We start from the raw sequence: 49,990 nt of genomic DNA on the forward strand, positions 1-49,990 counted from the left end.
ACTGAGGCTGCTTGAGCAGTTCACGCAGACGCTTGCCGCGCTCCAGCTGCTGCTGGGTGGAAGCATCCAGGTCAGAAGCGAACTGGGAGAAGGCGGCCAGCTCGTCGAACTGGGCCAGCTCCAGCTTGAGGGTGCCGGCAATCTTCTTGATGGCCTTGGTCTGGGCAGCACCGCCCACCCGGCTCACGGAGATACCCACGTTGATCGCAGGACGCAGACCGGAGTTGAACAGGTCAGAGCTGAGGAAGATCTGACCATCCGTGATCGAAATCACGTTGGTGGGGATGTAGGCCGAAACGTCACCGGCCTGGGTCTCAATGATCGGCAGGGCGGTCATGGAACCCTTGCCCATGGCGTCAGACAACTTGGCTGCACGCTCGAGCAGACGGCTGTGGCAGTAGAAGACGTCGCCGGGGTAAGCCTCTCGACCGGGCGGACGACGCAGCAGGAGCGACATCTGGCGGTAGGCAGCAGCCTGCTTCGAGAGATCGTCGTAGATCACCAGGGTGGCCTTGCCCTTGTACATGAAGTACTCGGCAATGGAGGCGCCGGTGTAAGGAGCCAGGTATTGCAGCGCAGCGGGCTCGGAAGCGTTGGCCGCCACGATCACGGTGTAGTCGAGGGCTCCGCGCTCACGCAGCACTTCAACGACGTTGGCCACAGAAGCAGCCTTCTGACCCACGGCGACGTAGACGCAGATCATGTCCTGATCCGCCTGGTTCAGGATCGTGTCGATGGCGATGGCGGTCTTGCCGGTCTGGCGGTCACCAATGATCAGCTCGCGCTGGCCACGGCCGACGGGGATCATCGCGTCGATAGCGGTGATGCCGGTCTGCATCGGCTCATGCACCGACTTGCGCTGAATGATGCCGGGCGCCATGGATTCGATCAGGCGCGTCTCGCTGGTGGCAATTTCACCCTTGCCATCGATGGCACGGCCCAGGGAGTTCACCACCCGGCCCAGCATGGCTTCACCCACGGGCACAGCAGCAATCTTGCCGGTGGCCTTCACCGTGCTGCCTTCCTGGATGCCATATCCCTCACCCATAAGCACCGCGCCGACGTTGTCGTCTTCGAGGTTCAGGGCGATGCCTTCGGTGCCGTCCTCGAATTCGAGGAGCTCACCGGCCATGGCTTGCTGCAGGCCGTAAACGCGGGCGATGCCGTCGCCCACGGTGAGAACGGTGCCGACATTGCTGACGGAAACCGACTTGTCGTAGTCCTCAATTTGCTGCTTGAGGATGGCGCTGATCTCGTCGGGACGGATGGAAACCATGGCGTGTGATCCCAGCTGGGAGTGTGGGGGGAAGAAGCGGTGGAGGAAGAAGTGAGGTCAGCTCGCCTTGGCGAGTGCCAGACCGAGGCGACGAACCTGGCCAGAAAGGCTGGCGTCGATCACCTGAGATCCGAGACTCACGACGAAACCGCCGATTAGGGACGGATCCACACTGAGGTCGATGTCGACCTTGTTGGTGCCGGCCATGGCCTGCACCTTCTTGGAGAGGGCCGCTTGCTGCTCTTCGCTGAGAGCCTGGGCTGAGCGGACCTGAGCCAGGGTGATGCCCTGCTGCTCGCGATAGAGCTCGAGGTAGCGAAGCATCACCGCATCGAAGGCAAGGAGTCGCTGCCGATCCGCCAAGACCTTGAGAAGGTTGAGAACGGACGGGGTGACCTGCTCACCCACGAGGGCCTTGAGGGCCTGCTTTTTGGCATCCGGCTCAAGAACCGGAGACACCATGGCGTCGCGGAAGTCTTCGGAATCGTTCCAGATCGCAAGCAGTTGCTTGCATTGATCAGCAACGGTTTCAGACTCACCTCGGGCTTCGGTGACCTGAAGCAATGCTTCGGCGTAGGGGGTGGCCAGAGAGTTGAGGAGAGGCATCAGGCGTTCTCCAGATTTTTGATGGTGGAATCGATCAACTTGGCCTGAGCACTGGCGTCGAGACGACCCGGAAGCTGGGCAAGAACATTGTCGATTGCCGCCAGAGCAGCTTCACGACGGAGGCTGTCCTTGATCCGGGCAGCATCGGCCTCTGCATCAGCATCGGCACCGGCCTTGACGGCAGCCATCGCAGAGATGGTGCGTTTCTCGCCTTCGGCACGAATGCCTGCGGCGCGGGCCTGACCATCAGCACGAATCTTCTCGGCTTTCTGCTGGGCAGCAGCCAACTCGGACTGAGCCTGGCTCAGGTTTTCAGTGGCGGTCTTCAGGCGGGACTCTGCGTCCTGCAGGTCCTGAAGGATGGCGGCGCGGCGGCGTTCCAGGATTCCTCCCAGGAAACCGCGCAGGAACCAAACCAGGAGACTGATCACAATGACCAGGTTGACCAGATTGGTTTCGAGCGGATTGAAATTGAGAGACATCACGCGGCCAGCAAACGGTTGATGATCGTGGTGCTCAGCTGATCCACCTGGCCCTTGAGTTGGGTTCGGGCGGACTCACGCTCGGCCTCGATGGCACGACGGCTTTCCTCTTTGGTGCGGTTGGCTTCAGCTTCCGCCTGGGCCAGTGCTTCGCGGTAAAGCCGGTCAACTTCTTGTTCCGCCTCGATAATCACGGCCTGAGCGGCCTGGCGGGCACCTTTTAGCTGTTCAGCCAGATCAGCCTCCAGGCGTTCAACCTGGGCGAGCTTCTGCTTGGCATCAGCACGACTGGTGGAGATGTAGCCCTCGCGATCTTCCACGACCTTGCCGACCGGACGGAAGAAGAGGACATTGAGCAGGAAGGTGAGGAGAACCACCTGAACCGCCATCAGCGGAAGGGTGGCATCGAGGTCAAAAAGACCTCCCTCCGGAACACCTGCTTCAGCGAGCAGAAGCCAGGTCATGGAAAGGTGCGCTGGGAAGGAATCGAAACAAGAAGTTCAGGAGGGGGATCAGCGATCCCCCTGCACTGATCAGCCGGCGAAGGGGTTGGCGAACAGAAGCACCAGAGCCACCACCAGGCCGTAGATGGTCAGCGATTCCATGAACGCCAGGGACAGCAGCAGGGTGCCGCGGATCTTGCCTTCGGCTTCGGGCTGACGGGCGATGCCCTCAACAGCGCCGCCGGACGCGGTGCCCTGACCGATACCAGGGCCGATGGCGGCGAGGCCGACTGCCAGGCCAGCAGCCACAACGGAAGCGGCGGAGGTGATGGAATCCATGTTGGGTGGTGTAAGGGGAAGCGCTGGGGAGCGCTGTACGGAATGGACTTGGGGATCGGTTCCCCCCGCGCAGGGACATTCCCGAAGGAACGGGCCCGGTTGCAATGCCGGACCTGCGCGCGGATGTGTTTAGCAGATCGCCGTTCTCAGGCGATAGAGGGGATCGGTTTTTAGTGGGCCTCGTGAAGGCCTTCACCGATGTAGAAGGACGCCAGGGTCGCGAAGATCAGAGCCTGAATGGCACTGGTGAACAGACCCAGAAGCATCACAGGCAGGGGCACGATCAGCGGAACCAGATACACCAGAACTCCCACTGCCAATTCGTCGGCAAGGATGTTTCCGAACAGACGGAAGGAGAGGGAGAGAGGCTTGGTGAATTCCTCGATGATCTTGAACGGGAGCATGATCGGGGTCGGCTCCACGTAAAGCTCGAAGAAGCGCAGACCCTTACGGCTCAGGCCGGCATAGAAGTACGCCAGTGACACCAGCAGAGCCATCGCCACGGTGGTGTTGATGTCTGCGGTGGGAGCGCCGAGCTCACCCTCAGGGAGTTCGAAGATCTTCCAGGGGATCAGGGCTCCGCCCCAGTTGCTCACGAAGATGAACAGGAACAGGGTGCCGATGAACGGCAGCCAGTCGCGGTAGTACTTCTCGCCGATGTTGTCGCGGGCGATATCGCGGATGAAATTCCAGAGGAATTCGAGCAGGTTCTGCAGACCGATCGGGTCACGCTTCATCCCGCGGGTGCCGACAAGCACCACAGCCAGGAGGATGCCGATCAGGATCCAGGAGCTCAGGAACACCTGACCATGCAGATACAGATCGCCGATCTGCCAGTACAGGTGGTGACCCACTTCCAGTTCAGCGAACGGGAGTGGTAAGGGCAACAAAGCCATGGGTGCAGAGGAAAGTGCTCAGACTCAGCGGTCGTCGAGGACGTGCTGAAGAATCAGGGCGGGCTTGTAGAGAAGGAATCCCAGGAAGGCCGGCAGCAGATCGAGCTGAGGCAGCTTGGCCGAACCAACCACAAGCAGTGTTGGAACGATGAGCTGAAAACGCCCCAGTCCACGGGACTGGTCACTGAGCCGGGCCACACTGCGAGCCAACAAGCGCACGTACAGAAGTCCGGCGCAGGAGCCCACAAGAACACTGCCGGCCACCGAGAGATTCATGGTGAGAGCCACGATCGGAACCGTGACGAGTGACACCAGAACGGTGGCCAACAGCAGGCGACGTTGAAGACGGTAAAAATCCTCCAAGCGCTGCCTGAAATGGCGCGCGGAATCTATCACGCGTTCGCTGCTGTTATTCCTGCAACAGCAGCAGCTGGCGATCCACAAGATCGCGGATCTGATCCGGAGACGCAAGGGCCCCCAGCCTCTGTTGCGGCTGCTCAGCGACAGTCCGCAGCAGGGAGCGGTCGGCATCCGTGAGCTGAATGGGCTCCATGTTGCGACCAAGAATCGGATCGGGTTCTCCCCAGAGGCAGGGCTGAACCAAACCCCTGGCCTGGCCGAGGGCCTCATCACTCCAGCAAGCTCGCTCCACTGGTGCCGCAGAGAGAAAGAACTCGAAGTGGCTAATGTCGGGATCCAGCTGCTCCACAAGCTCCCACTGCTGACGCGGTGGCAAGGCCTGGGCTCGTTCCAGCAGCTCTCCCTGAAGAAGGCGGGCTGGATCCCAGACCTCCGGATTGGAGAAGCCGGCGAAATGCAGACCCGCCGTTTCGATGAACGCGAAGAGGCGCTCGAGGTCGTAACTGGTTTCCTGCGGGTGCAGGTACATGTCCGCGAAATTCGCGTCAGGGGCGCAATCCACAGCCCAGCGTTCCCGGTGATGGCGGGCCAGGCGGTTGCCCTCCGGCAGGGTCTCGAACAGCTCCCGCCCCAGATGCAGGCCCTCCGAGCCTGTGCCGGCATTCAGAAGACTCAGCGCTTTCTGGGTGCGATGAATCTCCCAGCGACCGGCATCGGCATAAAGAAAGAGATGCAGCAGACCCGACGGAGCCAGGCGATCCGCCAGGGAGCGCAGCCCCGCCTCCGGCTGATCCAGGTGATGCAGCACCCCCACCGAATTGATGTAGTCGAAGGCCCCTTCGTCGGCCAGATCAAGAAGACTGCGCTGCTCCTGACGCAGGTAGGTCACTTGCTCGACCGCCCCGGAGCGCTGGCAACGTTCCCGGGCCACCGCCAGAGCCCCATCACTGATGTCCACCCCGAGCACGTCAGCCCCCGGATTGAGATGGCAGAGGTAATCGGTGCTCACCCCGGTTCCGCAGCCGGCATCGAGGATCCGCGGCGCCTTCATCCCCGAAGGGATCGATCCGTGCACTGCAGCTAAAACGCTGCGATGACACCAGCGCCAGTTGTATCCAGGTGGCGGTCCGTCCTGCAGTGGATCCCCTGGGAAGGGGAAGCGGTCATAAAACGCACTCACCACGGGAGTCGCAGCATCACTGGGCTTGGGGTGGGTCATGCAGCGCTGATTTCGCGCCTGCGAGCTTTTCACGTCAGACCCGTGGATCCCCTGCAGCACCGCAAGGCCTGCAAACATTTGTTCATGGGGCCACGGAGGGCCATCCCAGCAGCCGTAACGTGGCGCGATCCGGCTTGCTTTCGTCGATGACAGTGACCGCCAGCAGCGGCAGCCCGCGCGTGTCTCCCCAACTGTTCGACACGCTGCCGCTCTCCAGCGTCCGTCAGGCAGAGCAGCAGGACCGTTTCCCTGACAACGGGGAACTGGACAGTCTTGTGACCTTTTTCCGAACCGGTCAGGACCGGATCGAAGCGTCCCGGATCATTGCGGCCAACGCCGAGGCCATCGTGGCCCGCGCCGCCAACAGAATTTTTGTGGGAGGTACGCCCCTCTCCTTCCTTGAAGCACCGCTGACAACGGGCGAAACCGAGCGTTCAACAGCTCAGGAAGCCACCCCGCTGGCTGCTGACCAAGCCGCTTTTGAGCAGTCGGTGCGCACCTTCACCGGCGACAGCAATAGCACCAAGCGGGGCAACTTCCTCACCCGCCTGCTGGAAGGAGCCGGAGGGGATGCTGATATTCGAGTGGTACTTCCCACAGGCTTCAACGCCATCAGCGTGGCCAAATACGGCCCGGCCTTCATGCGCAAGTCGGTGCGCGACATGGGTTGGTTCCTGCGCTACGTGGGCTACGCACTGGTCGCCGGAGACCCCAGCATCCTTGCGGTGAACACCCGCGGGCTCCGGGACATCCTTCTCGAAAACTGCTCCCTGGCCGCCACCAATGTGGCCCTTCAGGAAATGCGTGCCGCCTCAGCGGAGCTGCTCAGGGATCGTCCTGAAGCCCGTCAGATGACCATCGACTGCTTCAACGTGCTGTTGCAGGAGCTGGCCATCCCCACTCCCAGCACCAAGCAACGCCAGGGGAGTGCGGTGCAACAGGGCCTGCAGCTGCCAGCGATCTACGCCCTGGCCTCCGAGGGACGCCAGCTGTTTGAAATGCGGCCGGGTCTGTCGGGTGCCGAGAAGGCAGAAATCATTCGTGCCGCCTACCGCCAGGTGTTTGAGCGCGACATCGCCAAGGGCTACTCCCAGACCCCCTGTGCAGACAAAGCCAGCGCGGTTGCCCAGGGCCAGATCTCAATGCGCGAATTCGTTCGCGCCCTCGGCCGCAGCAAGGAATACCGCCAGCAGTTCCACGACGGTTTCGTCAACAGCCGCGTGGTGGAACTGGCTTACCGCCACTTCCTCGGCCGGGGCATCAGCTCCCTCGAGGAATTCCGCAAGTCGTTCGCGATCCTCAGCGACCAAGGCCTCAACGGTCTTGTGGATGTGCTGGTGAATTCCTCTGAATACGCCCAGGCCTTCGGAGAAGAAACCGTTCCCTACCTCCGGGATCTCGGAACGGAAGCTCAGGAAAGTGCCGGCTGGGGCTCCAACCGCAAGCTGTTCAACTTCAGCGCTCCGTTCGATGGCGCACCGCAGTACGTCACCCTCTACGCCTCCTACCGCCAGCCCTTTGCCGACCAACACGTCTACGGGGGTGGCAATGATCCGGTGGCGAACAAATTCGGCGCCATCTTCCCGAGCGGAACCGCCTCGGTAGCAACACGGCCAGCGCCTTACGGCTATGACAGCCGCCGACTTCTGGTGAGCAACGGGCTCAACAGCCCCGGACAGCTGGACAGCGCCAGCTTCCGCAAGAGCCGCCCCCGCAAGGGTGGTCCACGTGTGATGCGACTTCAGCAGATCGCCACGGGTGGCACTGTGAATCCAGGGCGAGGCGGTCAACCCAGCGTCCGTACGACTGAGGCCAGCACACAAGCCGTCATCAAGGCTGTTTACGTGCAAGTGCTCGGCAACGCCGGCTATGCGGGAGAGCGGATGAGCTCTGATGAAGCCCGCCTCGAAAACGGAGACATCTCGCTCAAGGATTTTGTTAAGGCAGTCGCCAAATCCGATGCTTTCCGACGCCGCTACTGGAGCGGTCTCTACATCGTGAAGGCGATCGAAGTGATGCATCGGCGTTTGCTGGGCCGACCCACCTTCGGCCGCTGGGAAATCGATGCGCTCTTCGATACAGCCGCAAGACAGGGCTTCTACGGCGTGGTGGACGCACTAATCGACAGCAAGGACTACAGCGAAGCTTTTGGGGCCGACACAGTCCCCTACGAACGTTTCATCACACCTGGTGATGTGACTGCACGCCGAACTCCAGGCTGGTCACGTGCTCTCAAGCTTGAGGCTGCCGCTGACCTCACCCTCAGCAGCCGTCCAGAAACACAGCGGTCCGAGGCATTCCGCAGTAGTGGCGATGTGACGCCACGCAACCTGCCCGACACGCAAAAAACAGCCACCCAAGAGTTCACAACAACGACGAGCGGAAACTCCGCTGCGCCCAGTTGGCTGTCGGTAGTGCGTCAACAACGTCTTGCGTCCAACAGGACTGGCTTCCCGATGCGGCGAGCCAGCAACTCAACGCCAACCAGCATTGGTGGCCGGTCGTGGAGCGTTGAGCTGATTTCTTCCAATGCGCGGAGCGGGCAAGCACTCCCACGCATGGGGATGGCTCTTGTCACAGAAGGCGCTGAAGGATTCCGCTTGCGGGGTGGACTTCCCGCGACGCTGGAGCTGAAACAGCCGTGCAGCGAAGATGAGCTCCAGACTGCTGTAAATGCAACATACAAGCAGCTTCTCAACCGTGTCCCCACAGGGAATGAGCGTCTGATCAGCGCGGAATCACGACTGCGGAATCAGGACATTGACCTGACCGAGTTCATTGCTGAAGTAGCGATGAGCGAAGCGTTTCAGAACCGAATCGCCACGATGGCACCGCTTCGGGCCGCGTCCGCAGCAGGTCTGGCTCTGCTGGGACGGGCCACCACCCCAGCGGAAACCAGCCGCTTCCTGATCACCCGCGCACAAGCGGGTCATGGCGCTGCCGTGACTGAACTATTGGCGGAACGGATGACCACGACGGTGCCCCGCATCGACGGCATGGCGACCGCATCAGGGGTCAACCAAGCCACCATCCAGCGCACGGCCTCGCTCTACCGCGGCAATGCAGGCCTGACTCCTCCCACAGGCGACGCGATCTGATCCTCGGGTCTCCATTTCGCTGACAAACAGCATCCACAAATCACTGTGGTTTTTGTGATCCGATCCCGGTGAAGTAAGGCTTCATCGGGATCATTTTGTGCGTCGTGACCACATCAGGGGCGATCTCACAGATCGCAGTGATGCCAAGGCTTCTCCGCAGAACAAATGCGCCGTGAAGAACTGTTACCTGGCCAAATCTCCCTGGCCAATGCCAGCGCAGAATGCATCAGCCGAATCCAAGGGAGCGACCTCACCACGGTCAGTGTTGACCGATGTGAACAAGTCCCACTCCCAACGCTTCGACCCCCTGTCCCAGCCTTTAGTCTGGGACGCGATCCCTCGGGATCACCCCTTATTCACCGGATACCGGTCTCCTACGGGCGGCCGCTTGTTTCGAGGCAGAACTGCATGAGCATCGTCTCCAACTCGATCATCAACGCGGACGCCGAAGCCCGCTACCTCAGCCCTGGCGAACTCGACCAGATCAAAGCCTTCGTCACCGGCGGTCAACGCCGTCTGCGCGTGGCCCAGGTCCTGTGCGAGAGCCGCGAGCGCATCGTCAAGCAGGCTGGTGGTCAGCTGTTCCAGAAGCGTCCCGACGTCATCTCCCCCGGCGGCAATGCCTACGGCGAAGAGATGACCGCCACATGTCTGCGTGACATGGACTACTACCTCCGCCTCGTTACCTACGGCATCGTTGCCGGTGATGTCACTCCGATCGAAGAGATCGGTGTGATCGGCGCGAAAGAGCTCTACCGCTCCCTGGGCACTCCCCTGGAAGCCATGGCAGAAGCCGTGCGCGAAATGAAAATCGTCGCCATGGGCCTCCTCACTGGAGCCGACGCAGAGGAAGCCGGCACCTACTTCGACTACGTGGTTGGCGCCCTCGCCTGAACCGCACGCTGATTTTCCCTCTCGCCTCCTCACGGATCCATGCAAGACGCCATCACCAACGTCATCAACAAGTCGGACGTCCAGGGCCTCTACCTGGACACGGCTTCGATGGGCAGCCTCGAGTCGTATTTCGCCAGTGGTGAACTGCGCGTGCGCGCTGCCGCCACCATCAGCGCCAATGCTTCGGCCATCATCCGCGATGCCGTGGCCAAAGCTCTGCTGTACTCGGACATCACCCGTCCGGGCGGCAACATGTACACCACCCGCCGCTACGCCGCCTGCATCCGCGATCTGGACTACTACCTGCGGTATTCCACCTACGCCATGTTGGCTGGCGACACCTCGATTCTCGACGAGCGTGTTCTGAACGGCCTCAAAGAGACCTACAACTCCCTGGGCGTGCCCATTGGCGCCACCGTCCAGGCCATCCAGGCCATGAAGGAAGTCACCGCCGGACTGGTCGGCCCTGATGCCGGCAAGGAAATGGGTGTCTACTTCGACTACATCTGCTCCGGTCTCGGCAACTGAGCCCCATGCGGTTGTTCAAGGTCACCGCCTGCATCCCCAGCCCTGAAAAGGTTCGGACGCAGCGCGAATTGCAGAACACCTTCTTCACCAAGTGGGTGCCCTACGACAGCTGGTTCGCTGAACAACAGCGGATCCAAAAGCAGGGCGGCCGCATCATCAAGGTGGAGCTCTGCACCGGGGGTCAGCAGGTCAACGTCGGCAACTGAACTCCGCTCCAAAGCGAATTACGAGCCCGGTTCAATACCGGGCTTTTTTATTGGCCATCAACTATGGAGGGTCTGCGCCACCAAAGCATCGAGATCCGGAAGAACAGCGGCATCTCCCTCCCCCAACCAGAGCACGTACTCGTGGTTGCCGGCAGGCCCTGTGATCGGCGAAGCCACCAAGCCCTGGGGCTGCCAACCCGATTCAGCCGCCGCTCCAATCACGGATTCAATGGCATCCCGGTGGGCCGCAGGGTCACGAACCACGCCGCCCTTGCCAACGCGGCTCTTGCCCACCTCAAACTGCGGCTTCACCAGCACCAGCGCATCGGTCTCGCCCCCCCCGCAACAACCGGCGCAACGCCGGAAGAATCAGCCGAAGGGAAATGAACGACACATCGGTGACCGCCAAACTGGGCCAGGGGTCGTCGGCTCCATAGAGATCGTCGGGCTGCAGATGGCGCAGGTTGGTGCGTTCCCGCAGCACCACCCGTTCGTCGGTTCGCAGGCTCCAGGCCGTCTGGCCGTAACCCACATCAACGCCATAAACACGGGTGGCGCCATGCTGCAGCAGGCAATCGGTGAAGCCGCCGGTGGAGATGCCGCCATCCAGGCAGACGCGCCCCTCCACCAGTACAGGGAAAGCCTTCAAGCCCGCCAACAGTTTTTCACCCCCTCGAGAGACGAAGCGGGGGGGGCTGCTCCACCCGCAGTTCTCGCTCCGGCGTCACCTCCGTTCCGGGCTTGTCCAACAGGGTGCCGGCGCCATCCCGCACCTTTCCAGCACGAATCAATTGCTGCGCCTGTTGGCGTGAACTGACCAATCCACGGGTCAGGAGTTCCAGATCAAGACGCTGTTTGGACGCCATTGCGACATAAAAGCAGACCGATCCCGAAGAAAACCGGCGATCCAGCGGCTGGAACGTGTTCTGCCTGGAGGATTTCCTCAATTCGCGTCGAGGGACGTGTCCAACCACCGCCCCCAACCCGCCAAGGTGATGCCGCTGTTGCAGCCGGGCAGCTTTGTGCGACTCGACAACCAGCCCTGCGATCTGCCGCCCTTCCAGGTGCTTCACTGCCGCGGGGGGCGCTGCTGGGTGCGCCAGCAATCCTGGGGATCCCACGTGCAATGGGAAGTTGAGCATGAGCGGTTGAACGTTGCGTAAGCGAAACCGCTGCTCATCAAGCCCTGCAAAGACTCCCAGCCAACAATTCTCTTCAATCAGTGCCTTGGCAAGGCAACCATTTCACGGCTCAATGGTGCATTGATGCTGGTTGAGCAAACGTTTGGGTCAAGCGACAGCCCCACAAAGAGCTTCGAGACGACGGGGTAAGCAAGAAACTCAGACGTTGGCTCTGGTTCAGCGGCTGCTGCCCTTGCCCTGGAAGCTCTGGCCAGCAGAAGCTCGCTTGCTGATGGGGCTGGCGGGATTCTGGAGTGTGGCAGGGCTGGTGGTGTTGGCGTCCGCAAGCTGGTGGGTGGCCCTGCGGGAAATGGGCGATGGCGGTTTCTATCTGAAACGGCAGGCGATCTGGCTCCTGGCCAGCTGGAGTTTGCTGGGCATCACGATTTCCACCAACCTGAGGCGATGGCTGCGCTGGTCAGGCCCGGGACTGTGGATGGGCTGCCTGCTGATCGCCGCCACCCTTGTGATGGGAACCACGGTGAACGGCGCCAGCCGTTGGCTGGTGCTGGGCCCGCTGCAGATGCAGCCCTCGGAGCTGGTGAAACCCTTCGTTGTGCTGCAGGCCGCCAACCTGTTCGCTCCCTGGAGCCGGATGAGCCTCGACCAGAAGCTTCTCTGGCTGGGGAGCTTCGGCGGGCTGCTGCTACTGATCCTCAAGCAACCCAACCTCTCCACAGCGGCCCTGATGGGACTCACGCTCTGGATGGTGGCCCTGGCGGCTGGGCTGCGCTGGCGAAGTCTGCTTGGGACAGCATTGGGCGGCATCGCTCTCGCCGGCTGGAGCATTTCGAAAAACGAATACCAATGGCTCAGGGTTGTTTCCTTCATTGATCCCTGGAACGATCCGAGGGGAGATGGCTATCAGCTGGTGCAGAGCCTGCTGGCGATCGGATCGGGCGGTTGGATGGGGCAGGGCTATGGCCTCTCCACCCAAAAGCTCCAATACCTGCCCATCCAGAGCACCGACTTCATCTACGCGGTGTTCGCCGAGGAATTTGGTTTCGTGGGCTCGGTGCTGCTGCTGCTGTTCCTGATGATGGTGGCCTGGGTGGGGCTGCGGGTGGCCCTGCGCTGCCGAAGCAACCAGACCCGGCTCGTGGCCATCGGCTGCACCACGATCCTGGTGGGCCAGTCGATCCTGAACATCGCAGTGGCCTCTGGGGCGATGCCCACCACCGGTCTGCCACTGCCTTTGATCAGCTACGGCGGCAACTCCCTGATGTCGAGCCTGGTGATCCTGGGTCTGCTGATCCGCTGTTCACTGGAATCCACCGGCTTGATCGGGGGACGATCCAACGGGCGCCAACGGTCGTTGCGTCAACGCTGAGCCTGGTCTGGTGACAGGCTTGCCTGGATAGGCTTTGCACACTCAAGGGCACCTGTGGACCTGCTGCTGCTCTCCGATTTGGCCCAGAGCAGCGAGCAGCTGCTGCAGCGCGCCCTGGCGGATCCAGGCCCACTGACGCTGGCACTGGTGTTTGGTGGCGGCGCCCTCACCAGTCTTGGGCCGTGTTCCCTGTCCTTGCTGCCGGTGACGCTGGCCTACCTGGCGGGCTTTGACGATGGCCAACCGGCCTGGCAGCGCAGCCTCGCCTTCTGCGGCGGCATCGTCGGTGCCCTGGTGGTGCTGGGAAGCATTAGCGGACTGCTGGGCCGGATCTACGGCCAGGTGCCGGCACTGATCCCCACATTGGTGGCGATCCTGGCGGTAGCGATGGGGCTCAACCTGCTGGGGGTGCTTCGGATTCCACTGCCCAGCGGTCCAGACCCGGAGCAATGGCGTCAGAAGGTGCCGGCCCCGCTGGCGCCGGTTGCAGCAGGACTGGCCTTCGGGCTGGCGGCCTCACCCTGCACCACCCCCGTGTTGGCGGTGCTGCTGGGCTGGATTGCCCAGAGCGGACGTCCCCTGGCAGGGGTGGCCCTGCTCAGCAGCTTCGGCTTCGGCCAAGTGCTGCCCTTGCTGCTGGCGGGCACCTTTGCAGCAGCCATCCCCAAACTGCTCGCCCTGCGGGGCATCAGTCGCTGGGTGCCGCCAGCCAGTGGAGTGGTGCTGCTCACCAGCGGCCTACTCACCCTGCTGGCCCGCTGGAGCTGATGGGAATGACGAGCGGGATGGCCCCACTAAAACGCCTGGCCGCCTGGCTCAGCGATCTGCGGCTGGCGATCGTGCTGCTGCTGCTGATTGCCCTGGCCAGTGCCGTGGGCACCGGCATCCCCCAGGGGGATCCGCCCTCCAGCTATATCGATGCCTATGCGGACACTCCCTGGCTGGGGCTGCTCAACGGCGAACAGGTGCTGCAGTTGCAGCTCGATCATGTGTATTCCAGCGGCTGGTTTCTGGCCCTGCTGGCCTGGCTGGGTCTCGCCCTGATCCTCTGCAGTTGGCGCCGTCAGTGGCCGGCCCTGATGGCGGCCCGGCGCTGGATCGACTACCGCACCACACGCCAGCTGAGCAAATTGGCCATCGCCGAAAGCCAGCCCTGCGCTGACCCCAGCCGGGCTCTGACGCAGCTGGAGACGGTGCTGCGGGCCGGCGGATGGGAGGTACAACGCAAGCCACAACGGCTGGCGGCCCGACGCGGCGCCATTGGCCGGGTAGGGCCCTTGCTCGTGCACACCGGCCTGGTGCTGTTGATGCTTGGCGCGGCCTGGGGGGCGCTGGCGGGGAACCGCTTGGAGCGCTTCCTGGCCCCCGGCCGCAGCCTCGATCTGCTGGATCGCGATGGCGCAACCCAACTGACCATCACCCTGGACCGCTTCGCCATTGATCGGGATCCGGCGGGCCGAACGGAACAGTTCCGCTCCGCTCTGCAGCTGCAGGGCCCCCGCCAAAGCTTGGATGCCGAGATCAGCGTGAATCACCCGCTGCGGCACCGGGGCATCACCATTTACCAGGCCGATTGGTCACTGGCGACGATCAGCCTGCAGATTGGGCGTAGCCCCGTGCTGGAGCTGCCGCTACAGACCTATCCGGAGCTGGGTGATCAGATCTGGGGCCTGGTGCTACCGACACGCCCCGATGGAACGGAACCGGTGTTTCTGAGCCTGGAGAGCGAACAGGGGCCCGCCACGGTGTTCGATGCGGACGGCCAGCAGCTCGCACGACTGCGACCGGGTGGTCCCGCCGCTGAGGTGAAGGGCTTGCCGATGCGGGTGGACGCGGTGCTGCCGGCCAGCGGACTTTTGCTCAAGCGGGATCCAGGAGTACCGCTGGTGTACCTGGGCTTCGCAGTGCTGCTGGTGGGCGGTGGGTTGAGCCTCGTGGCCACCCGGCAGCTGTGGGCCATCGCAGCCGATGGAACCCTCAGCGTGGGTGGCCTCTGCAACCGCAACCTCGCCGCCTTCGCCACTGAATTGCCTCAGTTGGTGCAGCAGGGGGTGGTCGATCAGCAGGGCTGACGGGTGCCGTGACTCACCCGCACCACGGTGTGCACGTTGCCGCGGGGGTTGAAATCGGCTTCCAGCTGCATCCACACCGGATCAGTGGCCGCCACCAGATCATCAAGGATGCGGTTGGTGACCTCCTCATGGGAGATCGACTGGTCGCGGTAGCTGTTCACATACAGCTTGATCGCCTTCAGCTCCACCACCCGCGGCCCGGGTTGATAGATCAGGCGCAATACCGCGAAATCGGGATAGCCGGAGAAGGGGCATTTGCAGGTGAATTCCGGCAGCTCGATCGACACCTCGTAGGGGCGCCCAGGCCGGGGGTTGTCGAAGCAGATCAGCTCGGCTTCGGCGATGGCGCGTTCGCCGTAGAGGGGGGTCTGGGTCAAAGGGCTGTAGGGGCCAGTTCTGATCAGCGACCCTAGGAAGTCAAGCTTCGGCAGCGTTCTGTAACAGCGGCCACGCACGGCTTTGAGAACCGCGGCATCCTTGAATCAAGATCCGTATTCCCCTCATGAAAAAGGTCGAAGCAATCATTCGTCCTTTCAAACTGGAAGACGTCAAGGTGGCGCTGGTTGAGGCCGGCATCATCGGCATGACTGTGAGCGAGGTGCGGGGCTTCGGCCGCCAGAAAGGTCAGGTGGAGCGCTACCGCGGCTCGGAATTCACCGTTGAATTTCTGCAAAAACTGAAGATTGAAGTGGTGGTCGAGGACGACCGCGTCGAAGAGGTGGTTAAGTCGATCGCCGATGCCGCCCGCACCGGAGAAATCGGTGACGGCAAGATCTTCATCAGCCCTGTGGAATCAGTGGTTCGCATCCGCACCGGCGACCGCGACAGCACGGCTCTCTGAGGTAATAACGCCAGAACAGCCCTATCCGCCGCGGCGTTCTCCAAGCCTGAGCGGATCAAAACCAATGGAGATGCCGAATTCCTCGGCAAATTCCACCACCCGACACCAGGCCCGGTCCCCTTTGGTTCCGGGCCGAACAATGCCTCGAAGAATCACAGGGGCAGAGCTGCTCTGCAGCGACATCTCGAACAACGGCCAGCCCACCTCCGCCTGAACGCCGTCCTCCCGGAAGGTGGGGCTGACATCCATGGCCCCGATGAGCAGCCGGCGGTGGCTTGCATCCCAGGCGAAAGGCAACTCGTAACGCTCCAGCAGATCGGATGCCAAGGCCCAGGAACGGCCCGAGGAATCCAACTGAACCGAGAGCTCACGGCCGCGAGCCTGAATGGTGGTGGTGCCCCGGAAGGCAAGCCGTTCCTGCTCAAGCCGCCCATCCGGCTCCCGCAACAGCGCCTGAATGCGATGCCGCAACTGGTCCCCTCCGTAGGTGGAACCGTTCTGGGACAGCTGCAGCAGATCCCAGCGCTCCCCGGTCCCGCCCCAGATCACCGGTCCGTAGTTGTCGTGCATCCAACGACCATCGCGGTTGGAGGCTGCTTCGGCATGGGTCATCACCCGCTCAACCGTGATCTGCTCCGCACCCCAGCCCCAGCTGCGGGCAACGGCAGCGGCCTTGGCGCAGAGGCTGTTGAGTTGGGACTCCGTTGGGGGCTGTGTCCATGGATCGGGCACACCGCCCATGCAGGCACAGGACAGCGCGACGCTGTTGCGGTTGCGGCCATAGGTGTGAGCCGGCAGATCCACGTTGTAATCATGCAACCGGTGCACACGTCCATCACCGCTGATGATCGAGTGATAGTGCCCAGGGCGGATCCAGTCGTAGGGCGTTGCCGTCCAGTGCAGGTAGAGCGTTGGGGTCATGGCCCAAGGATGGCGACAATCCAGAGGTCAAACGACGCTGCTGAGGTCGAACGACTTGCTGAGGCTCACTCAGGCGCGCGAAGGCGGCCCCATAGATTTGTTGGGTTGTTCAACCGAGCGCGCCGGTGATTGAGCGTTACACCCTTCCTGAGATGGGAGCCGTCTGGAGTGAGCAGGCGAAATTCCAGAGCTGGCTTGATGTGGAGATCGCTGCCACCGAAGCCAACTGCAGGCTCGGCCGCGTGCCCCAAGAGGCCCTCGACACCATCAAGGCGAAGGCCAGCTTCGAGGTGGAGCGCATCCTCGAAATCGAAGCCGAGGTGCGCCACGACGTGATCGCCTTCCTCACCAACGTGAACGAGCACGTTGGTGATGCCGGACGTCACATCCATGTGGGCATGACCAGCAGCGACGTGCTGGACACGGGCGTGGCCCTGCAGCTGAAACGTTCCGTGGCCCTGCTGCGCACCGAACTCGATGCCCTGGCCGATGCCCTGCGCGACCTGGCCCGGGCCCATAAGGGCACTGAAATGATCGGCCGCTCCCATGCCATCCACGGCGAACCGATCACCTTCGGGTTCAAGGTGGCCGGCTGGCTGGCGGAAACCGAGCGCAACCGCATCCGCCTGGAACGGCTTGAGCAGGATGTGGCCGTGGGCCAGGTGAGCGGCGCCATGGGCACCTATGCCAACACCGATCCCCAGGTGGAAGCCATCGCCTGCGAGATCCTCGGGCTGACTCCCGACACCGCCAGCACCCAGGTGATCTCCCGCGATCGCCATGCCGACTACGTGCAGACCCTCGCCCTGGTGGGCGCCTCCCTGGAGCGCTTCTCCACCGAGATTCGCAACCTCCAACGCACCGACGTGCTGGAAGTAGAGGAGAACTTCGCCAAGGGTCAGAAGGGCAGCTCCGCCATGCCCCACAAACGCAACCCGATCCGCAGTGAGCGGATCAGCGGTCTGGCGCGAGTGCTGCGCAGCTACACCATTGCTGCCCTTGAGAACGTGGCCCTCTGGCACGAGCGCGACATCAGCCACAGCTCCACGGAGCGAATGATGCTTCCCGATTGCTCGGTGACCCTGCACTTCATGCTGCGGGAAATGACCAGCGTGGTGAAGGGTCTTGGGATCTACCCCGAAAACATGCGCCGCAACATGAATGTGTATGGCGGTGTTGTGTTCAGCCAGCGGGTGTTGCTCGCTCTTGTGGGCACCGGCATGAGCCGAGAGGAGGCTTACCGGGTCGTTCAACGCAACGCACACACCGCCTGGAACACCGCCGGCGGCGACTTCCGCGCCAACCTGGAAGCAGATGGCGATGTGACCAGCCGCCTCAGCGCAGCTGAGCTCGCCGACTGCTTCAGCACAGCACTGCACCAGGAGAACCTGGGCGTGATCTGGGAGCGACTGGGGATCTAACTAACGATTACGGGAAGATGAACCGACTCCTGTCGGCATCCCCAGAAGCCGGAAGACAGAAGCCGCATCAACAATCGGTTCGAGCGGCAACATGGCATCAGCCATGGTGTCGGTGACCTTCGTGAAGTTATTGCGATCCACCACCACAACATCACCGTTGCGTAGCGGCGGGTTATTCACACTGCTCAGTACAGCATTGGGGTCGTAGCGCAACTGTTTCACGGTTGTACGACCCTGACCATCCATTCGGATCAAGTCCACCCGCTTTGAGCTTCCCCGACGGGTGACGCCTCCGGAAGCAAGAATGGCTCGTGACAAAGGGGCATTGGATCCAACCTGGACCACCCCAGGCGAAACGACCTCACCAACAACCTGAACATTGATCGCAGAGGGAGCGAAGTTAGAAGCAGCCGTCGTTAGTAAGTCAACGTTGATCGGTGTCGTTGCTTTGTGTACCCGGATGCTGTCGCCGTCGTAGATCAATGGATTGGGAGCAAATCCTCCGTTTTTCAGCACATTGAGGTAGTCGAAAACGAAGCTCTGGGTTGGTCCTCCTGGCGAAGGAGACGGCCTCAGTAGTTCCAGACGGGCCAAATCACCTGAAGCAGAAATCCCACCAGCTTTCTGAATCACGTCGATCATGGTCGGCCAACCGCCACCATCGGAGCCGACTCCAGTGAGAGTTCCAGAGCCCCCCGCGGAACCTGAACCGTTGACAGGAAGTGTGAAGACGCCGGGACGCAAAACCTGACCTGTAACCGTGATCCGAACTGGACGCTGTTCAACAAGGTCGAGATAAACCAGGGGGCGCCTCAGAAATTGGCTGTAGCCATCGGTGATGCGCTGCCGGGCTTCCTCCAAGGTCAACCCCCACACATCAACTGTGCCAAGTCGCGGGAGATTAATGGTGCCGTCACTCAACACCTGCACCTGCGCCTCATAACCGTCGATCTTGAACACCGAGGTGACCAGCCGGTCCCCTGGAGCCAAGCGATAGCGATAAGTCTGAGGAGGAAGGCTGGGCGGAGATGGCAACGGAGGCGGAGCCTTGAGAGTCGAAGTGGCTTCGACCGTTCTCTCCGTAAGCGCAGATGGCTTCGGATTCCGCGTGGGCCAGTTCCTCGCGACTGAACCATTCGATTTGAGCCAGTCAATCCTCTCTTCAGCCCTCAGCTCACTGCCAACAAACCCTGGAACGGAAAGCATGACCGCTGCAGCGACAGCACTAGAAAAGCCCGTACTTGAAGGCACAACCATGGGTGGAGCTGAGACAGCAGCCAAGTGGGAGCCAATCTTCCCGCATAATGCGATCCAGGGACATGGACCATGACGCAGACCGGACCACCAGCGCAGAGTGACGTCCTGCTTCCTCACGGTTGGCGAGACGCCAACCAAACGAGCAGCATGTTGTTCCGCCTCGACGGTCTGGAGCTTCATCTGATCCCCGGAGAAAAATTTGAAGCCGTCGCAGATGCCGTTGGAACCCTGCGAGAGTCCACCTACCGCCAACAGCTCTCCGGCTCAGGCAACACCCGGGATCTCGATGGTCGCGATTCGGCTTATGACCACCTGATCCTGTTGGAGCCCAAAAGCGGAGCTCTCGCCGGGTCCGCCAGGCTCCAATTCATCCCTCAGTTCATGGCCGCCGAGGAGCTCCCTGGCAGCCAACAGTCCTACCTAGAGCACGTTTATCCCGGCATCAAGGAGATGCTGGCGCAACAAACAAATCACGTGGAGATAGGTCGGGTTGCTCTAGCCCCACGATTCCAGCGCCAACCGCACTCTCTGATGGCGTTGTTCCGCGGAGGGCTTCTGATCGCAGCCCACTCGGGTTACAACATCCTGCACGGGCTGGTCTCCTACAACCATTTCGCACACAGCGAAGCAGTCAATACAACCTTCCTCAGTGCCTTGATGCGTCCTCCCTACCGCAGGACGAGCCCAGCACTGCCGCCACCGCGTCACCCGATCAACGACATCCAGCCCAGCGACAGCACCCACCCGATCGGCAACGTTCAGGCCCTTGAAGTGGCGATCCGCCAGGAGCACAGCGAGGACTTCCGTCTGCCGGTGCTGTTACGCCAATACTTCAACCTGATGGAAGCCAAAGTCTGCGACCTCTCTTTGGCGAAGGATTTCAACCAGATCACGGAGATCCTGATGGCCGCTGACCTCTCAGCCCTGCCGAAGGACCGGCTCGGCTTCTTCATCGACGTTGAACATCAACCCGTCTACCAGCAGTCCAGCTGGTACCGAGGCGAGGGATAAACGAAGCAACGCTGGTACTTTGGCTGGATCAAGAGGTTGGTGGTGTTGAGCGAGGGAACTCCCGATAAGCAGCAGCTGGAGGGACGCCTCGTCGAGATCCTGCATCGCATTTCCGGCGCTGATCCAGCAGCGATCACTCCTGATGCCCGCCTGATGGAAGACATAGGGATCGACTCCCTGGGGTTCTACGAAATCCTGATCGAAGCCGACACCTGTTTCGGAATTCGCATCCAAGAAGAACAACTGCTCCAGTTCAAGACGGTGGGTGACATCCAGAGCCATCTGGAATCGCTCAACCTTGATGCCACCAGCTCAAAAACCGCCTGACCGTGGCTGTTCAACAACGATGCTCCCAGCGGGTTTCAATCGTTGGCTGGGGCTCCATCTCCCCTTTGGGTACGAGCGCCGCATCGACATGGGAAGGCGTCATCACTGGCCGATCCGGCATCAGTGCCCTCACGGCAGCCTGGAGCGAAGACCTGCCGGTACGCATTGCCGGATGCGTGCCCGATGCCGCCACCCAAGCCCTTGAACCACTGCTGCTGCGGCGCTCCGACCGCTGTGCCCAGCTCGGGCTTCTGGCCGCCAGGGAGGCCTGGGCCATGGCTTCCGCGTTCACCAGCGGGATTGATCCAGCCCGCGTGGCCGTGGTGCTGGGCACCGGCATCGGGGGGCTTCACACGATGCATGAACAGCACAACCAACTGACCGCGGGAGGACCGAGCCGGGTCAACCCACTCACCGTGCCGATGCTGATCCCTGATGCGGCCGCTGGCCAAGTCGCCATCGATCTGGGCCTGCACGGGGGTGCACACACCCCCGTATCGGCCTGCGCATCGGGAGCCGAAGCGATGATGCTGGCCCAGATGCTGCTCAACGACGGCCGGGCTGATCTCGTCCTTGCCGGCGGCACTGAAGCGCCAGTGAACCGGCTCGGGCTTGTTGGCTTTTCCGCTATGCGGGCCCTCTCCTGCAGAAACGAAGCCCCAGAGCAAGCGTCCAGGCCTTACAGCAAAGACCGGGACGGATTTGTGCTCTCGGAGGGGGCAGGTGTTCTGGCGATGATGCGGGAGGAGGACACCCCAAATGGTGCAGCTCTGGGCTGGCAACTCGCCTGCGGCAGCAGCAGCGACGGCCATCACATCGTGGCGCCGGAACCTCAGGGCAGCCAGGCCAGCCTGGCGATCGAGGATGCTCTGCGACGGGCGGGGGTGGAACCCTGCGATCTGTGTGCCGTCCAGGCCCACGCCACCGGCACCAGTTTGGGGGACCTTGCTGAAGCTCGGGCGCTGCGCCGCAGCCTGGGCGCTGCAGCCGATCACATCCCCGTCTTTGCTCCAAAGGGCCAACTCGGCCATCTGCTGGGAGCCGCTGGAGCCGTGGAAGCGATTCTTGGACTGCAGGCCCTACGGCAGGGAATCTTGCCCCGCAGCGTCAATTCAGATCCCCTCGACCCTGAAGTGGAGCTTGCCGTCACCTGCAAAACGCCCGTTGAACTGTCCGACTCAGGATCGGAACGGTTGATGCTCAAGAACGCCTTCGGCTTCGGCGGTCACAACATCAGCCTTGTGCTGTCTGCTGCCGGTAGTACCGCTGAACAGCAGCGCTGAATCCCTCACGGTCCCGGGGGTCAGCAGGCAACTGGAGATCATCGGCCCGCCCACGGCGGCAGTGAATCGTGCCCAACGGCGCTGTCAAACGACTCAGCAGCAACTTCAGCGGTTTGTAGTGAGCTCCCACCGCCCCCTCCAAGCCGTCGTAGCTGAAGTACCAGGGCACAACTCGGCCGCCATAGTGCTGAGCGAGCATCCAGGCACTGGGCGACACCCGCTCCTCAATCGGCGTCACCAGGGAGCCGTTGGGGGCAATCATGATCTGGCCGTGGTCCCGCAGCAGGGTGGAAGCACCCATCATTCCGGCAAAGCGTGACTTGGGCTGGCGGTGGTCGAGCACCGCCGAGCCGGCGTTTCGGGCGGCAGCGGCGTAGCCCGGCAGCACCCAGCGCAGGTGCAGTTGCGCTGTGGTCAACCCCGGCATGCGCAGAACCCCTTGGGTCACAAGACCATCCAGAGGACTGCGATGGTTGTAGATATGCACCAGGGGCATCCCAACAGGCTCCGAGGGTTGACTGTCATCCACCACCACCTGCGTGCCCAGGGCCCGCAGGGCCACGGAGGCGGCCATCGTCATCAAGGCTGAGGCCCAGTCCGGTCGCCGCAACAGCATCGCCGGCAGCTGCAGGCCATAGAGGGTGAAACCAAGGCCAGTCCAGGCCAGCCGCGCCACCAGCCGTCCCAGCAGCCGTCCCAGCAGCAGCACGGGGTTTCGAAGCCTGCCTGCTGTGGGAGTCGGCAGCTCGGGACTGGGGGGAAGCTGACGGGCCTCCAGACCGATCGGGAAGGTGGTGCGGAAGGGGAAATCGCCATCGAAATTCCCATTCACCTGCGTGCTGAGCACCAGATGGTTGTAGAAGCGATAGAACAGGGCCCGATCGCTGGGCTGGGGATCACACCAGAAGGCATCGAGCGACTTCTGATCGGTCAATCCCTCCAGGTTGTAGAACGTATCCCCCATCGTCTTGGTGGGCACAGCATGGAAGAGTGCCTGCAACCCCACGGTGCTGTTCACCGTGATCACCCCACGGCACGTGCGCAAATAACGGCTGAGGGGACCGTCGTGGAAATAATGCACACGGCCCGAGACGCCGTATTGCTTGGCGAGCAGCCGGATTAACGAGGCGTAGTTGTTGTAGCCCCGATCCCGGGGATGGTGCTTGAAGGCCAGCTGGTCGGAGGCGTGAGCATGGCCGGCAAAGGATCGAATCACGTCTTCGATGAAGTCGTGCATGCCGCGGTAAGGCGACCCCATCTGAATCTGGGAATCGCTGGAGACCTGCAACACCGCTAGGAAGAAGGAGCAATGTTCCAGCAACCGCTGCTTGACCTCCTGCTCCTGCCAGCGGTATAGCCAATAGCGCCAGGTCCCTCGCACCTGACACCAGAGAAAGGCTGGGGAAGGCTGAAGCTTGTGCTCCCCCTCGATGATCGGATAGCGGGTGAAGGCGTGCTGAATGAAGGTGGGTGCTTTCCAGGCCTTGCGCCAACGCCAGCCCGGATCCAGAACAATGTTTTGCGGCAGCTGATCGCACAGGGGGAGCTCCCGATAAAAAGCCGCTGGCTTGTTGAGGTTGGAGCGGGCATTGACCCGGTCCCGCTCAAGAGTCACGTAGTTGGGGCGCAGATAACCCAGCTCAAACACCCAGGCCTCAACCCCAAGGTTGCGAGCTTCTTCAATGGCGATCCGGTGGGGAATGATGAAATCGCCGTACATGAAGATGTGGCGAATGCCCCGTTCCTCAATCAGCTGACGCAGGAAGGGACGCCAGCTGTCCATCCCCTTGCTGTAAGGCACACAAACATCCGCCGGGAAGCCGAATTCCCGCAGGGGGAAGGCCACCTTGGTCACCGGGATGCCACAGCCCTGCAGGTAGCGGCAGAAACGAGCGAAAAACAGACCAATGGGGCCCATCAACAGGAGGACAGGACCGTCGATTCGCACCTGTACGAGAGCTGGCGCCCGTCCCCTGCCCAAACTGCGACTCGCCCATAAGTGGACAAAATCCTGGCATGGCTCAACGGCGCCGAAGCCGGCCCCAGTGGCGGAACAGAGCCTGCACCAGCGTGCGTCGCTGCGGAGGAGCGGCGCGCCAAGCCACCAGCTCGTCGATGGCCTGCTCAGCCGTAATGAACCAGCCGCTGTCACGGCTGACGTAACGGGGGTAGTCGATCAGGGCGGCATGGACCAGCTCATCCAGCGACAGCTGACGCTGACGGCGGCGGCAACGTTCGCGGTCGTGGGTCAGGCCCCAGCCGGCATAAAACGGCAGGCCCCAGCAATGCACCTCCAGGCCGCGCAGCAACGCCTCAAACCCCGCCAGTGAGGTGAGCACATGGAGAGCATCAATCTGGGTGAACAGCTGCTGAATCGACCCCTGCAGCAGCACCGCATCGCAGAGCTCAGCGGCATCGTCCTCTCCGTCACCGGCACGGCAAAGACCGGCCACAACATCGGGATGCGGCTTGTACACGAGATAGGCCTCCGGCTCCGCCGCCCGCACCGCGGCGAGCAAGGCGCGGTTGCTGCGCAGCCCCGGGGCGCCGTAGCGGATCGAGGCATCGCTCTCCACCTGACCGATCACCAGCACCACCCGTCGCTGGCCGGCAGGGCGCGTCCAAGGCTCCGCCTGGAGGTTGTACTTGGTGATCGCCTCCTGCACCAACCGCTGACGCAACGCCGCGGCCCGCTGACGTTGGGCCGGGGTCCACTGCCCGGTTGCCAGGCGTGTTTCCAGATCACTGGGCCGGGTGGCGTCGTAGTACACGCCCTGGTGATCCACCACCCAAGACACCGGATCCACCAGATCAGCCCCCAGGCCAACCGAGCGCAGGAAACCGTCCTCCACTTGCAGCACCGGCAGCTGCCGCCGCGCCGCCGCGTCGAGCAGCTTGGGTCGGGCGCGCCGCCCCCAGACCACCACGGCATCAACGCCCTGCGGAATACGCCGCCAGGGAGCGCGAAAGCGCAGCTGACTGCCCGCCAGGAAGCGACGCAGATTGCGCTGTTTCCAGGGGGTGAAACCGAAGGCCACACATCGCCGCAGCTGTTGCGCCTGCAGGCGCCGCTGCAAGCCGATCGCGCTCATCAAGGTTTCGATGCTGCAGGACTGATGCCGGTGCGGGTCGATGCAGCGGCAGACGCCTACCAGGGCGGCATGCACCAAGGCCTCCAGGCTGGCGCCCTGGTGCCGCCGAAGCGGGGCCTCGCATCGGTCGTGGGTCAGCCCCCAGCCGCCATAGAACGGCATGCCAAAGCAGTGCACCGGGCGACCCCAAAGCAACGCTTCAAAACCCATCTGGGAGGTGACCACATACACCGCCCTGGCCCGCTCAAGCAGCCGAGCCGGATGGCCGCCGTCCGCACTGATGCGAACGCGGGGATGGGCCAGATCCTTAGCCTTGAAATGGCCCCGGGCGCGGCCAGAGATCACATCCGGATGCAGCTTGAGCACCACCGTGCAGTCGGGATGCTCATCCAGAGCGGCCTGAAGCATCCGCTGAAAACAAGTGGCGTCGGCCAAACCAAGCGCGATCGATCGATCCCCAGCCGATTGATCCACCACCAGCACGTAGGGCTCCTGAGGTGCCTCCGCCTCCAGCGGGGGGTTCACTTTGCTGAGCCGCTGCTCGCACCAGAGCCGTTGCAACGCACGAGCCCTTTCGGCCTCAGCCACCGTGATCGGAGCTCCGATCAGCTGCTCGATCCGGCTGGGGACCGTGGCATCGAAATGCACTCCCAGATCATCCACCAACAAAGCAAGCGGTGGATGATCCCGGCCCTTGGCCATCGAGCGCAGCAACCCGTCCTCGAGATGCCACACCGGCAGATCCCAGCGGTGAGCAAGGCGCTCCACCCGCAGCGCACTGGGTCGCCTGCCCCAGGCCAACAACACATCCACATCGCGGTGGCGGCCCGGCACCAAACGGTCCGGCGCCAACAACTGCGCAAGTGTGCGATGCGTGAGCATTCCCCGGGCCGGAACCCCGAGCCGCAGAGCAGCAGGCCTGGTCATCGGGTAAGACAGGTCACATTGAATCCTCACCGATGGAAGTCCCCGGTGGCGCGCTGGCCTTGATCCCCGCCCGCGGGGGATCCAAGGGCATTCCCGGTAAGAACCTGCAGGAGGTGGGCGGCGTCCCCCTGGTGTGCCGCAGCATCCGGGCGGCCCAAGCCAGCACAGGAGTGGGACGGGTGGTGGTCAGCACCGACGATGAGGCCATTGCCGCCGCCGCCGAGCATGAAGGCGCCATCGCGATCCGACGCCCAGCAGCCATCGCCGGCGACACGGCAAGTTCGGAATCAGCTCTGCTGCATGCCCTCGACGTGCTGGAGAAGCAGGGTCCTCTCGAAGCTGAGCTGGTGTTCTTGCAATGCACCTCCCCCTTCACCACCGGGGTCCAGATCGATGCGGTGCTGGCCGCGCTGAAAGACGAAGACTGCAACAGCAGCTTTTCTGTCAGCCCCTGGCACGGCTTCCTCTGGCGGGTCGACGGTCGAGGTATCAACCACAACCCTGAGTTGCCACGCCGACGCCGCCAGGACCTGGAACCGGCGTTTCTGGAAACCGGCGCGATCTACGCCATGGGCGTCACGGCCTTCAGAGGCTGTGGCAGCCGCTTCTGCCCGCCAACCAGACCCGTGGTGCTGGAGGAGGTGGGGCCAGAAATTGACACGCCGGAGGATCTGGCCCTCTGCCGCCTGATCGCGGCCCAGAAAGGCGAGTAATTTTGCCCAGCAAGGTTTCGGAGTCGATGGCGCCCGCAGAATCCAAGCGCCTCAGCGGCCGCAAGGTCACCGCCGTCGCCTGCTTCGACTCCTTCGGCAAGCTGGCCATGACCATGCTGGCGGCCTGCCGGCGTGAGGGTGCCGAGACCACCCTGCTGCTGCTGCAGCTGAGCAACCGGGCTCTCTCCCGTCGGCAGCGCCTGGAGATCCGGCGGATCGATCCGAAGACCCGCATCGAAAAACACAACTGGAACGATCTGCGCCAGCTGTGTAGCGCCATGCCAGAGAGTGTCGACGCCCTAATCCTGGGCCTCGATGGCCAGCGTAGCCGCGACGCCTTGCTGCAATTGCAAACCATTTGGGCGAATCAGGAGCAACGCCCGCGTCTGATCAGCGCTTATCCGGGGATCCTGTTCCGCTTCAGCCTCGAGGGAATGATGGATCGCTCGGGCGCCGACCTGCTCTGCCTCAACAGTGCCGAAGATCTGGCCTTGTACGGCCGTGGCCGCAAGGCCCTCGGCCTTAACAGCAGCAATGCCGTGGTGACGGGCCTGCCGATTCTTTGGCGCACCAAGCAGCGCACGGAAGAACCGGAAACTCCTTCGATCGTGTTCTTCGAACAGCCCTCGATTCCGGTGCATCCCCTGCAACGCCGCTTTCTCTGTGACCAGATCAAGGAGCTGGCCGCGGCCTGGCCCGATCACCCCGTGATCTTCAAACCACGCACTTCGAGCATCGAGAGCACCCTGCACAGGCGCCATGGGGAGATGGCCAGCGTGATCGACAAGATGACGCGTGATCAGCCGAATCTGCGCCTGAGTTTTAAACCCGCCACCCTGCTACTGCGCCAGTGCGGTTGTGCCATCACCGTCTCATCGACGGCTGCCATGGAGTCGATGGCGATGGGCATCAGCACCCGCATCGTCGGTGATCTCGGGGTCACCGAAACCCTTGGAAACCACTTTTTCGCCAGTTCGGGCGCCATCGCAAGCTTCGGCGCCATCAAAGCCAACCCATTCGATGTCATCCATGACCCGCAGTGGCTGGAACAACAAGGCCTGCAGCGGGACGGTGAGGATCGCTTCATCACGGCCCTGGTGGACCGGCTCAACAGCCCAGCTGCACCGCTGGGCAGCTCCAGCCATGGCCCCCTCAGCTGGGGCAGCGGTGACTGGCAGAAAGCCGCCTTGCGCAACGGGGGCCGACGGATGCTGAGCAGTGGTGGCGCCCGCTCCAGCCAACGCAAGCGTCACCGCACCCGTCGCATGCTGCGCAGCTTGCGCGACAGCGTGGTGGGCTTCGGCTGGCTTTCCAAACTGCTGCGGGAACGATGACCCTGCTGCTGGTCAGCGACGGAGGGCTGGAGCGTTCCGCCTGCATGCTGATGGCCGAGGCACTACACCACCAGGGGCAACGCTGCATCACGGCAGGTCCACCGCTTCAGGGACACCAACCCGTGGCCACGCCGGCACCGCTACTGAGTATCGAGGTGGAGCAACTGGCTGCACACCCCCTCTTGGACCAGGTGTCCGCCATCGGCCTGTTCCTGCAGGACCCAACGCAGGTTCGGCGCTTCATCCAGACCTATCAAGGCCTTTGCAGCGCACGCGAACAGACGGCAGCGACACTGTTCAGCGGGCCCCTCGTTCCCTTGGTAGGGGATGCCCTGATCCGCGATCTCAGCCTGCGCCTGGGCTGTGATCTGCTGCTAGTGAGCGGCGAACACCAGCGCCGTCAGCTGCAATCGCTCACCTTCAACTGGCCCGCGACCCTGAAGCTGCCGGCCGTGATCAGCACGGGCTTCTGGTTCCCCTCGGCCGAACCCTGCGCCCCCGCCGAGCAGCCCTTACTGCTGGCGTTGATCCAGGAGCAGATCCCCACCCATATCGGGGCCCGGGAGCAACTGCTGCGCCAACTCAACACTTGGGCGCGCCAACGGCCGGACTGGACCGTGATGCTGCAACGCGACCACAGCTGGGACGCAACGACAGCGCTGCTGCCCAGTGACGCGCCCCTGGCGGACAACCTGGTGGACGCCGCTCCCGGACAGCTGTTGCCGCTGCTGGGATCCTGCAGCGCCTGCCTCACGGTGAGTTCACCTTGGAGCCTTGCGGCCATGGCCTGGGGCCGGATCCCGATCATCGTGGGCGACTACGGCATCCACGATGAACAGAACACAACCGGGTTCTTCGGCTGTGGTGCCATGCATCGCCTGCGCAGCATCCCCCACCTCGATGCCATCACCGAACTGCCAAGGGCAAACCAAGCCTGGCTGAACAGCATGGGCGCCGACATCGCCAACGGAGCGGAGCGCCTGATCGAAGCCCTGCATGCGAAGGCTGGCAGAGAGAAGCGATGACAGCACCCACCACCAGACCAACGCTAAAGCTGCTGTTGATCGCGGACAGCGACAGCCAACTGCTGGCCTGCGAGGCCCTCTGCAGCGCTCCGACCGAACGAAGTGTGCAGTGGACCATCAACGTGATTCCACGGGATGGAACACCCCAGGCGTTGCTGCAACGCCTGGCCCAGAGGGCCACCCTGCGCCACCAGAGCCTGGCTCAGCTGCTGCGGGATCGGCGTTTACTGAGCGTTGATGCCATTGGCGTGTTCCTGACGGGCAGCAAGCTCAATGACATCCGTCTCGCCCTGCAACGGGAGCAGCGGCGTCCCTTGCTGTTCTGTGGTTTCAACGGCGTGGTGCTGGACCACTTCATCGAGGGGGTGAGCTGGCGGCTGGGCTACGACCTGATCTGCCTGAGTGGACCTCGCGATCAGGATGCCCTGGAGCAGCTGGTAGCGGGAACCCCGTTTGCGCAGCAACACACCGTGCTCACCGGTCTGCGGCGCAACGCCCCCAGCACAGATCTAGTTCCCTTAGAGGAGCGCCCACGGCGCCTGGTGTTTGCCGAGCAGGTGATCATGCCCGCGTCGAGCAGCGAACGGGCCCAACTCGTGCGGCTGCTAAGCGATCTAGCCAGCCGCTCTCCCAACTGGGAGGTGCTGATCAAACCCCGTATCGCACCCGGCGACGCCACCTTCCATGACGTCGAGACCCACATCAGCACGACCCTGAAGCAGACGCTGGGGGTGCCCCCCACCAATCTGCGACTGGACTATCGCCCCCTGCCGGTGCTGTTGAAGCAGGCCCGGCTGCTGGCCACTCTCTCCTCGACGGCCTTCTTCGACGCACTCGACTTCGGCTGCCGAGCGATTGCCATCAGCGATCTCGGTCTGCAGCCGGATTACGGCGGCCACGTCTATGCCGGCAGCGGCGTATGGCGCGCCCTGGAGGCCATCCCAAATCTGGATGTCCTCGATGCCGAAGGGCCCTCCCCGGATCCACGCTGGCTGGAATGGATGGGGTACGGAACGCAGTTCAGCCCTTCCGCCCTGCTCGACGCCCTGCATGCACAGCGACAGCAGCCGCCACAGCCCGTCCCCAGCAGCATCGGCTACCCGGGCAATGCCCAATCCAGCTTCAATCAGCTGCGCTTGGGGGCCGAAGCCGCCATCACCACTAGCGACTGGAGCAGTGCCCGCGAGCTGCTCTGCCAGGCGACCCTGATGCGCCCGCTCCACCGAGGTGTCGCGCGCCGCCACTGGGCCGTGCGCCAGACCAACCCACTGCTTCGGCAGATCGCACTGCTGATCTCCTACAGAGATCTGAAGTAAGTTCGACTGTGGACTCAACCCAGGCGGCCGAACAGAACGGTGAGAGGCATCCTGATTGAGCGGAATTTCACCCAGTTCGTTGTCTTCGCGGAAGACAGCATCCTGTCGGCGCTCAGCAAGATCACAGCCAACCAGTCGCGGCTGATCTTCGTTGTTTCCGAAAGCGGCATCCTCCAAGGCGTGCTCACCGACGGCGACTTCAGGCGCTGGATCGCCACTTGCGGCGAGATCGACCTGAACCGGCCGGTCACCGCGGCCATGAATTCCAACTGCCGGTCGGCCGCCGAAGGCACTAGCGCCAGTGATCTGAGCGCCCTGCTCAACTCCCGCATCATTGCGCTGCCGCTGCTGGACAACCATGGCCGGATCGTGTCTGTTGCCCGCCGCGCCACCGATGGACTGCAGATCGGCTCCCACCGCATCGGTGATGACGCCCCCTGTTTTTTGATCGCCGAAATCGGCAACAACCACAACGGCGATCTCGACATCGCGCTCCAGCTGATCAATGCCGCCCAAGCCGCGGGAGCGGACTGCGCCAAGTTCCAGATGCGGGACATGAGTCGGCTGTACCGCAATGCGGGGGACAGCAACGACATGGCCTCCGATCTGGGCACCCAGTACACCCTGGATCTGCTCGAGCGTTTTCAACTCAGCGACGACGAACTGTTCCGCTGCTTTGACCATGCCGCCAGCAAAGGGCTGGTGCCCCTCTGCACCCCCTGGGATGAAGCCAGCCTCGAGAAACTCAACCGCTGGGGCATGGAAGGCTTCAAGGTGGCGTCGGCAGATTTCACCAACCACGCCCTGCTCTCCAGCCTCGCAGCCACTGGCAAGCCACTGATTTGCTCCACCGGCATGGCATCTGAGGTGGAGATCCGCTCCGGCATCCGGCACCTCCAGAACGAAGGAGCCGGTTATGTGCTGCTCCACTGCAATTCCACTTATCCCACTCCGTTCAAGGACGTCAATCTGCGCTACCTCGAGCGACTACGGGACCTAGCCGAGGCTCCCGTGGGTTACTCCGGCCATGAACGGGGCATCGATGTGCCCATTGCCGCCGCCGCCCTCGGCGCCGTGGTGATCGAGAAACACATCACCCTCGATCGCTCCATGGAGGGCAACGACCACAAGGTGAGCCTCTTGCCCGATGAATTCGCCCAGATGATCCAGGGCATTCGCCGGGTGGAGGAATCGATGGGGAGCGGCGGTGAACGCAGCATCAGCCAGGGCGAGATGATGAATCGCGAAGTGCTGGCCAAGAGCCTCGTCGCCACCTGCGATGTCCCCGCGGGTACAGAGATCACCGAGGCGATGGTGGGCATCCAGAGCCCTGGGCAGGGGCTGCAGCCCAATCGCCTGGACGACCTCATCGGCAAGACCTTGCCGGTAAACAAAGCCGCCGGCGACTTCTTCTTCCCCTCCGACCTGGAAACCCCGGCCGCCACCCCACGCGCCTATCGCTTCCAGCATCGCTTTGGCGTCCCGGTGAGGTACCACGACATCGAGAGCTTTGCTGCCGCCAGCAATCTCGACCTGGTGGAAATCCACCTCAGTTACAAGGATCTCGAGGTGAATCTGGATCAAGTGCTGCCGACATCGCAGCCGATCGGCCTAGTGGTTCACGCCCCCGAACTGTTTGCCGGCGATCACACCCTCGATCTGTGCAGCGCGGATTCCGATTACCGGCGCCACTCGATTCAGGAACTTCAGCGTGTGGTCGACATCTCCCGTGATCTGCGACGCCGCTTCCGCTGCCCCGATCCCGTCCCTCTGGTGACGAACGTCGGTGGCTTCTCCGAACACCACCATCTCGAGCAAGCGGAGTTGCAACCCCTGCGCCAGCGCCTGATCGACAGCCTTCAGCAGATCAAGACCGCCGGCGAGGTGGAGATCATTCCCCAAACCATGCCCCCCTTCCCCTGGCACTTCGGTGGACAGCGCTATCACAACCTGTTCGTCGACACCGCCTTCATCCAGGAGTTCTGTCGGGAGACCGGCATGCGCGTCTGCCTGGATGTGTCCCACTCAAAGCTCGCCTGCACTCACCTCAAGGCCTCGTTCAGTGCCTTCCTTAAGGCGATCCTTCCATTCACGGCACACCTGCATCTGGCCGATGCGAAGGGGGTCGATGGCGAAGGCCTGCAGATCCATGACGGTGAAATCGATTGGGTCCAGCTGTTTGCCCTAATGGAGCAACTCGCCCCGCAGGCGACCTTCATTCCTGAGATCTGGCAAGGGCACAAAAACAATGGCGAAGGTGCCTGGCTTGCCCTCGAACGCCTGGAAGGATGTGTCGAGTCCAGCCAGGAACGGCAGGTCGCGTGAGCCAGCTCAAACCGGACCGGATTGTTCTGCATTGCGGGCTGCACAAAACAGGCAGCACCTACCTGCAGCGGAATCTGCAGACCAACCGCGAGCTGCTGCTGGAGCAGGGAGTGCTCTATCTCGGGCCGAACACGTTCAAAAAGCAATGCTCCGAATTGTGGCGTCACTTGCAATGGGGCCGTTGGGATCGCAAAACGCCCAAAGGCCTGAAATCACAAACGCGATCCACCCTGCTGGAGCTGGCAGGAGACCATCCCGACAGGATCCACACCATCCTTCTCTCCTTCGAAGCGATTTTCGGAACGTTGCGCAACGGCCTTGCAGAACCGCCGCGCCGAAAAACGCCTAACAAGGAACGCAAGACGGGCTTGTATCGCTATGCCAAGTCACGCACCAAGCGCTTGATCACTGGTCTGGAGGACAGCCTTGAGCATCGTTCGATCGCATGGACGGTGCTGTTCGCCAGCAGGGAGCCAGAGGCCTTCATCCGCTCGTGCCACACCCAGCTGCTCAAGGAAGGACGCCACAACACTGAAACCAGCCACTTCGACACGTTCCGACAAACGGCTGATTTCTCCTGCACCGATCCCAAATCACTTGAGCAGGCGCTGTTGAAGCTGGGCAGCAAACGCGACTTGAAGGTCGTCAGCATCAACTATGACCAACTCAGCGATCCCCATGAGCCCAGCACCTTTTTGTGGAATGTGCTCAAGCAGGCCCTGCCCCAACAAGCCAACCGGCTCAGGCAGCAGCTGGAAGCCAACACCGAGAACGAGAACCTGAACAAAACCACAAATCCAGGCCTGAACGAACGGGGGCTTGAACTGGCGATCCAAGCGCGACCGCTGTTCAGCCGCAGCGAATGGAAGCTGTTTCGCAAATTCCTCGAGAAAAATTTCGCCAAAAGCCGCTAATCCATGGCTCAACCGCATCACTTCATCCGGATGAAGCGCCACAACCTGCTCTACGGACGGGTCCCCAAGGCCGCGAATTCATCGATCAAAGCGGCCCTGTGCCGCCTGCTCAGCGAGAGGCCTCCCAAGGGGACCAAAACAACCTCCGACAAGTTTTGGCAGCACGAAACCAATCAGGAAACGGAACTGATCACCCTGCGACGTGCCCGCAAGTACCGGCGCAGCCATTTCAGCTTCAGCTTCGTACGCAACCCCTTCGATCGTCTGATCGCGGCCTACAACAACAAGGTGATCGAAATCGAAGCGCCACCGCTGCCGATGCAGAACATGGGCATCACCCATGGCTTGTCATTTGAAGCCTTTCTCGATGTTTTGATCGAGACACCCTTCAAGCACTATGACGTTCACGTTCTGCCCCAGAACCAGTTGCTTTGCATCGGCAATCAGATCGTGCCGAAGTTTGTGGGACGCGTTGAACAGATCAACGAACACTGGGCTGAATTACGCGACATCCTGGCCCGACGCGGCATCAATGTGATGGAGTCTCTGCCTCAGAAAAACGTGAGACGGAGTGACCGCGCTGGCCTGCAGAGTCACTTCAATAGTGATGCTCTGATCGAGAAAGCGATGCAGATTTACGGCGATGATGTGCGCCTTTTTTATAACGATGTGTCTGTGGACCACTTAATCCAGAACGCCCCCCTACCGGCGATCAACCCACTCCACAGCACGGGCTTGAAGCTGTCGAACTGGCTCCGCTCCCATGTCTTCGGACGCTGATCAGTCACGCTGGCTTGAAAGCTGGCGTTGCCAGTACCAAATCAATCGCAGCCTGCGGGGGCAGCACGACCGGATTGCAGCGCTTTACCGCGCTCAGCTGCCCACCTTCATCATCATCGGAGCCGCTAAATCGGCCACAACCAGCCTGACCACGGCACTGGGACGCCATCCCGAGATCCAGATCAGCCAGTCGATGGAGCCGAAATTCTTCGGTCGGCACTATCTACGCGGCTGGGAGTGGTACGCCAATCAATTTGAAGCCGATCCGCAGCGACCCCTGCGCGGCGAAGCCAGCACGATGTACTCGTCGTCCTATGGGTGCTATGCCAGAACGCCAGAGTTGATCTACCACCACCTCGGCAGCATTCCACTGATCTATCTGGTGCGTCATCCCCTGCGACGGATCGAATCCCACTGGCGGCACTGGCGCGGACGCAGCAAGCACTGCCCGCCGTTTGATCAACTGCTCCGCGCGCCGCAACTGCGGCAACGCGTTGTGGAGGCCTCGCTTTATCACCAGCAATGGCAGCGCTACCAACGCTGGTTTCCGCAGCAGTCGATGCTGAGCATCACCACCGAGGAACTCAGCACAGAGCCCCAATCAAGCCTGCGTCGGATCTTGAGCTTCATCGGCGCCAAGCCGGATTGCACGGGGCTGCTGGAGGAGGCACAACTGCCGCTGTTGAATCCAGCGGGGTCGAAAGGACGAAAAAACGTTGCAGCACCCAGCTGGAGCAGCGAGCTCAAACAAAAAACCATTGATCTGATTCGCCCCGACAGCGAACGCTTCCTGGCCAGCACAGGCCGGCCCAGCACCACCTGGTGCTGGGATTGAGCCGATCCTTAGATCAAGGGTTCTGATCCAACCACTGCCCCAGCGGCTGCTGGGGCAGTGCCGGGGAGCTGGTGATTTCCAGGATGCGACCACAGGCCTGAGGCTGCTCCAGAGCATCCAGGCACATCTGTGCCACAAGGCGGCGAGGAATGCTGTTGCTCTGTTGTTGATCGGCATCGGTCACCAGCACTCCCTCCGTGGTGCTACGGCTGTCATCTTCACTGAGTCCTCCAGGCCGGATCACAGTCCAATCAAGACCTCTGCGCTCCAGGCAGCGCTCCCCCACCCGCTTCCAAACCAAGATCAGGCCGAACAGATTGAGGGGATGCAGCCAACGGCCAGCGCAGAGGGAACTCACCAGCACCACACGCGTCAAACCAAGAGAGCGGCAGGCCTGCACCTGGGCCTGCACCCCCCAAGCATCCACCTGCAAGGGGCCCGCCAGGTTGATCGAAGGGCGAGCACCAGTGGCGATCACCAATGCCGTGCAGCCCTGCAGCGCATGGAGCAACGCTTCCGCCGTGTCCAGCTCCAGACGACACACCTCCAGCCGACCCTCCTGCTCAGCCTTAGCCAGGGCAGGGGGCAACACGGACGCAGGCCGAATGATGGCTCGGACCGATCGACCACGCTTGAGCGCTTCCTCCACCACGCGCCATCCGGTTTTGCCGGAAGCACCTGACACTGCCAGTTGCGTCATCGCATCGGACTGATCTGTGCACCAGTCAACAGGCAAGAGGCAAGACCAGACGGGGCAGAATCGGCACCACATCTCCCAGCGGCATGAGCACGGACCAACTCCGACAATTTTTTGCTCACATCTCCAGAGATCCCTCCCTCAGGGAGCAAGTGCTGCAGGCCGTAAGTGCCGATGCTGCGGCCCTGATTGCCCAGGAACTGGGTTACGAAGTCTCCGGCGATGAACTGCTTCGGTTCTCCGGTAAGAGTTCCTCTGGCGTCAGCGTCACCAAAATTCAGCACCCCGGGGAATATCACTAACAAGGCTGGAGCGAGCCGGCGTGATCGATCGAGACCCCCTGGACGTATGAGGACTCGCAAACAAGGCTGGAATTTGCCCTCAAGCTGAGCCAGAACCGAAGAGCTTGCATTCCTTCTGATGGCACGCCTACTTCAGCTTTTGCAAGGGTCCAGCAACAATGCCGATCTGGCGGCATGGACAGCCGTGATCTTTGCCTCGATCACCGCACTGGTGATCTGGGGACTCCTCAATGCCTACCCAAACTTGCTCTAGAAATTAATAATTAACGGTACGGATCCTGCTCGTAAACATTTAGACGCAAGGTGGGTCCATGATAACGGACGGGGTCCTCACCATCCGCCAGGAGCATTGTTGACCATTGATAAATACTTGACTGAGGATTAAAGCCACGGAACACAACATTCACGGTTTGCCCCGGCTCAACCGCTGGATTGAATTGGATGCTCAAATCCTCTTGAGAACCTGAGACAAAAGCGGTGGCCAAGCCCCGTTCTCCTTTGCCAGGAAGGGAATAGTCGCCGAAATAAACCCGAGGTTCCAAGCGGCCCCAATCCCACCGATCAAGATTGGGCAACTGCCGCAAAACGATCGCGCCCAGGGCATTACCAGCATCCTCAGGAACCACAACCGTAATCGTGGTGCGATTGCGCAAGCCTTCGGTTGATTCAGGGTTGTGAATCACCACCCGGGTTGGGGGACGATCAAACAACGATTTTGCGACTGATGAGGGCGCCTGCAGCCACATCAGTGGAGCCCAAAAAAGCAACGCAATCCAGTGGTGCTTCACCCGATTGTTCCTACCAATTAATCAACCCACCCTAGCCAGATCAAAGAAAACAACATCTCAACCTGAAACGCTATCCGTCGATGAAGATCAGCAGTGCCTGGCCAGCAAGGATTCAACCATGCCGGTCTGGCTCTGCAGTGCATAGGCCTCCACTTCTCGCTGGCGCTGCAGCGGCCCGAGTGACTGGGTCACCGTCAGCACATGATCTGACGTTGAACGGTCGAGATGATGCGCCCAAAACCGATCGACCTGCGCGGGACTGAAACCACCCTGAGCCTGCAGCATCAAGCTGATCGTGGAGGACGACGGCGTCTCCAAACCATCCAGGCAGTCTTGAACAACATGGATGGCCTCATGGGTCAGAACATCCAACTGAAGCCCTGGCTGATCGCGCAGCCCCTGCGACAGACAGAGACGGTTCACGCCCATGTTGTAGGCGGCACGTTCAGCCCCGGGGCCACAACGCTCGAGCCGGTCAATCACAACGCCAAGCCGCTCAAGCCGATCAATCAACCGATCCGTGCGCGCTGAAAGTGAAATCGCTCGAGCAGGGGTTGCCCAGGGCGCCAGCAAGGCAAAAGCGAGCAGCAGACGAATCAACAAAGGCGAGACGCATCAGACGCAGCCTGAGCCTACGCTCACGTGCTGTTCGACCTTCAGGCTTTCAGCAGCTTCATGGGTGCTGTGCTGTTGAGGCTTTTGATGAGCTCAATCTTTGATGGATCGAACCAAGCCTGAACAGAGCCTCAATTCCCTCTATTAACTGGGACTCACAGGCCCAAGTGAAGCAGTGATCAGAACTTCAATCCGTGAGTTTCACGGAGCTGGTCATTGCTCACCGAGCAAGTGCCCAGATCAGGATTGGTGGCACCAGGTCGGTACTCAGCGTTCTTCAGAGGCTCCGTTGACTTCCCCCGCAGCCAAAGAAGCTGCCCTGTGGACGCATCGCGCTTGCAAGTCACCCACTCGTCAGAACGAGCTGCCGGAATACAAACCAACAGCACCCCAACAGCTATCAACCAAACAGAGCAACGTGGAGAGAACATCTGGCTGAAGAAATACTTGCTAGTAGGCAATCAACTCAAGCCAGAACAATGCAGTGAGTGCAGCGGCTCCCAGCGCCAAAGCAAACCATTGATCTTTGAGGGTGCGGACCACATTGCATCAGCTGCTAACCCAATAAACCAAGCTTTCAGTAAGAAGCAAGCTTCAAACCATGTTTAACAACCCATATCAGCAATACCTGGAAAGTCGTGAGTAATGACTACTAGCACGAATAATCCCCAATCCACCTGGCAACAGAAATCAGAACACGGGAGCAAATAGCGCGTAAACCTAAGGCATTAACTCAGCAATCCAAAACAATATTTGACGACTTCAAGAGCTATTTATAGACGCAATTAGAAGAAGTTAAAGTAATCTTTCCTTTACTATTAACTTTCACACGATTCACCTGGCATGTACGCTTAACTCGATTTGGCGATATACGAACAACAACACCTTTGGTGCACACAAAAGCCTTTGCCTTACCGCTAGAAGCATATTGCGTGAAGCAGCCACTCAACCGATTGAATTTCAGTTTATCAGCAGTGTCCCATCCTTTCTTGTTGTTGTTCAGGTATTGAACAAATCCCTGGGAAGTCGAAACAGGCAACGACAAAGCCGGGGAAGCAATCATGCTGGCAGCAACAGAGAGAGCCGAGCAGCTAACAAGCCTACGCAAAATGCTGAGTTGCATAAAAAGCTAGAACTTACAATTTATTTTACACGTTGATTTGCGGCGATGTCAACAAACAAACCCACTTAAGGAGCTAAATAACCAAAACCAGCGCAAATTCAGGCCATTGTCGGTGCGATTAATGCAATTAAGATAAGCGTACTTTGCCCCCCTCAGAACACAACTCTCAATCGGAGTGACTTGCTGATCCAACGCCACAGGCATGACAATTTAAATTCATCCGCCGCCGAGTCATCGGCTCAGGCGGGCGGGGCGGAACGTAGCTGTACGTCCTGATAGCGACCCACTGCGCGTGGACCTTGGCCATGGAGGGCTTGAAGTGACAGAGCTTCTGCTGCTGTTCGCTGTAAAGCCAACCCTCACCACCGGGCTTTGGTGGTGGCTCGTGGTGGCTGCGGTCCTTGTTCGCCATGGGGCGAAGTCTGGCGAGCAGGGAAAGACTCACGGCAGATAGAAAACGACCCACCTGGAAAAGGAAGTGGGCTGGGCTCCTGAAGCTTGTTAGCGAAGTAACGAACGAATCTTCTGCTCAATTTTGATCAGCATCACAGTCCACCTACCCGACAGGACAAGCCAGCAGGCAAGCCCAGCCACAACTATGAATGTGATTACCCCCGTTCCTATGAATAAAACGTCGCGCCTGCATCCTTCAACTGCTGGGTCGCAGGAAAGAGAGAGCCCCTGCCCTCCAAACCCACCATGGTTCCCATACCCTCCCATCAGCTGAACTTCAGTGAGCTTCTATCAGCAGTATCGACACCTGAAGAAGCGATGCAAGCTCTGGGCACCCACCTGGCAAAAGGAAGTGGGCTGGGCACCAGAGGCGGGCTAGATGCTTGGAGCTGATCCTTTGTTAGGGAGGTCGAACTCAGGCTTGTTATTCTTATTGAGTTCTTCCAAAGAGATCGTCTTTTCATTGCTGGGTTTAGAAGAGACCCCTTTCACCGTCTGTGGTTTTGAACCCCAGTCATGCCCAGGCTGATCAGGTAACCATTCCCCAGCTCTGTAGTTCCTAGAAGACATCGCTTAAGGCTTGCCAGTACCCACAAGTTCTAGCTTTGGGCACCGACGTGGCACAAGGAGATGGGCTGGGCACCCGAAGCTGGTTAAGACAGTTCTGTTGCGAATTAGAACCACTCACGCCATGACCGAGACAACTGTTCTGGACTTCAAGCTCAGCAACACGTTTGAGGAATATCGCGCACATATGAATGCTCCTGAGCAGCAAGCGATGTTTGCCGAGATGGGAGTCAAGACCTTCTTTATTGGCGTCTGCAAGGACGAACCCAAAAGAGCGACAGTGATGTTCCAGGGACCCGAGGACGTCTTTTACAACATTTTCACGAACCCAGAGACCAAGCCGGTTGTCGAAGCCTCTGGTCATGTGTACGAAGGCACCGTGATCACTCGTTGGCTTGCATAAGACACTCCACTCGCCTGTGTCATTTGCCATGATGCTGCCTCAGTTGGGGGAAGCCCTCGGCCAGGTTTCGTTGTTCGAGGGCTTTTTTCTAGGCAAGCGAAGCCACCCTTTCGCTAGGTGACCTCGCCGCTCCCAAGTGCAAATCAACGGAAGCAATTCATTTTTAGCTATTGAATATCGGTAGCAATTGCATCAACCAATACAATTTCTTTGCAATATGCATAGATTCAATAAATCGGCTCCATGAAACGCTTTCTATTCGTCGCGGCAAGCCTCCTGCTTGCGCTTACTGCAGAAGCTGAGGTGCGGGGGTATGGAGAGCTGACTCTTGATTTCAAGCGAGCAAAAAAGACGGGCCAGTCAATCGTAATTCCAGCTGAAAATGGTCAAAAACAAAAACTATATGTAGCGGTTGTATGCGAAGGCAGAGTTTTTAACTCTACCGATGACGAAATGATATGGGGCGAATGGAGGGATCCTAATAACATTTTTGAATCTAGAATTGTAGCTGATGTATGTAATTTTATTTGAAATAAACTTAATCACCTCGTCGCAAGGCGGAGTTTTTATTGTTTGAGCAGAGGCATAAAAAGCCGGGCCATCACACCCGGCCCATGCGCAGACGAACCTGTCTATCAGCTGATGTTTCCCGCGCAAGAGGGCAGCAATACCCATCCCATAACTGATTGATGGCCCGTCACTGGATCAACCGGGGCGTTGTTCGGCTGCGAGCGCTGCATCCCGCCGCGCCTGATCGAGGGTTATTTCGAGGTGACGTTCACGGGCGAGGCAGTCCACGACCTGCTGCCAGTCATTGGTGCGAGCGAACCACTGAGCGCGAACTCCCTCCCATCGGATGGCGGATTGGAGCAGGTCGACGTGTGACTCCTTTTGAGCCTGCAGTGAGCTGGCCACTGGGATCTGGGCGATTACTCCAGTCTGGCGAGGACGATTTACCCAAAAGAGGGATTAGATCCGTCGGAAATATCACTCAGCTGGAACGGTGATGCTCAAGCAGACTATGGCTTTCTTGCAAATAATAGATAGATTTATGCAATGAATAGACTTCATCTGCAACCAGCAATATGAGTTTCTACTTCTTCGTCACCATCCATCACTGGTCATGGTGTCGCTTCAAAAAAGGAAAATTCATCGAAGATGAAAGCTATGAGTGGAGAGACGCAATGCTGGACCGTAGGCTGGGGGTAAGAATACGAGAAACAAAATACTTCATTTTCTTCAGAGAGATTCGATATAAACAAAGAGAGCATAATTATTGGATTGAAAAGGCTGGTGGATGGAGAATTAAAATACCTTTTTGCAAAACATATGAGGACACAAGGATTGGCAACTGGATACTGCTTGATTTTCCCGTTTTTGTATTATGTTTATGGAGGATGTTTTCTGAACATCCTATTCGTTGATGCCACAGCAGAGCGGCTGAAAGCTATACAAAACCCGCAAGGGAAAAGCAGGGGGCGTTGATGTTGTCGCCATCCATCTCCCGACAAAACATTCACCCCGTCACAAGGCGGGGTTTTTAATTGCTCCTCATATGGGGGAATCAGTGACTTGAAAGATCCCTCAGATGGGGGATGTGCGATGGCATCACCTGCAGCGTTTGAGCTTTGTTCGCTCTTGCCTTCGCTTTGCTGGGTTTTGCCCTAAATGTTTAGGGCAAGCGGTTGGTCTGGCTGATGCTCGTAGGAAGGTTCATCAGACAGCTGGTTATTGCATCGATCTTTGTCGGCTTAGTGGCTGCAAATCCAAGAGCAGGAATCCGGCCCGGCATTTGGGTTTACAGCTGCACAGCTGAGCGCGGTTTGATGTGGGAAGACGGCAACGGGTTGAGCGTGCTTGGCATTGTGTTCGGTCGCGTCTGTAATGGGCACGGGTTTTCACCTCACTGGTGGTGAGCACCTAACCCAGCCCGTCTTCTGCATGGTCCCCCAGGCCTCGATGGCGTTGTGCCTGAGCATCCGCCGCTGGGTCATCGGGACGGGTTGGCGTGGGGGGATCCAGCTGAAGGTGCGGACCTCGACCCATTGGGCGTGGACCGTCGCCGTGTCGGGCTTGAAGTGACAGAGCTTCTGCTGCTGCTCGGAATACAGCCACCCCTCACCACCAGCCTTCTGTGGCGATTCGTGGAAGCTGCGGTCCTTGTTGGGCATACAGATGGTCTAACCACCCGTAGCCATTATTGATGCATGGAAACTCTCGCCAAGATCCTCTTCATGGGGGTCGTCATTCAGATTCTGACTTTTATCGGTTGCCTCGCTCATGGGGCAGCACCGAAAAATGGGGCATGGGGGTTAGGCACTCGCCAGTCTTGGATCTTCTCCATGACCGTGTCCTTCTTTTATGTGTCTCTGGTCGTGAGATAAAAAACTCCTATTCCTTTTGTCACTGCTTCTCACTGTTCCAGCCATGGCTGAGGACAAGGGCACCTACGAAGCGATCAAGGTCACCGCAGAAATCGTTTCGTCCTGTTCGAGCTCTTCTGAATACCTCTGCACCGGGTGATAGCGACCCTCCCGCGCAACTTTCAGGACCTGTCAGCAGCTGTTTTGGGATTGGACTCATAACCAACCTCAGACAGGCCGATGTACGCCTTTGACAAGCACGGGGTCGCTCGGTGCTGGCGGGTCGGCAAATCGGACTACGACGACCTACTTGGCCCCAAGCAACGCAACCGCCCTAAGGCAGCACTGACCGATCAAGAAATCCTCGACCTCCACGCAGCCATTAAGCCACGCAACCACCGCTGGGCCAACGTCATCCGACTCCTCGCTGCTTACGGCTTGCGCGAATGGGAGATCAATCACCTCGAGGTGCGAGAGAACCACAAGGGCCAACCTCAAATGTTCTGCTCCAAGGGCAAGGTTTCAGCCAATCGCGGTCGCAAACAACAAAACCCTGAGCGCTGGCTGATCGACCTCCCTCTCAGCTCTGCAGAAGAACGCGTCAGCTGGGGATTGGTCGACGAGTGGTCCAGCAATGCCGTTGAGCTACCCAACACCGTCGATGGGAAGGCTTTTGGCACATGGCTCCGTAGACAGCCCGAATGGAAAGAGCTCGTCAGCAAGTACGACGCTCAAGGGCAATACCTCAAGCCCTATGCCTTCAGGGACAGCTTCAGTGTTCGCTGCACCCGCTACGGCATCGCCGACTCACACGCCTCAGAAGTCATGGGCCACAGCCCTGAGGTTCACAGGCGCAGCTACCGCACAAGTCGCCAGGAAGATGTCCTAGATGCCTTCACCAACGCCAAAATGTCGGCATAGATGCACCAATAGCTCAGTGAGTGAGAAGCAGAAGGAAGAGATCATTCGATCTCAGCTAGAAAACCTCAAGAACGACAAGGTTGAATCGCTATTGGTCCAAGCGACTGACTGGGGAATAAACGTTCGGATGTTCCTCAATGACAAGCCATACGAACTAGATCTTGTAAGCAACTGGGATGGCCATGAGGTCACGTTCGTAGATGACCCCACAAGGGGAACAGTTCAAATAGATGAGCTTGAAGATCTTGTGAGCGTCCTAGGCGTCTCCTAGACCAAGCTCACCAGAAGACCTTTTGTATCCAATCGCTACAAAAAAATCGCGATTGCGATGACCCTCGATGGGGGACGCCTGTAAGGACCCTGTGTAATCAGTTTGTTTGGCGCGATTGCGTGATCTCTCGCCTATCGCGTTGGGTCAAAGGCAAGGGTTGAGCCCTAGAAGTAACTCTTATTGCCGGATCTCGTCAGGAAATATCTGCCGCCTCGCGGGCCTGTTGTTCCAACTGGCTGTGACTTTGTGACTGTGCCTGCGGGCACCTTGTGTTTCTTGCCGCCTGCGATCACCGTTGTGGGATCGAAGTAGGTCCACTCGCCAAATTCGCGTTCAATAGCTTCCAGGGCTGCTTTTCGGTCCACAGCAACTTGTGGATCAACTGCAATGCCTTGCTTGAGGGCCATCGCCCTGTTCCGTTGAATCTCTGCTCTGTCGTGCTCTGGGTAGTCCAGAGCTTCAAGCCATTCAGCGCTTCCTACTTCGTAGTTGCTCATGGCACGTCGTAGGTCTTCCGACCGTTGCTGTTGATCCGATAACGGCCACCTCTGGGGCCCCTGAAAATCGGATCACTCAGATGAGGCAAGTCGACGCTGAAGTCATCGTGTATGGGCTCGCCGCTGTTGATCTTTCCCTTGAGATCTTCAAGGTCTTTGTCGAGGGTTGATTTCGGTTGATAGCCCAATCTTGCGATCACCTCAGCACGGAGCTTCTTGGCTTCACGGAGGCGGCGGGCCTGATCTGTCGGGCCTCCGTATCTGCCGAGAAGATTGACTTCGATGTTCGTGATCAGGGCGGCGATACGGTCGTACATCTCCAACAGTTGCTGCTCGGTGAAGTCAGATGCACTGTCAGCCATGGGACCTTTTTAGCCCGCCTCAGGAGCCCAGCCCATCTCCTTCTGCCACGTAGGCGCCCAGAGCTTGCAGCGCTGCCTCGGGTGGCAACACTGCTGATGGAAGCTCACTGAGGCTCTACGAATGGGATATGGAGGTGGAACAGCATCAGGAAGTCGCGCTGGAGATCAGGGATTCAGGGAGATCGTTCCAAGATGCAAGCCAGGCCCGGACTTTGAAGCGTGTCGACGGGACCTTCTTATCGGAGGGGCGGGGTTAGTGCTTTGGGTGGTCGCAACATTTGCAGTTGTCGGGGGTTCCTGCTGGTTTGCCCTGTCGGGCAGATGGTCTCTGATGCTGATCAAGCTTGAGCAGAAGATTCGTTCGTTACGTCGCTAATTAGCTTCAGGCGCCCAGCCCATCTCCTTCTGCCAAGTCGGCGTGATGTCCCGCCTGTGGCGTTGGGTCAGGAGCTGTAAGCCGCCTTCAACGCAGGTTTTTCCCTGTCTTGCAGTCCATCACGTTGCGAATACGTCCGCCAAAGGAGTTGGTGGCTGAGTACTCGATGAGGAGGTTTGCATAGTCACTGTTGAGAACACGGAAGCTGTCTGGGTCCTTCATGGCTGCCTTCAGAGCTCTCCTGCATGCAGACATGGCCTGCGTTTGCGCCGAAAACATTTCCTCGTAGGCCTCACGTTCTGCCTCTGCTTTCTTGGCAGCTTCGACCTTCGCTACGAACTTGGGCTTGTACTCCTCGTTCGTGATCTGATCAGGATCGAAGTCCTCATCGACTGTGTATTCGCTCTTGAGCAACGCATCGCAGTCTTCTGACTTGCCTTCGTTACAGCCCTTGATTTCCATTGCTGTCTTGATCGTGACAAGGATCCCCATAGCAATCCCGAAACTTAAGAGGCCAATTGCTCCCTTCACGATCAGCCCAAGAAGCACTTTTTTCTTTTTTGGGGCCGTATCGTCTTTCATGATGGATTTAGATCTCCGCCAAGAGTGGCAGCAGTTCAGACCCTCGGAATGATGTTTGATACAGAGTCAGCGTTTATCCAGTTGATGATGCCTGTATCGACGTCTGCCACCTGAAACAGCGTGGGGACCTTGGGGTTTCTGGCGCCACCATCCACCCAGATCACGTCAGCCATCCGCCAGTCGCTGCCGTCATCAACGATCACGGTCATTCCTGCCCTGACATGCAGAAAGACAGGATCCGCCTTGGGTGCTGCAACACCGCTCGCATGGTCAACCGACATACCACCTTCGCAAGCACTCCTGTACTACTTCTGGTAGTGCGACGAGGTCAAGGGGGAGGGGGTTAAGACGGGCTGGAGACACTGCCCCCTACCTGTGAGGTGATCAATATTCGGCGTAGGTCTCGTCGTAAATGTCTTTCAGATTCTTCCCATTAAGAGTCAAGTAGGGACTGGGTTGAACGGCTCCCCCTCAGCATTCTTGTGTATTTTCCTTGTTAAAGGGAGAGAGGAGATCCGGAAATTTTTTTACCCAAAGTGTATTTCTCGATGTCATTTTTCCATGGTTTTTTTTCGTATACTGTAATCTCCTCCCCTTCTAGACTGATATAACATTCTACCGCCATTCTTTTGCTTGGAGAAGATTTCCCAGTCAGCCAAAAAGAGTCGCAGTGATGGAGGACATAATAAGATTCTTCGAGGAAGCCATGTGCCACGAGCCGGCAAAATCCATAGCTGTTTTTCGTTACTCTATATATAGTCTTTCGTCCATCTTTGTATCGTATAAAATACCGGGTGATTTCATAATAATTGGCCTCGTTTGATTCTGGCAGCGTACTATTTATATATTGATAATCCGCTTTAAAAAATTCATCATTGCACCGTCTCTTTAGCTCAAGTCTATCAATTTTTTGCTGTCTAAACTGTTCTGCAAGGTTGTTTTGAGGGGCATTCTTCGGGGCCGGAGTTGATCGTTGAGCGCTTCGAGGTGCTGGCGGTTTGGCTGGGTCGAGGGCCACCTGAATCGTGGCAAGGGCAATGATCGGCAGGAGCAGGAGGAGTCTTTTCATGCCATCAGTCTGCGCTGACTACTGCTGTTGCTGCACTGCTGCTGACGCTTGCTGAGGTTTAGAGCGGTTATAAGGCACAAAAAAGCCCCGCCGACTATGGACAGCGGAGCTCTAAGAACCCTCAGTTCAGGCTATTCAGGCCACTGCGTCCGTCATTGCAGCGAAGGATTCGGCGTGACGCACACCAATGTCGATCGACTGCAGCGCTCGCACGCCCACCGTGCCCGTGGCGAAGTCGGAGTAGGGGTCAACAAGGACTTCAAGAGCACCCCACTGGGCAATCATCAGGTCGTTGAAATTCCCGTAAATCACCGTCGAGAGGTCAGTACCAGAGCCTTTCGTGCAGATGACCCACATCGCCGCTGCGACGATCCAGTCGATGGTGGCTTGAACGTTGTTGCCGATTTTCAGCAGTCCTGACATCGCCGCCAGATAGAACAGCGTCGTGGTCAGGTCGTCAGTCATCAGCGGTTTGCTGAGGAACTTGAGAGAGGAACCCAGTTCCCCTGGCACCAACCGTTCAAGGGTGAACGCATCGCGTCCCTTGCCATGCGGTAAACGTTGTTACCGCCTGCCCCAGCAGTGCAATTGCTGTTTACTCCTGTAGTCGAGATGAGCCGCGGCGGTTGCATAGTCGTCGCAGTAGACACGGCTGCCGTTCAACTCGGCTAAGTAGCGGATGTTGGTGTCACCCACCATCAAACGAATTGTCCCGCCTACTTTTGATCTCCAAACAAGAGAAGGGGCAAGAGACATACTCACCTCCAATTCATTTGAGAGAGAAAATATATCGGAAGTGCCTTAAGAGGCAAGCTGCTTATGAACGAAAATAAAGTACCTAGGCATATCTGCCCGAAATCAATTCTCGGCATTTACCAAGAAAGCTTTAGATCGCGAAGAAAAGATGTCAATAAATGAGGGCAATCCTTGCTGGCTATAAAGCCGCCAGTCACCGCAAAATAGACCTTTTTAGTGCAACTAATGTATCTATATTTATCGAGAATTAAGCGGCTTCCTTGGCGTTGAGACGTTCTCCTTTCCATGCGACTTACGGTGTGGGCGGCCAATTTGCTGGGTCAGATTTCGGTGTTTATGCGCACCAGCTCAAAACTAAAACTTTTCTTTTCTCTTTTGGCGCTAACGTAGCCACAGCACCTCAACAAAGCATTTACGAGGAACACCTGGCATGATTAACCGACCTAAGCTGAATATAAAAGCTTTTGAAATTGCACTTGAAAATGCAGGTTTGGACAATGAAGAATTAGATATCATTGAGCATATTCGATATATCGGAATATTCGATGAGCTTTCTTTGAGAAAAGCGCTCAACCTCCCAGGAAAACCCCCGGCGCTTTACCGTCTCAACAAAGCTTGCGAGAAGATAGCGGTCTCGCTACCTGAGCATACTGAGCGAATGTTGCAATGGTCTATAAGCCAAAGCCCAGATCAAATTAGCTGGATGGGTAATCTCGTATGCAGCATTGGCTTCAATGCAGATGGTGAACGCCTCGAACCTGAAAGAGGAACAGTTCTGTACCATACCTTTGTTGTTCATAAAGAGCTATTTAATGGACTTGGTATCACTTAACCATGGGGTCAGAGAATCATTGCTGTAGTTAACTTTTAATTAGACAGCTGAGTATTCCCAGAAAGAGTCGAACTCTAATTTAATGGACTTGCGGTCGTCTGCTCTATTGGACGAGTGGTTTCTCCTCGGGCCTGAGGTACTGAAAACAGGACGCCTGCTGGCGTGAAGATGACTTGGAAACCGTCGGAATGCTGAGCAACTGATTTGGACTCGCCTTGTGGCCCTTCTGGTTCACCTGATCGCGACTCTGCAGTGGGAAGTTGAGCTAATCCCTTAGGCCAAGCGCTTGAACATTATTAGGTATTTACGCTTAGTGACGGATTTGCATTAATTGAGAATGTTTATCACTATCAATAAGGGCCCTTTTGGGGCATGATTGCTAGGTCGTCCTTGGACGGGATCGACGGGCCAATGCATTCTTCTCTTTCGTTGAATCAGCGAAAGAGGAGATGGCCCCTTTGATCTATTGACATGTAACTTTTGTGCGAAAATTCCGCATCAATGCCTCGCTGCGTTCTATAAACAATGAACCGTCCAAGGTCAGTGAGAACCCCGGCTATGCCGGGGTTTTTGCTTCTTGGGAGACCAGCATGATGACGATACAGGTGCCGACTAAAAACAACGCTCCTATGCAGTGAAGACATTCACCTACGGATTAGGAGCCTGAGTATCTGTTGTCTATACGGTCTCTTTACGTCTTGCTTGTCGTACTCCTCAGTGCCTGGGTGCTGCCTCCATTTGACCACTGGATTGGCAGGATGATGAGTCCGTTGAGCAATGGCGGCTCTATCATTGGGTTTCCTTTGTGGTACCTGCATCCTTGGAGGTGCGGAGGCGCAGTGTCGTCTTGCTGCCTGATCTATCAATACAGGGATGAAGGGAGAGGGAGATGGGTTGATCAGCGATCTGAGCGTATTGCTGGATAAGGGTCCACGAACCTTTGCTTTGGTCAAGCTCTGTCGTGATTAAGGACCCGATCTTTCAGAAAGCTTTGAAAATCATCATCTGGTGGTGGCGGCTTCAGCTGGCGATCAATGCTCCCTTTGGACTGCTTTGGATGGCAGACAAGACAAACCAAGCTGTTCGCGCCTTTGACATGTCAGTACTCGCAGCGCTTCATGCGGAGTGGTTCGATCCAATGATGGGATTGCTTGAGGGCTCAGACCCCGCGCGCTAGCTCGTTACAGTCGTAGAGCTCGTAAGCAAAATATCAAACAGACTTTTCAAGAGTTGGGTGTTTGCCTGTATTAGTAGCGGAATATTTTTTGAAGAGGAACTTCTGAGATGAATCAAATGAAAACTTGTGATGTGATTAGCCTCACACCCGGCACCCTGCCTTCTCCGTTAGAATAAAAGTGATTTGAAAGTGATCCTTCACGGCTTTGAATAAAAACAGGAAGAAGTACAACTATCCACAGGGTTTCCCAGGGTGGTTGTCGTTGGTTCCTGTTGAAGAGATTGAAGACATCATCGGGATGGATGCATTTAACAAGCTTGTTGTAAAATTTAGGGAGGAAGAGCTTGGGACCTACAAAAACTTCTCAAACAAGCTTTGAAAAGAACTAGTTAAGCTTATTGCGTTTAAATCCATGACTGCTGCCTGTTCTTAAGAGCTGATGGCGGCTGCCAAATGAGCCATGCCATCGTTGATGCATGCGAAAACGCTGAACTGGCTTCCCACTGAAGAAGAGAAGCCAGTGTCGCTCCAGCGCCCAATGGCATTGCCTAACCATTGGATGGAAGGCTCATCCGACTGAAACT

Annotated in this window: 53 protein-coding genes and 1 pseudogene (1 of these 54 cut by a window edge); 30 read left to right on the top strand and 24 right to left on the bottom strand. The window is 59.2% G+C overall.

What is annotated here, in order from left to right:
- From atpA to DXY35_RS03200, 8 genes are all read right to left on the bottom strand, one after another.
- Positions 1–1,276 carry the 5' portion of a F0F1 ATP synthase subunit alpha gene (gene atpA, locus DXY35_RS03165; RefSeq protein ID WP_114989504.1) on the bottom strand. It extends 245 nt beyond the left edge of the window, so only the first 1,276 of its 1,521 coding nucleotides appear in the window; the start codon lies at positions 1,274–1,276; its stop codon lies off the left edge, out of view.
- A 57-nt stretch (positions 1,277–1,333) separates the two neighbouring features.
- On the bottom strand, positions 1,334–1,882 hold the full coding sequence (gene atpH / locus DXY35_RS03170; RefSeq protein WP_115010103.1) for an ATP synthase F1 subunit delta: 549 nt from the start codon (positions 1,880–1,882) through the stop codon (positions 1,334–1,336).
- The gene (locus tag DXY35_RS03175) at positions 1,882–2,364 is read right to left on the bottom strand and encodes a F0F1 ATP synthase subunit B (protein WP_114989506.1); all 483 of its coding nucleotides are present in this window, start codon (positions 2,362–2,364) and stop codon (positions 1,882–1,884) included. The genes atpH and DXY35_RS03175 overlap by 1 nt, the downstream gene beginning before the upstream one ends.
- Positions 2,364–2,828 carry a F0F1 ATP synthase subunit B' gene (locus tag DXY35_RS03180; RefSeq protein ID WP_114989507.1) on the bottom strand — a complete coding sequence of 155 codons (465 nt, stop codon included), beginning with the start codon at positions 2,826–2,828 and terminating at the stop codon, positions 2,364–2,366. The genes DXY35_RS03175 and DXY35_RS03180 overlap by 1 nt, the downstream gene beginning before the upstream one ends.
- Before the next feature lie 69 nt (positions 2,829–2,897).
- Positions 2,898–3,146, bottom strand: coding sequence for an ATP synthase F0 subunit C (gene atpE / locus DXY35_RS03185; RefSeq protein ID WP_006851467.1), 249 nt, complete (start codon positions 3,144–3,146; stop codon positions 2,898–2,900).
- Positions 3,147–3,316: 170 nt separating this feature from the next.
- Complete coding sequence (gene atpB / locus DXY35_RS03190) at positions 3,317–4,042, bottom strand: F0F1 ATP synthase subunit A (protein ID WP_006852023.1); 726 nt, start codon at positions 4,040–4,042, stop codon at positions 3,317–3,319.
- A gap of 24 nt (positions 4,043–4,066) precedes the next feature.
- Positions 4,067–4,405 (bottom strand): hypothetical protein, encoded by a 339-nt coding sequence (locus tag DXY35_RS03195; protein WP_115081001.1) that lies wholly within the window; start codon positions 4,403–4,405, stop codon positions 4,067–4,069.
- 46 nt (positions 4,406–4,451) lie between these two features.
- A complete protein-coding gene (locus tag DXY35_RS03200; protein WP_115081086.1) occupies positions 4,452–5,621 on the bottom strand; it encodes a bifunctional 2-polyprenyl-6-hydroxyphenol methylase/3-demethylubiquinol 3-O-methyltransferase UbiG in 1,170 nt (389 codons plus the stop codon).
- Positions 5,622–5,767: 146 nt separating this feature from the next.
- Between DXY35_RS03200 and DXY35_RS03205 the strand changes: the two genes are divergently transcribed.
- The 4 genes from DXY35_RS03205 (at position 5,768) to DXY35_RS03220 (ending at position 10,347) form a co-directional block, all read left to right on the top strand.
- A complete protein-coding gene (locus DXY35_RS03205) occupies positions 5,768–8,719 on the top strand; it encodes a phycobilisome rod-core linker polypeptide (RefSeq protein WP_115081003.1) in 2,952 nt (983 codons plus the stop codon).
- 408 nt (positions 8,720–9,127) lie between these two features.
- On the top strand, positions 9,128–9,613 hold the full coding sequence (locus DXY35_RS03210) for an allophycocyanin (protein ID WP_114989510.1): 486 nt from the start codon (positions 9,128–9,130) through the stop codon (positions 9,611–9,613).
- Positions 9,614–9,652: 39 nt separating this feature from the next.
- A complete protein-coding gene (apcB, locus tag DXY35_RS03215; RefSeq protein ID WP_006849956.1) occupies positions 9,653–10,141 on the top strand; it encodes an allophycocyanin subunit beta in 489 nt (162 codons plus the stop codon).
- Between the two features lie 5 nt (positions 10,142–10,146).
- Positions 10,147–10,347, top strand: coding sequence for a phycobilisome linker polypeptide (locus tag DXY35_RS03220; protein ID WP_006851140.1), 201 nt, complete (start codon positions 10,147–10,149; stop codon positions 10,345–10,347).
- Positions 10,348–10,404: 57 nt separating this feature from the next.
- Here the strand turns inward: DXY35_RS03220 and DXY35_RS03225 are convergent.
- Positions 10,405–11,213: pseudogene (locus DXY35_RS03225) on the bottom strand (TlyA family RNA methyltransferase).
- 96 nt (positions 11,214–11,309) lie between these two features.
- Between DXY35_RS03225 and DXY35_RS03230 the strand changes: the two are divergent.
- The 4 genes from DXY35_RS03230 to DXY35_RS03245 all read left to right on the top strand — a co-directional run bounded on the left by DXY35_RS03230 (position 11,310) and on the right by DXY35_RS03245 (position 14,930).
- Positions 11,310–11,510, top strand: a complete 201-nt coding sequence (locus DXY35_RS03230; protein ID WP_115081005.1) for a hypothetical protein — start codon at positions 11,310–11,312, stop codon at positions 11,508–11,510.
- A 109-nt stretch (positions 11,511–11,619) separates the two neighbouring features.
- Complete coding sequence (locus DXY35_RS03235; protein ID WP_371681725.1) at positions 11,620–12,858, top strand: FtsW/RodA/SpoVE family cell cycle protein; 1,239 nt, start codon at positions 11,620–11,622, stop codon at positions 12,856–12,858.
- A gap of 54 nt (positions 12,859–12,912) precedes the next feature.
- Entirely contained in the window at positions 12,913–13,626 is a 714-nt protein-coding gene (locus tag DXY35_RS03240; protein ID WP_115081008.1) for a cytochrome c biogenesis CcdA family protein, read from the top strand.
- Between the two features lie 5 nt (positions 13,627–13,631).
- Entirely contained in the window at positions 13,632–14,930 is a 1,299-nt protein-coding gene (locus DXY35_RS03245; RefSeq protein ID WP_115081087.1) for a cytochrome c biogenesis protein ResB, read from the top strand.
- Here the strand turns inward: DXY35_RS03245 and queF are convergent.
- Positions 14,918–15,307 carry a preQ(1) synthase gene (gene queF / locus DXY35_RS03250; RefSeq protein ID WP_006851779.1) on the bottom strand — a complete coding sequence of 130 codons (390 nt, stop codon included), beginning with the start codon at positions 15,305–15,307 and terminating at the stop codon, positions 14,918–14,920. The two genes, DXY35_RS03245 and queF, sit on opposite strands and share 13 nt — an antisense overlap.
- Before the next feature lie 125 nt (positions 15,308–15,432).
- Between queF and DXY35_RS03255 the strand changes: the two genes are divergently transcribed.
- Positions 15,433–15,771 carry a P-II family nitrogen regulator gene (locus tag DXY35_RS03255; RefSeq protein WP_006851285.1) on the top strand — a complete coding sequence of 113 codons (339 nt, stop codon included), beginning with the start codon at positions 15,433–15,435 and terminating at the stop codon, positions 15,769–15,771.
- 21 nt (positions 15,772–15,792) lie between these two features.
- Here DXY35_RS03255 and DXY35_RS03260 read toward each other — a convergent pair whose 3' ends face one another.
- Positions 15,793–16,692 carry an N-acetylmuramoyl-L-alanine amidase gene (locus tag DXY35_RS03260; RefSeq protein WP_115081010.1) on the bottom strand — a complete coding sequence of 300 codons (900 nt, stop codon included), beginning with the start codon at positions 16,690–16,692 and terminating at the stop codon, positions 15,793–15,795.
- A 125-nt stretch (positions 16,693–16,817) separates the two neighbouring features.
- Here DXY35_RS03260 and purB point away from each other — a divergent pair, with 125 nt between their 5' ends.
- On the top strand, positions 16,818–18,113 hold the full coding sequence (gene purB / locus DXY35_RS03265) for an adenylosuccinate lyase (protein WP_115081012.1): 1,296 nt from the start codon (positions 16,818–16,820) through the stop codon (positions 18,111–18,113).
- Here the strand turns inward: purB and DXY35_RS03270 are convergent, their stop codons facing one another.
- Positions 18,114–19,148, bottom strand: a complete 1,035-nt coding sequence (locus tag DXY35_RS03270) for a polysaccharide biosynthesis/export family protein (RefSeq protein WP_256359509.1) — start codon at positions 19,146–19,148, stop codon at positions 18,114–18,116. It abuts the gene before it with no gap.
- Between the two features lie 291 nt (positions 19,149–19,439).
- Here DXY35_RS03270 and DXY35_RS03275 point away from each other — a divergent pair, with 291 nt between their 5' ends.
- From DXY35_RS03275 to DXY35_RS03285, 3 genes are read left to right on the top strand one after another with little or no spacing between them, the layout of a single operon-like run.
- Positions 19,440–20,381: a GNAT family N-acetyltransferase gene (locus DXY35_RS03275; RefSeq protein WP_115081016.1), complete on the top strand. Its 942-nt coding sequence runs from the start codon at positions 19,440–19,442 to the stop codon at positions 20,379–20,381.
- Positions 20,382–20,423: 42 nt separating this feature from the next.
- A complete protein-coding gene (locus DXY35_RS03280; RefSeq protein WP_244272900.1) occupies positions 20,424–20,708 on the top strand; it encodes an acyl carrier protein in 285 nt (94 codons plus the stop codon).
- Positions 20,709–20,710: 2 nt separating this feature from the next.
- Complete coding sequence (locus DXY35_RS03285; protein WP_115081017.1) at positions 20,711–21,991, top strand: beta-ketoacyl-[acyl-carrier-protein] synthase family protein; 1,281 nt, start codon at positions 20,711–20,713, stop codon at positions 21,989–21,991.
- Here the strand turns inward: DXY35_RS03285 and DXY35_RS03290 are convergent.
- Both DXY35_RS03290 and DXY35_RS03295 read right to left on the bottom strand, forming a co-directional pair.
- Positions 21,942–23,909: a capsular biosynthesis protein gene (locus tag DXY35_RS03290; protein ID WP_244272898.1), complete on the bottom strand. Its 1,968-nt coding sequence runs from the start codon at positions 23,907–23,909 to the stop codon at positions 21,942–21,944. The genes DXY35_RS03285 and DXY35_RS03290 overlap by 50 nt on opposite strands.
- Positions 23,910–24,012: 103 nt before the next feature.
- Positions 24,013–26,010 (bottom strand): capsular polysaccharide biosynthesis protein, encoded by a 1,998-nt coding sequence (locus DXY35_RS03295; protein WP_115081021.1) that lies wholly within the window; start codon positions 26,008–26,010, stop codon positions 24,013–24,015.
- Positions 26,011–26,042: 32 nt separating this feature from the next.
- Between DXY35_RS03295 and DXY35_RS03300 the strand changes: the two genes are divergently transcribed.
- The 8 genes from DXY35_RS03300 to DXY35_RS03335 are packed head-to-tail and all read left to right on the top strand — an operon-like array spanning position 26,043 to position 35,252.
- Complete coding sequence (locus tag DXY35_RS03300; RefSeq protein ID WP_115081023.1) at positions 26,043–26,723, top strand: cytidylyltransferase domain-containing protein; 681 nt, start codon at positions 26,043–26,045, stop codon at positions 26,721–26,723.
- Positions 26,724–26,749: 26 nt separating this feature from the next.
- Positions 26,750–28,057, top strand: a complete 1,308-nt coding sequence (locus DXY35_RS03305) for a DUF6716 putative glycosyltransferase (protein WP_115081089.1) — start codon at positions 26,750–26,752, stop codon at positions 28,055–28,057.
- On the top strand, positions 28,054–29,082 hold the full coding sequence (locus DXY35_RS03310; RefSeq protein ID WP_115081024.1) for a DUF6716 putative glycosyltransferase: 1,029 nt from the start codon (positions 28,054–28,056) through the stop codon (positions 29,080–29,082). The genes DXY35_RS03305 and DXY35_RS03310 overlap by 4 nt, the downstream gene beginning before the upstream one ends.
- Complete coding sequence (locus DXY35_RS03315) at positions 29,079–30,398, top strand: DUF6716 putative glycosyltransferase (RefSeq protein ID WP_115081026.1); 1,320 nt, start codon at positions 29,079–29,081, stop codon at positions 30,396–30,398. The genes DXY35_RS03310 and DXY35_RS03315 overlap by 4 nt, the downstream gene beginning before the upstream one ends.
- Before the next feature lie 39 nt (positions 30,399–30,437).
- Complete coding sequence (locus DXY35_RS03320) at positions 30,438–32,723, top strand: N-acetylneuraminate synthase family protein (RefSeq protein WP_170950493.1); 2,286 nt, start codon at positions 30,438–30,440, stop codon at positions 32,721–32,723.
- The gene (locus tag DXY35_RS03325) at positions 32,720–33,637 is read left to right on the top strand and encodes a hypothetical protein (protein WP_115081028.1); all 918 of its coding nucleotides are present in this window, start codon (positions 32,720–32,722) and stop codon (positions 33,635–33,637) included. The genes DXY35_RS03320 and DXY35_RS03325 overlap by 4 nt, the downstream gene beginning before the upstream one ends.
- 3 nt (positions 33,638–33,640) lie before the next feature.
- Positions 33,641–34,417: a sulfotransferase family protein gene (locus DXY35_RS03330; RefSeq protein ID WP_115081029.1), complete on the top strand. Its 777-nt coding sequence runs from the start codon at positions 33,641–33,643 to the stop codon at positions 34,415–34,417.
- A complete protein-coding gene (locus DXY35_RS03335) occupies positions 34,401–35,252 on the top strand; it encodes a sulfotransferase (RefSeq protein ID WP_115081031.1) in 852 nt (283 codons plus the stop codon). Before DXY35_RS03330 ends, DXY35_RS03335 begins: the two co-directional genes overlap by 17 nt.
- 13 nt (positions 35,253–35,265) lie before the next feature.
- On the opposite strand, the gene DXY35_RS03340 is transcribed toward DXY35_RS03335, so the two are convergent.
- Complete coding sequence (locus tag DXY35_RS03340) at positions 35,266–35,952, bottom strand: SDR family oxidoreductase (RefSeq protein WP_115081033.1); 687 nt, start codon at positions 35,950–35,952, stop codon at positions 35,266–35,268.
- 83 nt (positions 35,953–36,035) lie between these two features.
- On the opposite strand from DXY35_RS03340, the gene DXY35_RS03345 reads away from it, so the two are divergent.
- Entirely contained in the window at positions 36,036–36,251 is a 216-nt protein-coding gene (locus DXY35_RS03345; RefSeq protein WP_115081034.1) for a Nif11-like leader peptide family natural product precursor, read from the top strand.
- 118 nt (positions 36,252–36,369) lie between these two features.
- Positions 36,370–36,504, top strand: coding sequence for a hypothetical protein (locus DXY35_RS13160; RefSeq protein ID WP_255441776.1), 135 nt, complete (start codon positions 36,370–36,372; stop codon positions 36,502–36,504).
- A gap of 10 nt (positions 36,505–36,514) precedes the next feature.
- Here the strand turns inward: DXY35_RS13160 and DXY35_RS03350 are convergent, their stop codons facing one another.
- Positions 36,515–36,997: a DUF2808 domain-containing protein gene (locus DXY35_RS03350; RefSeq protein WP_115081091.1), complete on the bottom strand. Its 483-nt coding sequence runs from the start codon at positions 36,995–36,997 to the stop codon at positions 36,515–36,517.
- A gap of 129 nt (positions 36,998–37,126) precedes the next feature.
- Positions 37,127–37,639, bottom strand: a complete 513-nt coding sequence (locus DXY35_RS03355; RefSeq protein WP_137006698.1) for a hypothetical protein — start codon at positions 37,637–37,639, stop codon at positions 37,127–37,129.
- A 2,282-nt stretch (positions 37,640–39,921) separates the two neighbouring features.
- Here DXY35_RS03355 and DXY35_RS03365 point away from each other — a divergent pair.
- The 4 genes from DXY35_RS03365 to DXY35_RS12360 all read left to right on the top strand — a co-directional run bounded on the left by DXY35_RS03365 (position 39,922) and on the right by DXY35_RS12360 (position 41,624).
- On the top strand, positions 39,922–40,200 hold the full coding sequence (locus tag DXY35_RS03365; protein WP_115081039.1) for a DUF3764 family protein: 279 nt from the start codon (positions 39,922–39,924) through the stop codon (positions 40,198–40,200).
- Between the two features lie 243 nt (positions 40,201–40,443).
- Complete coding sequence (locus DXY35_RS12350; RefSeq protein ID WP_137006699.1) at positions 40,444–40,731, top strand: hypothetical protein; 288 nt, start codon at positions 40,444–40,446, stop codon at positions 40,729–40,731.
- Between the two features lie 186 nt (positions 40,732–40,917).
- Positions 40,918–41,085, top strand: coding sequence for a hypothetical protein (locus DXY35_RS13015; protein WP_206749206.1), 168 nt, complete (start codon positions 40,918–40,920; stop codon positions 41,083–41,085).
- Between the two features lie 200 nt (positions 41,086–41,285).
- Positions 41,286–41,624 (top strand): hypothetical protein, encoded by a 339-nt coding sequence (locus tag DXY35_RS12360; protein ID WP_137006701.1) that lies wholly within the window; start codon positions 41,286–41,288, stop codon positions 41,622–41,624.
- Between the two features lie 474 nt (positions 41,625–42,098).
- Here DXY35_RS12360 and DXY35_RS03370 read toward each other — a convergent pair whose 3' ends face one another.
- Positions 42,099–42,371, bottom strand: a complete 273-nt coding sequence (locus DXY35_RS03370; RefSeq protein ID WP_115081041.1) for a DUF1651 domain-containing protein — start codon at positions 42,369–42,371, stop codon at positions 42,099–42,101.
- A 432-nt stretch (positions 42,372–42,803) separates the two neighbouring features.
- On the opposite strand from DXY35_RS03370, the gene DXY35_RS03375 reads away from it, so the two are divergent.
- On the top strand, positions 42,804–43,484 hold the full coding sequence (locus DXY35_RS03375; protein ID WP_115081043.1) for a hypothetical protein: 681 nt from the start codon (positions 42,804–42,806) through the stop codon (positions 43,482–43,484).
- Between the two features lie 435 nt (positions 43,485–43,919).
- Here DXY35_RS03375 and DXY35_RS03385 read toward each other — a convergent pair whose 3' ends face one another.
- The 6 genes from DXY35_RS03385 to DXY35_RS03405 form a co-directional block, all read right to left on the bottom strand.
- Positions 43,920–44,252, bottom strand: a complete 333-nt coding sequence (locus DXY35_RS03385) for a hypothetical protein (RefSeq protein ID WP_115081046.1) — start codon at positions 44,250–44,252, stop codon at positions 43,920–43,922.
- A complete protein-coding gene (locus DXY35_RS03390) occupies positions 44,249–44,614 on the bottom strand; it encodes a hypothetical protein (RefSeq protein WP_115081048.1) in 366 nt (121 codons plus the stop codon). Before DXY35_RS03390 ends, DXY35_RS03385 begins: the two co-directional genes overlap by 4 nt.
- 463 nt (positions 44,615–45,077) lie before the next feature.
- On the bottom strand, positions 45,078–45,572 hold the full coding sequence (locus DXY35_RS03395; protein ID WP_115081050.1) for a hypothetical protein: 495 nt from the start codon (positions 45,570–45,572) through the stop codon (positions 45,078–45,080).
- A 35-nt stretch (positions 45,573–45,607) separates the two neighbouring features.
- Positions 45,608–45,853 (bottom strand): DUF3104 domain-containing protein, encoded by a 246-nt coding sequence (locus DXY35_RS03400; RefSeq protein ID WP_115081052.1) that lies wholly within the window; start codon positions 45,851–45,853, stop codon positions 45,608–45,610.
- A 215-nt stretch (positions 45,854–46,068) separates the two neighbouring features.
- Complete coding sequence (locus DXY35_RS12365) at positions 46,069–46,641, bottom strand: hypothetical protein (protein ID WP_137006702.1); 573 nt, start codon at positions 46,639–46,641, stop codon at positions 46,069–46,071.
- Positions 46,642–46,776: 135 nt separating this feature from the next.
- Positions 46,777–47,106 (bottom strand): phage major capsid protein, encoded by a 330-nt coding sequence (locus tag DXY35_RS03405; protein ID WP_115081092.1) that lies wholly within the window; start codon positions 47,104–47,106, stop codon positions 46,777–46,779.
- A 721-nt stretch (positions 47,107–47,827) separates the two neighbouring features.
- Between DXY35_RS03405 and DXY35_RS03410 the strand changes: the two genes are divergently transcribed.
- Both DXY35_RS03410 and DXY35_RS03415 read left to right on the top strand, forming a co-directional pair.
- Positions 47,828–48,229 carry a hypothetical protein gene (locus DXY35_RS03410; protein ID WP_115081054.1) on the top strand — a complete coding sequence of 134 codons (402 nt, stop codon included), beginning with the start codon at positions 47,828–47,830 and terminating at the stop codon, positions 48,227–48,229.
- A 961-nt stretch (positions 48,230–49,190) separates the two neighbouring features.
- Positions 49,191–49,406: a hypothetical protein gene (locus DXY35_RS03415; RefSeq protein WP_115081094.1), complete on the top strand. Its 216-nt coding sequence runs from the start codon at positions 49,191–49,193 to the stop codon at positions 49,404–49,406.
- The last annotated feature ends 584 nt before the right edge of the window (positions 49,407–49,990 follow it).

Origin of the sequence: Synechococcus sp. N32, assembly GCF_900473895.1 — a bacterium.
GTDB lineage: Bacteria > Cyanobacteriota > Cyanobacteriia > PCC-6307 > Cyanobiaceae > Parasynechococcus.

Excerpts from the sequence above, each read along its gene's own strand:
- atpH (WP_115010103.1), bottom strand. The coding sequence starts at position 1,882 with ATGCCTCTCCTCAACTCTCTGGCCACCCCCTACGCCGAAGCATTGCTT.
- DXY35_RS03175 (WP_114989506.1), bottom strand. The coding sequence starts at position 2,364 with ATGTCTCTCAATTTCAATCCGCTCGAAACCAATCTGGTCAACCTGGTC.
- DXY35_RS03180 (WP_114989507.1), bottom strand. The coding sequence starts at position 2,828 with ATGACCTGGCTTCTGCTCGCTGAAGCAGGTGTTCCGGAGGGAGGTCTT.
- atpE (WP_006851467.1), bottom strand. The coding sequence starts at position 3,146 with ATGGATTCCATCACCTCCGCCGCTTCCGTTGTGGCTGCTGGCCTGGCA.
- atpB (WP_006852023.1), bottom strand. The coding sequence starts at position 4,042 with ATGGCTTTGTTGCCCTTACCACTCCCGTTCGCTGAACTGGAAGTGGGT.
- DXY35_RS03200 (WP_115081086.1), bottom strand. The coding sequence starts at position 5,621 with ATGACCCACCCCAAGCCCAGTGATGCTGCGACTCCCGTGGTGAGTGCG.
- DXY35_RS03205 (WP_115081003.1), top strand. The coding sequence starts at position 5,768 with ATGACAGTGACCGCCAGCAGCGGCAGCCCGCGCGTGTCTCCCCAACTG.
- DXY35_RS03210 (WP_114989510.1), top strand. The coding sequence starts at position 9,128 with ATGAGCATCGTCTCCAACTCGATCATCAACGCGGACGCCGAAGCCCGC.
- apcB (WP_006849956.1), top strand. The coding sequence starts at position 9,653 with ATGCAAGACGCCATCACCAACGTCATCAACAAGTCGGACGTCCAGGGC.
- DXY35_RS03220 (WP_006851140.1), top strand. The coding sequence starts at position 10,147 with ATGCGGTTGTTCAAGGTCACCGCCTGCATCCCCAGCCCTGAAAAGGTT.
- DXY35_RS03245 (WP_115081087.1), top strand. The coding sequence starts at position 13,632 with ATGACGAGCGGGATGGCCCCACTAAAACGCCTGGCCGCCTGGCTCAGC.
- DXY35_RS03255 (WP_006851285.1), top strand. The coding sequence starts at position 15,433 with ATGAAAAAGGTCGAAGCAATCATTCGTCCTTTCAAACTGGAAGACGTC.
- DXY35_RS03260 (WP_115081010.1), bottom strand. The coding sequence starts at position 16,692 with ATGACCCCAACGCTCTACCTGCACTGGACGGCAACGCCCTACGACTGG.
- DXY35_RS03275 (WP_115081016.1), top strand. The coding sequence starts at position 19,440 with ATGACGCAGACCGGACCACCAGCGCAGAGTGACGTCCTGCTTCCTCAC.
- DXY35_RS03290 (WP_244272898.1), bottom strand. The coding sequence starts at position 23,909 with ATGGGCCCCATTGGTCTGTTTTTCGCTCGTTTCTGCCGCTACCTGCAG.
- DXY35_RS03295 (WP_115081021.1), bottom strand. The coding sequence starts at position 26,010 with ATGACCAGGCCTGCTGCTCTGCGGCTCGGGGTTCCGGCCCGGGGAATG.
- DXY35_RS03300 (WP_115081023.1), top strand. The coding sequence starts at position 26,043 with ATGGAAGTCCCCGGTGGCGCGCTGGCCTTGATCCCCGCCCGCGGGGGA.
- DXY35_RS03305 (WP_115081089.1), top strand. The coding sequence starts at position 26,750 with ATGGCGCCCGCAGAATCCAAGCGCCTCAGCGGCCGCAAGGTCACCGCC.
- DXY35_RS03310 (WP_115081024.1), top strand. The coding sequence starts at position 28,054 with ATGACCCTGCTGCTGGTCAGCGACGGAGGGCTGGAGCGTTCCGCCTGC.
- DXY35_RS03315 (WP_115081026.1), top strand. The coding sequence starts at position 29,079 with ATGACAGCACCCACCACCAGACCAACGCTAAAGCTGCTGTTGATCGCG.
- DXY35_RS03330 (WP_115081029.1), top strand. The coding sequence starts at position 33,641 with ATGGCTCAACCGCATCACTTCATCCGGATGAAGCGCCACAACCTGCTC.
- DXY35_RS03335 (WP_115081031.1), top strand. The coding sequence starts at position 34,401 with ATGTCTTCGGACGCTGATCAGTCACGCTGGCTTGAAAGCTGGCGTTGC.
- DXY35_RS03340 (WP_115081033.1), bottom strand. The coding sequence starts at position 35,952 with ATGACGCAACTGGCAGTGTCAGGTGCTTCCGGCAAAACCGGATGGCGC.
- DXY35_RS03345 (WP_115081034.1), top strand. The coding sequence starts at position 36,036 with ATGAGCACGGACCAACTCCGACAATTTTTTGCTCACATCTCCAGAGAT.
- DXY35_RS13160 (WP_255441776.1), top strand. The coding sequence starts at position 36,370 with ATGGCACGCCTACTTCAGCTTTTGCAAGGGTCCAGCAACAATGCCGAT.
- DXY35_RS03350 (WP_115081091.1), bottom strand. The coding sequence starts at position 36,997 with ATGTGGCTGCAGGCGCCCTCATCAGTCGCAAAATCGTTGTTTGATCGT.
- DXY35_RS03365 (WP_115081039.1), top strand. The coding sequence starts at position 39,922 with ATGACCGAGACAACTGTTCTGGACTTCAAGCTCAGCAACACGTTTGAG.
- DXY35_RS12350 (WP_137006699.1), top strand. The coding sequence starts at position 40,444 with ATGAAACGCTTTCTATTCGTCGCGGCAAGCCTCCTGCTTGCGCTTACT.
- DXY35_RS12360 (WP_137006701.1), top strand. The coding sequence starts at position 41,286 with ATGAGTTTCTACTTCTTCGTCACCATCCATCACTGGTCATGGTGTCGC.
- DXY35_RS03370 (WP_115081041.1), bottom strand. The coding sequence starts at position 42,371 with ATGCCCAACAAGGACCGCAGCTTCCACGAATCGCCACAGAAGGCTGGT.
- DXY35_RS03375 (WP_115081043.1), top strand. The coding sequence starts at position 42,804 with ATGTACGCCTTTGACAAGCACGGGGTCGCTCGGTGCTGGCGGGTCGGC.
- DXY35_RS03385 (WP_115081046.1), bottom strand. The coding sequence starts at position 44,252 with ATGAGCAACTACGAAGTAGGAAGCGCTGAATGGCTTGAAGCTCTGGAC.
- DXY35_RS03390 (WP_115081048.1), bottom strand. The coding sequence starts at position 44,614 with ATGGCTGACAGTGCATCTGACTTCACCGAGCAGCAACTGTTGGAGATG.
- DXY35_RS03395 (WP_115081050.1), bottom strand. The coding sequence starts at position 45,572 with ATGAAAGACGATACGGCCCCAAAAAAGAAAAAAGTGCTTCTTGGGCTG.
- DXY35_RS03400 (WP_115081052.1), bottom strand. The coding sequence starts at position 45,853 with ATGTCGGTTGACCATGCGAGCGGTGTTGCAGCACCCAAGGCGGATCCT.
- DXY35_RS12365 (WP_137006702.1), bottom strand. The coding sequence starts at position 46,641 with ATGAAAAGACTCCTCCTGCTCCTGCCGATCATTGCCCTTGCCACGATT.
- DXY35_RS03405 (WP_115081092.1), bottom strand. The coding sequence starts at position 47,106 with ATGACTGACGACCTGACCACGACGCTGTTCTATCTGGCGGCGATGTCA.
- DXY35_RS03410 (WP_115081054.1), top strand. The coding sequence starts at position 47,828 with ATGATTAACCGACCTAAGCTGAATATAAAAGCTTTTGAAATTGCACTT.